The following is a 57,671-nucleotide window of genomic DNA, read 5'->3' on the forward strand; positions in this document are numbered from 1 at the left end:
GATAAAGTCGCCCGTATCGTGATCGTTGCGAAGGAGGCAACTCGGCATGAGCATTCGACCTTCTATTTCAGCGAGATGGATTTCGACACGTTGCGCGTGGCGTTCGGCCGAACGACACGCAGGCACCAGCAGGAAAGCCTGATGGAGCGCAACATCCTTGCCCATAACAACGTCCTGCATAAGGTCTATCCGGACATATATCGTATGAAAGAGCCGCCCTATCGGCCGGGTACCATCTACAAACTTGTCGGTGGACAGGACGCAGCACAAACGGTCCTTGAGCGAAAAGACCGGACCGCCCTGCTCAAGACGGTCGTGGGCAACGCCGCGGCCATTGCCGATCGCGACCCCAAAGAGTTCGTGCAGTTGCAAAAGGATCTGGAGCTTGTCAGCCTCGATCAGTTGATCCACTCGTTCGAAAAAAGCATGGCCCGGAATCACAACGAAAGCCACTGGCAGAAGATGTTGGAGCTGAACCCGTTCATCCTGTCGATGGTGTTCGGCTATCCGATCGTCATAGTGCAGGCTGCGGCTTCCGTCGGTGGCGGCACTATCGCCGGCAATGGCACGAAGATCGCCGACTTCCTGTCGAAGAACAGCTCCAGCCACAACGCGGCAATCGTGGAGATTAAGACACCGCAAACACCAGTCTGTGGCACAGTCTATCGTGGCGGCGCGTGGAAGCCTTCCAACCACCTGATGGGCGCGGTGGTGCAGGTTCTCGACCAGCGCCAGAAATTCACCCTGAGCCTGTCGCTGCATAAGCAATTCTCGCCGGCCTTGTCGGACCTACAGGCCTATGCCGTAGATTGCGTGATCGTCATCGGGAAGATGCCGACGGATATCAGCCAAGTCGGCTCGTTCGAGATGATGCGCGGCCAGTTCAAGGATGTGCGTATCGTCACCTTCGACGAGCTGTTCGGCAAGCTCTTGCTCCTGCGGGAGATGCTCACCGGCGAACGGTATGTTTCATCGCCTGATGACGAAGATGATCACGACGATCTCGATGCACTGTTCGAGGTAGAGCCGGATGAAGAGGACGACGACCCGGATTTTGGCGAGGTCGAGAATTCCAGTCGGTAAATGTGAGAAGAAGGCGCCATCCGTAAAAAACATCGTTACTGGAATACTGAAAATTCGGGGATCTCCTGCCCTTCAGGGAGATCATAGACAACCGCGACCACGTGCCTCGCCCGTGTCAATGCGACATACAGCTTGGCACGCGTCTCATCTTCCAGCGCACTTTGCGGGTCTTTCAGCCACGAAACCATATCCTGCGTGGGATAGATGACGACACGGTCAAACCCAAGTCCTTTGGCACGACCGAATGTGAGGGTCGGCAGATCTTTGGAGGCGACCTTGACGTTGGAACCCCAGCGGAGCTGTACCGGCCGGCCGGTCTCGAGATAGCGAGGCAGATCCTGCCGACGCACAATGTAAAGTCCGGCATCTTCGGGTACCGACTGGCGGCAATCTGCGCAGCCACATGCTGCAGGCGCCACCATGCCAGGATATAGCTTGGACGACAACGCACATATCACCGTACTGTTGCGGTGCGATGTGGCGAGGCCGTTCACATCGATATCGCAAGCCAGCTTTTTTGGTAGCGTGTCGCGAATGAAGCTCTCTATTCCGCCATTTCTGTATTTCACAAGACGGGCTTCGTTGTGGGTCAGGTAGGTGACCTGGCGCGGGTCCCCTACCAGAACGACATGGGAAGGGCTTTTGAACAAGGCCATCAGGATATCGAGATCGTGGCCGGCGAGATCCTGCACTTCATCCACAAAGATGAACGGAAAGATCCGAGAGAAACGTTCGAACACCGCCCCAGCGGATTCCTTGTTGCAGCGGATGACCAACTTGGCCAATTTGTCGGAGTAGACGCGATTGCGACGATCGAAATAGTAACGCTGAAAATCGCCTTCGCCCCAATAGACGGGGAAACCTGCCTTGGTCCTATAGCGCAATCCTGACCGCTTCGAATCGAGCAGCATACCGGCTACATCCCAATTAAAGAGCCTTCCCTGAAATGGCTTGATGCCATGCTCGATCAGCAGACTGAACCATGTCTGGATTTGCACATTGCCCGGAACAGACCCGTGGATTTCGAAGAATTTGCGCCGGATCTCCTCTTCGTTCGATTCAGTGTAGGTGGTGACGAGGACGCGTTTGGACCCGACGGCGAGCGCCTGCCGGACGAGGTAGGTGGTTTTCCCCGATCCGGCGGCGGCAATCACCAGCTTATTCGGCCCCATCATTTGGCGATCGCGTCCAGAATATATTTCGGATAGGTGATGTTCGCCGGCGCCGAGAATATTGCGAGCGCGCAATCGGTCTTCTTTCTCAACATGTAGCGATGGAGGTCATCGAGTGCATGATCGGTGCCAAAGAGCTTGTTGAACGCATCAACGCTGTTCGCCTTCAGCAGCTTTGGCTCCAGCGTATTGTAGTTGAACGCCTTGTCGCCGATGATCAAGTCGCCCTTATCGATCTCCGGGTCATAGCAAATCTTGATATGCGCGACGCCCTCGAAGTCAGCGTATTTCTTTTTTAACTTGTCGAGATTGCCGTCATTGTCCGTTGCCACGATGACGGGGATTTTCAATGCCTTCGCCAGTTCGAGAAAGCGCAGGAATGCTGTCCCGACCGAGATGACATCGATCTCGTCATCAATAGGTAATCGCCCTTTGTTTGCATCCATATAGGCGCGCTGGACAATCAGCTCGTCGCAATCGCCCTCGACGAGGATCGATTTCTGGGACAGCACGAGACGTAGGGTGTCGTAACCGGGTAGCTTGTGGAAGAAGTCACTGGCCTTAAGATCCTTGATCCGCGTGACCCGCGCTTCACGTAACAATATGAGGTGGTCCAGTCCGAGCTTGTTCGCGACGAAGCTGCTATGCGTGGTGATGATGACCTGCTTGCCGCTATTGTCGGTACTGATATCGCTGATGAGCTGGTTGAGCTTGGAGTACGAGAGATGGTTCTCTGGTTCCTCAATCAGCAGGACGGTCGCTTCGCTGTTCTTCTTACTGCTCAGAGCGAGCCGCGTCTTGATGATACATTGCTCGCCTTTGCCGATGTAATGGAACGGCACATCTTCGATGTAGGTCATCAGGCTGTTTTCCCACGCATTGTGGGATGACATATCGACCGAAATGCTCACGTTTTTCCGGCTGATCTTGGCCGCTTCCGCCAGCCTCTTGTTGATGGCGTCGACATTGCCATCGCCTTTAAAAGCGTCTTTCAGCTTTCGGTGAGCCTGCGATATCGCAACGCGTTCCTTCTCGTCCAGAAACTCCCTGACGATCCGCGAGATATACATGTCCGAGCCGCTCTGCACACGCGTGCTCGTGGAGTCGATCAGCGCGGATTTAACGGGGATGCCCCGTGCCGTCGCAGGTTGGCGGGAAAACTCCCACCACTGCACATGGTAGAATTCCAATGGGATCGAATTGATATCATTGGTTTTCAGTAGCTCCGCATAGGGGCCATCGTATTTTTTATCGAACTCGATCGTGAAGAGAAGACCGCAAGCTTTATCGTTCTTTTCAGAGTTCTTGTTTCCGCGCAGGTCTTCTAACGCGTCGTTATCGCCGCCAAGGAACAGCTCGATCTGAACATCGGGCTGGGGAAGAGGCGCTTTCGTGCCGATGCTTTTCAGGTAATCCCGCTCAACGTTCCTGTTGAAAAGATAGGGGGACAGCTCGTTGCGTAGATATTTCCCATTCAGCATTCCGGTGAGGCATAGATGGATTGCTTCCAAGAGCGTGGATTTTCCGGCTTCGTTACCACCGACGATAATGTTGACGCCCTGATTGAAATCGACCTCGAACCAGCCTTCGAAACATTTGAAGTTCTTGATCTTGACCTTCTCGATATACATCGCTCACCCCATTGCCCGCGAGGCAACCATAGCTTGTTCCACGAAAATCGGCGAGCAGGTATGAGCGATTATAGTTTGTAGATATTGCATATCCCATCAAATCCACATCGCCTGTGCCAGGAACGCCTGCATATCAGCAGAGACGGGTTCTTCTTCGTGAAAGCCCGACAGCGCTCACGAAGAGTCTGCCAGCGGCTAGCTAATGGTCCTGTCGTGGGGAACACCGTCGCAAACTATATCCGCTGCAGACCCCCACCAGGCCTACATCACCGTCTAAGCCGGAACGCGTAATGCGGCGTGATCATATATTGTCCTCAGCAAGGATCTGCACCATAAAAGCTCAATAACGGGTGTGGGGATCGCCTATGATGAACATAGTTGTCAATTGGTGGCTTGTCGCAATCGTAGTGTACGTAACGCTCGCAGTTGCTACTGGCGTCCCTGTCCTCCGAGCAATATTCGGTAAAATTGTGCTGCATCCCGGTGGGCCAAATTTCGAGCAATCAAAACACTTCACTGATGGTGCAAAGGATGCTTTGCAACAGCATTACGATCGAATTCGTGGCACCTTAGGGTTTTGGAAAAAGCAGGCCGAATTATATCGAAGGGCGCATTACTACTGTCTGCTTTGGACAATTCCGTCGTCGGTAATCATTCCCTTCCTGGCTCAGGCTTCGGATGCGGACCCCTTATCAAGGTGGCTCATAACAGTCATTTCCGCATATTCAGCTATTCTCCTGGCAGTCCATCGGTCGTTTAAAATTGCAGACAATTATCGAGCGTTCAGAGAAGGCGAGTCTAACTTTTATGATACCTACCGCCGCATGTTGGACAGGCCACATGCGTTTGGGACGACGGAGGATGAAAGGCTGGATCGCTATTTCGATGAAGTCGAAAATTTGCGCAAGTTTGTAAGGAATGCAGAGACCGACAACACACCGTCGATCGAACAGGCAAAAAGTCAAGTGAGCCGTGAAGGCGATAGTCCACGTTCGTCGGATTAACAGTTAGCCAGCCCGTTTTCTAGTATCTGATATTGCTCATAGCCCACCGCTCGATCTAGGGATTTCCGAGCTTATAGGACAACCAATGACTTTGCTTACTGAAGATCGCGTCCGTGAACGAGCACGTATGAGCACAAAAGCTGCCGGCTTGTCGTCACGGGAGTTGCTGGCGCGCCAAGCTCGAACAAGCCAACGGCAGTACGACATCTTTCTCTCGCAAGCCATAAAAGACGAGGAACTTGTCCTTGGCGTATACACGATCCTGTCCGAAGATATCGGTTTGACCGTGTTCTGCGATTGGGTCGAGAGCTCAGTCTCAGATCATGGCAACACGACGCCCGCTGACGCGGAATACATCAAGGGCAAAATGCTTGCATCGAGGGGACTGATGTTCATCGATTCAGAGCATGCCGACGCGTCGAGCTGGATGAGTTGGGAAATTGGGTGGTTTCACGGCGCCAAGAGCCGCGTTTGTGTTCTTCCGATCGTTCACAGCGAGAACGACCAGTACCGTGGGCGCGAATTCTTAGGCCTTTACCCGATGGTCGAGGAGGATGATCGATTTGTCCTGCGCGTACCTGCTCGTTTAGGTGATGTCGTCGCCAGATACGCAGCGCCGAAGCCGCTTGCTTTAGCAACGTGGATGCCTTTTCAAGTTTGGGCAACGATGGAGACACTTCCGGATTACTTCTTGAGTTAGGCCTAGCGGCGGAGCCATGCCGAAAGCTCGGTGGCCGTGAAGGTTCTCTGGTCCAGTACCATCCAGATCTCCTTCTCGTAATTTTGATGCTTGCCCCAAACGATGCGATGATAGAGGCCGAGATACTCCCAGTCCGCCCAAGACATGTCGTATGCTGTGTCGGAGGATGGAAAGAGCGCAATATTTGGAAGATCCTTGTAGCCGTCGGCAACGCCGAGCTCCCATGGCACCCACCGGCTTTCCTTACTGTTCTTGCTGGTCAGAAGCACAAACTTGCGGGACTGCCTTATCCTCGACTTCAATAGGTTGGCGGTGTCCGTGTTGGTATAGGGCGGCATTTCAGGGTCCACCTCGTCGACATAGACCTGAGCACCATGATTTTCGAGCACGATAATCGCCCCCACGACAAGGTCCTTGTCTTTGCTGGAATGGGACAGGAAGGTCGCGCCTTGAGGTGACCGAGAGCGGGCGGCTATGCGCATTCGCGCCTGCTCCGCCTCAGACCGTTTCGCGGCATAACTGCGAAGTTCATCAGATGTGATAAATTCAACCAAGCGCGAAGCCCACCCTTACTATGTGACCTTCGCGAGCCGGTCTAGAATTGCGCGAACTGAGGTAATAAGCTGCCTTTCTGTCGCCGATGGATTCAATAGCGCAGTGATTTCATCATCCTTTGGCCGAGTGGCCTTCGGGCCGTCTGAAGGTGCGATTGATCCGCTTAATTGCTTGGCGATCTGTTCCGCGGCACCACCAAACGCACCGATGGGCAAAATAAAGGACCCTACTGCTTGTGCCAACGCGAACTCTTCCATCACGCCATCGGCAATGACCGCAGTCCCTTTGTCAGCCTTTAGTCCACCGAGGAAGACCGTAATGCCTGCTAGGCGGGCCATCTCACTCCGGAGGGCTGTCCATTTGGCGCGGTCCGCCGCCCGGCCCGGGAGCGTCTGTGGGAACGGTCGGGCAATGAGCCTGCGGTCGATATCCCAGCCGCCACCCTCTCGCAGAGCATCCATGAATCCGGAGACGACCGCTGGTCCGATCAGCAAGCCGGTTCCCGTGACGAGATCTAGATGTGCAGCGCCGATCAGGCGGCCGATCTCTTCTGCCACAGCGTAAATCTGGGACGTGCGTGCATCGCCACCTTCAAGTGGCCAGCTCCCGCTTACCCAAACTCGTTTTGCCGCGACGCGTCTTTCAACCTCGCGCAGCAGTTCGGGAACTTCGTCGTAGTCATCAATCTCCACCGCCACAAGGCCATATCGGCTTAGGTCCTTTGCCCAGAGCTTGTGTTGGGCGAGACGAGCCTTGAACTCGTCGTCATTTATGAAATCTTCCGGTTTCGGCGGCTTGAGGATCGCAAAATGCTCCGGTGGTGCGTCAGTGAAACTCTCCCTGATCAGCGACAGGACATGGCGAACATTGGGATCGGTTAGGCTGAGGCCGACGAAAAGCATGGACATGCTGCTCAGATGGGCTTGCAAGAGCGGAAGGAACGCGCCCCGCTTGGTGCGAAAAAGCTCATAGTCGTCCGTGGAGATGACGATATCATCCAATCTGTCGACGGAACCATGCATCTTATAAAGCCGGGTCGCGCCCGGCGTCACCTTGAGCGCGAGGTCCTTCGCGCCGGCGACTGGATCCAATGGCCGGCTGATCTCCGCGAAAGCCCGCTCGACAAGTCGATCATAGTTCGTGGTCCAGATATGGCGAACGGGAAGGCGGGCAAGCGTTTTTACGGTTTCGGGGAGCGGCCGATCGTGGCCGATTTCCCGCTTGATTACATTGCGCACGCCGGTCGCGTTTCCGGTCTCTCGAATGTGCGATTGCGCAAGGGCGGCGAGGTCTTGGATATCCCGGGAGTTTACCCCGATCTCCTCGCCGATCTCCATCAGCAACTTCGACCAGGAGGGATAGCCTGCGGCCATTGAGACGCCAGCACCTACAAAGACGACGCCGGTGCCTTCGTGCAACGACGATGGAAACTCGCGAAGAAAACGGGTGCGACCATTGCCTGCCATCGGCTATCGCCGCGCGGCATTAGCGGCCGTCTCAATCCAAGAGCTGATGTTGGCATAGCCGTTATCCGTCACCCAGTCATACTGGCTATACAGCGTATTCAAACGCGTCTGATTGACATTGAAATAGGAAAGCGGATTCAGACCCTGCACGTCTATGCCATTCTGGGGATGCTTGATATTATGGATGTCTATCGCCAGAAGACCTTTTCCAAGCTCATAGCTCCGCTTGATTTCGTGCCGGACCCAGGGGCGGTGATACGTTTCAGCCCCGTAGAGAACGACCGTGACAGATGTTCCCGCGAGTTGATCTTCAATCCACTTCTCGATACCGCCTGCGCGTTGCTTAATCTTCTCGAACTCAGCCTTATCGAAGAAGGGCGAGGCTTCGCCTTCAGGGCGCACAATCCATGAATTCCTCACCTGCATCACACGGTGAACGTCACGGTCGTAGTGAAAGCTAAAAAACACCTTCCGAGCCAATAGATCCTCCCCAATACTATGCCGAATGTGTTCGATCTCTATTCGTAGCATTATTGCCGAATGCTTTTCACTAGAAATCAAGCTAGATTGGCCATATCCACAACCAGCGCGCTAAACGCTTGCAATACAGTTTGCGTGACTCCGTAGGCTGTCCGCCGCCTAGCACGCGGGAGTTCTCGCAGCTAGACTAACCGGCGTCATTACAGTGAGCTGATGACAGCTGCATCGACCGCGTCATCGCGTAAGAACCTCCCACAGCAATCCAAGACTTCGCTGAGCGGCTGTCGCTTCACACCCTTTAGTGAACATTCCCATACGGTGAGTACTCTCCATCCCTCGTTCGACAGAGCCAGATTAGTTCGCTTGTCCCGTTCCTTGTTAGCAGCGATTTTTGCTGCCCAGAATTCGTGGCGCGAAGTGGGCATCTTAAAAAGGTGGCAGTCATGACCGTGCCAGAAACAACCGTTTACCTGGATAACCGCTGAATACCGCGGGAAGACCAAATCCGGCCGACCTGGAAGATTGTGCACATGAAGCCTGAAACGATAGCCGAGCGCATGTAGGCCCTTGCGCAATTGTAGTTCGGGCTTCGTGTCCCGACCGCGGATACGGCTCATATTAAGGCTGCGCTGTTCCGACGTCAGGTTATCCATTATGCGCGCCCATCCAACGTGGCGTCGGAGATTATCAGCCGAAGTGTTGCTGCTACCTCCGACAAAGTCATCCCAGGCTTCAATGTCGTCGCCCCAAATCGAAACCCGGCGCGATATTCTGGATGGAACAGTCTACCCGGCATTGTTGTTGTCTGATAGGTGGCGCTGACAACGGGCATGTCCGGTGTAAGCAGATAGGCAGCTGTGACAATGCCCTTCACCTCCCCTGCTTCAGCCTCCTGCACCAGCGCATCCCTGTACGTATGTATCGAGCTCAATGCGTCATTGAGTCCTTCAGCGACCCTGTATTTCGCGTCGAGTACGATCATCTTCCCGACATCGCCCGCGGCTGCAGGGCCTCTGGCGGCAACGATGTCAGGTGTCATTGTCCGGCTGTAGGATCCACGCCGATCTGGATCGAGCCAGAATTCTCTGAATTGCTTTTGAAAACAAAGCTGCCAGTGAGCCCCGACGGAAACAGTGACCGCCCCGGCTGCGAGCGTCACGCCACCCGCAGCGTCACTGATGAACAGGTCCTGTATGTCAACGCTATCCGCTCCAAACTCCTGACTGGCGGCCCGGACCAGTCGAAGGAAACACCATAGTTCATAGAGCTCGAAGGTGCGCGCCAGCGGCAGGTTGAGGAAATCCCCGAAGATCGCTGCGATTCCAAGGTTCATGTCCTGCCAGATACGGTAGAAACGGCGATAGGACGGGTCATTGCGGAACAAAGCCGAAAGGGTAAGACGAGGAGGAGCATCTCCCGCCTCCAGAAACGGCGCGGCCATTTCGAGCTGGCTTAGCCGCCTTGAAAGGCGCCGGCAGCGTCTGGCCCAGGCCGCGGCGTCATTGCGTGAATCGGGATCAATTCCCCGATTGCTCTTTTCGAGCTGCTCTGCGGCAACTGTCAGCCACGCTGTCCAGGACCGGAGGCACGCAGCCATTTGTCGGTGTTCTGGGAGATCAAGAGAGCTCTGACGTTGCCTGATCCGGATCTGTTTGGGCAGGAAACCTTTCAACGGCGCGGGCAGGCGGAAGGGCTGTGCTGTTTCCCTCAGAACCGGGCCCGATTGAAACGAGCGGAGGATTTCTGGGCCAGTCGCCCGCACAGCTTTGTAGTGAGCGACACTGCGGTCCTCCGCCTTCAGTATCCGCCTCGGGCTGCGCGCAATTGCGGTAACGACGATTTCCAGTTCCTCAATCCGGGAGCGTAGAAACTCCAGCCGAGCTATTGCAGGTGGACGGGCGCCAGCCCCCTTTGCAATGCCCTTCCGGAAGCTGCTCAGCGAAAACAAGGCAAAGGTATCGTCAAGTATCTCGCGCACCATCGTATCAAAATCGTCGCGCGTCAGCTTCCGGCGATCCGGATCTGTTACGATTTCGAAGCGACGCGGCGTATGTCCGGCCAATCGCAGTTCGGCTTCGACTATACCGGCATGGAAACCCGGGGGCCACCGCCAACGCGCCATATCGGGAGCAGGAGCGCGCAAAGCCTCGAGGCGGAGGTCGTCGATCAGAAGGTCTGCCGTGGACGCGTCTTCCGCTCCGGACAGTTCGAAGAGATAAGAGCCCATCTCATGGACTTCACCTGCAAAAATATCTTCGGGATCTGGCCAGACCCGCCAGGCAGCGCCACTCGTCTCATCCCTTATGAGCAGCGTAGCCATGCTTAACCTACCTGTTTGCCTGGAACGCCCCGAATTCGTCCAGATCGGAAAGGAGCTTCGTGAGGAAATTCTGAGATCGCGGAAGTCCACCCAGGGCTTTTGCAAGTCCAGCCAGCAGCGGGCGCTGACGCTCGCCGCCACGCACCTTGACCAGGACCTTCTGTACCATCAGATCGTCGATAACCGAATTCGCAGCCGGGCTCAGATGCTGCTCAGCAAAGGCGTGATAACGGACCACCTCTTCTGCAACACGATAGCCAAAACCCAGTCCGTGCAGAGCCAGAATGATCTGCGTCTGAAGCAGGTAGCCTTCACACGCCGTCCGCGAGTCGGTCAGTGAAGGATCTCGAATTACAAGCCCGTCAAAGAAGCCGGCCAGATCGACGTTGGACATGTCGATGACAACCGCGCGGTCAAGAACCTTGTCACTGACGGGATTGGTCGTCTCGTCGACATTGATGGTGCCGGTGATGTAAAGGTTTGACGGGAGCTCCAGCGCGGCAGGGACCGGAGTGCCGTTCGAACCCTCCAGAGGCACGCCGCTCGAATGAAGTCGGATTTTTTCGCCCGTCTCCACCGCGGACAACACGTCAGATAGGTAGTATTCGACACGTGCGAGGTTCATCTCATCGAGAATGACGAAAACCGGCGAGTCACGGTGAGCCGTGGCGAGCAGGACGGCCTCAAGAAACGGGGGAATCATGTAGCGGTTTGAAAGAACGTCGTAGTAGCCGGTCAGTCCGGTCGGATCCGTCCACTCGGGCCTCACAGGGCAGATAAACAGAAAGGGGTCCCTGGTCTGCATGCTGGCCAGCCCATGGACTGCCTGGGCGTACTGCATTGCGAGGCGCGTTTTGCCTGTGCCAGAGAGCCCGGACAAAATGACAAAATGCTTGTGCGAGAGAAAATTCATCGCACCGTGGAAGCGAGCAATTTCTCCGTCCGGATAGTGTCCACCCAAACCGGCTATTGCGTCCTCGATTTCTTTCAAAGGAATTGTCGCCGGCATGCGTTGCATTTCAGCGCTGACGGCTTCTATATCAGCCCAGACGCGCAATTCGTGAATTTTCTCGCGCCCGATCAGATTTCCCAGGTAGCCGATTAACTCACGCGCCATCAATCCTCTGCTGGCTGATGCAGCAGGAGGCCAGATGGAGAAAAGTATCCGGTCGATGGTGACGGGCTTGCTGATTGTCGAGAGGTCGGAGGGCATGGTGTCCCAATACCCCTTGTTTCGAAGATAAAGGAGCCCGTCGCTTGCGATATAACCTTTTACGTTTTTATTATTGTTTGTGTAATCGAGTCCATCAGGACTAGGCACTGCGTGAGTTCCGTCGTCGGGGATTTCCTCATCAACGGGCTCATCATTATCCTCGTCATCATCGTTACTTGCTTGTCCCGTTTTGTTTGGCTTAGACTTGCCCGAGGCGCGCATCTCCTCGAGTCTGGCCTCAAACACGGGCAGATCGCTCTTCACGAAGATAGTAAAGTAGATCTCATCCTCCGGCGGAAACCGCAGAAGGCAGTGAACGGCGATCTGGTCATGCACTGCAGCGTAGGATTGAAGATTTATATTGAAGGCGAACAGTGCACCACCAACGATTTTCGCACTGTTTGAAACTCCGAAGGCGTCGGCAATGCGAGTGCCCTTCGTCATACCCGAAAATTTTTGAACCGCGTCCTTATACTGCTGCTGCCGTTCTCTGATATCCATCAACGCTTTCTTTCTGACTCGGACACAACGTTTCCATGATCCGACCTGCCAGCGCCTTGGCCATCAACGGAGGTACGGCATTTCCAATTTGTTTGAAGCTAGGGTTCATCGTACCACTGAAAACAAAGCCGTCCGGAAATGACTGTAGTCTTGCGGCTTCGCGGACAGAGATCGTACGCGCCTGATCATTGTCGTAATGGATATGGCTGTAGCTGTCTTTGCCGAGATGCGCCATCAGCGTTCTTGCCGGCTGGTCCCTCCACATTTTCCGCCATTTATTTGGGAACTTGGAGGCGTCATATGGCGGGACGATTTTATCTTTGAGGGTCTGGTATTCTACAGAGCCCTCTTGGATGTGCTTTCCCGCCGACTTCAGTTCGGCGAGCCGCTCGCTGAACATGTTCATGGCGTGCTGCCATGCCTGCGGATACTGATCACCTGGATTCAAGCGAGCGAACAGGGGATAATCCCTTGGAAGGCAGCGGATCACGTGGTCGCGCAAACCGTCTTGGGGAGCTTCAAACCCAGGCCACGATCGCATTAAACGTGCGTATGCCGAGGCTTTACGCCCACAGTCATAAGGGATTCGCTGATCCATGCGGCGCGCACCGCGGCGCAATTCTCCGGAGGCGAGCATAGCGCGTGCGTCGATCCGCGGCAGATCTCCAATTGCCTGTTCTACGGTTACAGCGGGCGTCATTGACGGGTTTGCCGATGGCGGCTCCAGATAGTCATGTGCTGTGGATATATGGCCATTGAGAACTTTCAGAGCGACTGCCCGTGACCCCTCGTAGCCCGGTGGGAGGACCAGCCAGTTCGTCGGATCAGGAAACGATATCTTTTCCGAAACCTCGCGACGATATGCAATCAGGAACATACGTTCCCTCATCTGGGGCACGCCATAGAATGCTGCGTTAAGGAGCGTATAGCCGCAGATGTACCCTTTATCTTCCAGAACTTCGCAGATTTCCTCCGCAATATTCTGACCACCGTGATTAAGTACGTCAGGGACGTTTTCGACCACCACCACCAGTGGCTTAAAGGCATCCACATATCGCAGATACTCCTGATAAAGTCGCGCCCGCGGGTCATGACGGAAAGCCTGCGGATGCGCATCTATCTCGCGCAACTTTGGTCGCCCGACCCGGGCGAATGCCTGACATGGCGGGCCGCCAACCAGGATATCGAAAGCATCCTGCACCGGACCTAGGCCGAGTTCAGCAACGAGATCTTCAGGGTGAGTGTTGATTATGTCCCGCGCTTTGGTGTGTTTTGCATCGCCGGCATGAAAGTTGAGGCCGTGCGAACGAGCTGCGTCAGGATCAAATTCAATAGCAGCGCGTACAGAGAACCCCATCGATTGAAACCCGAGTGAAAGTCCGCCGCACCCTGCAAAAAGGTCCAGCAACCGGGGTTTGCCGCCGGCTTGAAGTCTGGCGATTTTCTGACGAACCACTTCCGCGCTCATGTCAGACTTCCTTCCTTTGTCTTGGGGAGACGCAGCGGAAGTTTCGTTTCTTCACCGTGCTCCGCAAGGAATTGCATAACCGCTGCGCGAATGATCCATGCAGCAGAAACATCGTTGGCATCTGCGAGCATCTGGATGCGGGAGTGAATTGCCTCAGGAAGCATTACAGATGTCCGGATGGTCTTTTTAGGAGCTGGAGCTTGCATGAATCATACCGGGTGCATATCGCATCCAACCTACGCTGTAGTGGTGCACTTTGCATCATCCCATAGTTCCAATCCTGTGGATACTGCTCGGAGCGAGAACATATAGGGAACATTTCCGGCGTTTGCAACGCTCCTTTTGAACGACCTTCAATATGGAACTGACGCTCCATCATGCGAGCCTGGCTCCTCAGTAGATGATCCGTCCTCGCCAGAGCACAGCCCGGCAAAAGCCTGAATGCTTCCGTCGCAAAATCAACTCCAAGCTGCATTTCACAATTAGTCAAGCCTTTCATGATACGGTTTATTTCGGAATAGATTTACGCGAAGTGATGGGCGTTCGACGGGGGAATAAGGGACCATGAAGCTAACGATTTTGGACAAGTTCAGGGAGGGAGATGCCGCAACATGCTTCCTCTGCAAAGCATCACTCGCTGATTACGTTAGTGGTCTACCAGAGAATTTTCGGGAATTTTACATTCAGCGCGGAATCGTTACCAATCGGTTTCTTGACAACCTTTGGGACACACTCTCGGCGCAGCGTCACATTCCGCCCATCGTCCTGGTGGGAGGCCAGACAGCTCCTGATCTGTCCCGTAAAGAAGAATTCGACCTTTCTGCAGATTTCAAGGTCCTCGACGGCCTGCAACGCAGCCACCGATTGAAGGAAATTTGGGATACTGTAGCCTACATTGAGAACGAATTTGAGGACAACACTTCGCTGAGCGTGGCTCAACTGGCTCGTCAGCAAGCGAATAATCTGCGGAAGCAAGGAATCAATCCGCAAATCTTTCAAAAAGCGCTTGGAGCACATCGCGAGGGGAATGGGCGGGAATATCTTTTTGAACGTAATACCATTTGGCTAGAGGTATGGTTCGGCCTCTCAGAGGCCGCGCAGATTCAGAAAATGCTCGTTCTCAACGCTGGCCACAAGTCCGTCAACATAAAGCACCAGATCGAACTGATCTTTTGGAGCCGGTTCGAGAAGCTGCAAGCCGAGCTAGCTCCAGGTGTTGTTCTTCGTGAAAAAGATAAATCGTCCATCAGCTACAGCAAGGGACGTAAGCCCGGCGAATATCACTTTGCCCACCTGATTTCCGCATTTGTTTCGTTGCTCGATGGAGCGCTCGTCACCACCAACGCGGAATATTCAGCTGACCAGGCATTTCCAGGGGAGAGGGAGTCGGATGAGACCCTGCTAGATGTCGATGATCAGGTTTTGCGAGCGTTTGCCCATACTATTGCCGCACTCGACCATAGCCTCCGAACGGATATCGGCGTCCGCTGGCTGGGTAGAGAGGTCGTCCTCGTCGGAATTTTTGGTGCCGTCGGAGCGCTCGCTGAAAAAGGATCCGGGGGCAAGGTTGAGGCGCTTCGAGATTTCGAAGCTAAATTGCCCCAATTCATCGCAAGGCTCAATCTCCAGGATTTTGAGCGGTGGCGCAATAGTCTCGAGTTGTCAAAGGTCAACATCGGAAACGTGAACAGGCGCGAAGTGTTCAATGCGACTCTTCAGTTCCTTCAGGGGAAGAACGACGGTCTCATCCAGTGGGGAAACATCGGGGAGGTCGACGCCAATGACGCTTCGTGAAAACATTATCGAAATAATTTCTGACGCCTTGACGGCCGACGAAACGATACTGCCGAGCGATATTCTCGATGCCAACAATCACATCATCTTCGCCGCATCGGAACTTGCGTCCCGGGCGACGGATCTGTTTGTGGAGGAAGATGACGATTTCGCTGAACAGGTTAAAGCGTTTCTAGACGACCTTCCGCCGCAGCTACCCCTGGCGTCTATTTTTCCCAGAGCAGTGAACCTTGCGGTTTTCCTGGACTTGGCCAACCTTATCGACTTGGATGATTTAGACAACCCGGTGCCCGCCGAGATTAATCAACTCAACATTAGCGAAGTAACAGACTTGGAGGCCTTCGCCCGTGACGATAGGCGGGTCCAGTTGTACGTCTATGAACGACCTAATCATATCACGGAATCCTTCGCGTTTCTCGACCTGACACAGGGTAGCCCGGTCACTACGCAAACCGTTCCTAGAGTGATGACCGCGTGCGCAACTCTTATTGTCGGTCAATATGTCGGCGACATGAGTGGCAGGCGATGGATAATCTCCTCGATGGATAATGAGGCTCGTCGTCGATCCTACGTGAAGTATCACCTGCTCTTGAATGGCCATCGTCTGACAAATGCGGTTATTGCCCCCAATTCAACTGCGCTCGTTGGAATCGCAGAAACATTGACCACCGCCAACGAATACATTCAGTTCGGAGAACCATTCGAGATCCTGGGTGAGATCAATGGTCGGACAACTGTGCTCGACACGATAATGAGCAGCTATCACGTCCTCGAAAACTATATGATACGAGCGCAGATAGCGAAGGTAGCCAACGACAACGTGGGCGCTTTATTCGGCATACGCCACTTTAAGCAAATGGAACTGGCCGTCGAGAGAAAGGAACTGGAGCACCTTACTCAATTATTGAAAACCTCGTGGGACATCGATATCGGCGGCTTAACACTGGCGGGTTTCGTTGACACCAAATTCACCGGCCTTTTTCAGCGGGTTGATTTCGTGGAGCAGCGGTTCCAGGAATTTATGCGGCGATTGACGGTTAAAAAGCGAAATGAGGTGTTAAACATCAACAGCCCGGTCGACCTGCGGACGGCGCTTCCCAAAATTATTTACCAAGTTCGGTGCTCAATCGTTCACAACAAGGAGACCGAGTTCCATCTTTCTAACAGAGAGCTCCTAAATCCAGTCGTTCTGATGACACTTACCGATCTGTGCCTGCCCTGCATGCAAAGGCTTGCATTCGGGCTACCTGCTGCCCCGGCACCCAATCCTTTGCGGTACGATCGATCTACGCTGCAGCTGTACTAAAAGGATATAGGCGCTCCAATTTCCGGCTTGGGGCGCCTGCCCACTAGCCGCCAACGCTCCGATGGCGATGGGACCAACGGTTCCGCTTCAGGGCGTGCAGCTTCCGCGACCAATCGACGTGGTGACGGCCCGGCGATCCCTCTGGCTGTCCGAGCGGGAAACACATCGTGTCTACCCAAAGGTGTTGGAGGCGACCTTCGCATGCCGTGCCCGCCTGTCGGATGAGCATAGGGCCGCAATCGAGCACGTCGCAGGTTCCGCGCGCCTCGCAGCTGTCGTACCCAGCAAGGTTCGTACCCCTTCAGCGCCCACTTAGGCGGCGTATACTTGATCGCTCGCAGCCCCTGCGCTGCTTGAAAGACTTCCGGCTACAGCGGTCTTTAATCTTCTACGAATGTTCATTTCAGACTTCCGGAAAAGACACGGGGGATCACCACGGCACGCGGTGATGCGGTCCAAGAACTTCGATAAATCGCCAGAGGTTCGGCTGATAAGAAAGGTCTCACCTGACGTGATCTTGGTCACGCCTTGCCGGGAAAGGGATCGATCTGGCTGCCGACGCCCGAAGGCTAACACGATTTTGAAGGTCGCGTTTCGTGGCCTGGGAAGGCTGGCAGCCACACGGGCAAGTTCGCGAGCCAAACCGAAGGATTAAGGAAATCAACGCCTTTGACTTCGAAATCACGGGTCAAAGGTTCGAATCTGTTCAAGGCGAAGAAGTCCGTCCGGCATAGTCCGGCCAGCGCCGAACGTCGGCCTCGCGCCCTCAAATCGGTCGTTCATGCGGATCCCGAACCGTCCTGAAAGCCGTCGTTCGCACGCGCCGACGCGAACGACCAAGAAGGGCGGGGAGCTGTCGTTCGCTGCATCCTAGACAAACGGCAGCAATGCGCAGAGAGCTGCCGGTCGGTGTGCCGCCCTGATAGTGAAGGACAGCGCAGGGGGCAGGCTTTGCTCCTGAAACAGGCAGCAGCACCTCAATCAACGTGACCGGCCGACGCTGACGCCAATTCTGGCCGACTGCAGGCGCTCAGAAACTTCGTCCATACGGAATAACCCGATCGCCCTCACCGCCACTGACAGGGACAGTGAGGCAACGTGCCTCCGGCCTCGCCTGCCGATTTTCGTGGGGTGTTGTTACTGTATGAATATACATTGGGCCTTGACTTCAGCCAGAACTAGTGTGGACTATTACATAGTATTGTTGTGTCCTAAGCCCCCGTCAGAAGGTACGCGCAAGCTTATTTTCTTAAATCAAAAAAGGAGAGCATTCATGGCACTTAAACCCGGACCAAAGCCGATAGCGAAATCCACAGGGAAACCGGATCAGCGCCGCCGTGATAACAAAAGCACCCCAGGGAATACACCGTCCCTCAAACCCAGCAAGCCCACCAAATAAGGCACATAAAAGAGGCTCTCGCTGATTTGCACTTCTACCCCGGTATTCGATTGAACCTGCGCGAAATGCCGCGCGGACTGCGTGCCTGTCGGATGTTGGATGTCAGCACTCTTGAATTCCTCGCCGATACCGGTCAGTCCGATAACGGCCCCAAATTGGTCGGTCCTAGATGGCCGGGCGATGTTACCTGGATGTGCAATCTGAAATGAGCCCCCTCTGTGAGCAGTTGGGTGTGGGCTCGATTTCATCAAGACGCCCAACTCGAACCTGCACTTAATTCATTTCTTCGGGACTGTTTTCGGTTTCGGTTGATACAGACGCCGTTTAACGTTTGAGCGCAGAGCGTTGCGAACATCCTTATCCACCATCGACAGGTCGAACCATTCGGAATCAAAATAGCCGCCGCACCACCGGGTGGTTTCAGCATATTCTGGATCGTCCCGATCTGCGATGATCTCCAGGAAACGCTCATACCCCGATACGCCACCAACATCTTCGGGCGGTCGCGCCCTTTCGCCGGCGACACAGCTCCCGTGTTTTGGCGTAGCGGCGAGCGTCAAGAACTCCTCGACCGCGACCGTGTGTCGCCAGCCATCCCCGAAATCATAGTGGTAGCTGAAGACGGCACCTTGCTCGAAGTCCAGCAAGCGCACCTCGCTCTGGTCGAACACCCGAGGATCGTCATCGGTCGAATCCTCCGTCAGGATCTCGACGTCGCCATACCGTAAACCACCGATGCGGAATTCATAAAGGTGATAATTCCACCAGTTAAATGCTGCCTGAATACCGAGATGCAGATGCTCCAGGTTCCAATGAACAGGCAGGACCAATCGGCGCCAAACGTCCGGCTTCATCTCGTCGATGGAAACTCTGACTTGCACGGCGTTTGCGGGTTTGAACATGGCACGAATGAACAAGGTCAGGCTGCGATCGTCAAGAAGGCGCTCAATTGTGACACCGTATTCGAACTGGATCGTTCTTCACGGCATCTCTGCCCGCTTGTGCAGCCCTCGAAGCTTACTATCTCTGGTGTAACCCCGAACTGGAGCATCGCCATGGATCGAAACGCGGCCGAAATGCTGCCGGAATTCTATATTGAAATTCTTCCGCCGGACCGCGATGAAACGTGTGCACCGGATGCAACGACATGTCCGTGCTGTCGAAGGTTACGTCCGGCCTCGAGCATGGATGACGATGGCTGCGGGATCTGCGACGAATGCATGGCACCGTGAACGCGGGTGGCAATGCACCTCCACTAATTCAGGCGACGTTCGAAGACGCGCTTGCGAAATTGCCGGACGGCTATGTCGACGGACATTTTGGCAATCGACCATGGGGCGTGACCGTCAAGCGGTCGGAGGACGGCAAGCGGACTTGGCGCTATGGCGAGGAGCTTAGCGGAACCGATATCGTCAGCTTCAACCTCTATCGACTGGCTGGACCTGGATCGATGCTAAAGCCGTGCGAAATCTCCTCCGCTAAGGTGATCGAATTCGTTCTCGGTTTCGAGCCTGGTCCGGCGAAAGCCGCGTCGCGTTCATAATGGCCGAAAAATGAGCACAGGGAAAATATTGCATTGCAACATATGCATGACTGCTCTGCGATCTGAGCGCTGGCGGTCGCGGCAGCCTCTGGTATCTTCACCTCAACGAAGCAATGCACTTCCTCCCGCAGAGCTTCGTGTCTCAGGCGACCCATTCCTCCTCCCAAGGGAAGCCTGACGGAACAGCGGCACTCCTCCTCCCAGCCGTTGTTCAATCTTTTGGAAAGCCTGCCGCACCTCCTCCCGCGGCAGGCTTTTTCGTTTTCCGATTCAAGTCCGGATTCAGGCGTCAAAGCAGACCGCCCTGTTCCACCAGCTCTCCGGATTTCGAGACAATCGTCGATCCGTACGGCTCGCGCGACGAAATGATCAGCGCGTCATTGGGTAGTGGACGGGCCAGTTCCTTTGCTTCGTCCCAGGGCGCCCGCATCCAGTTGTCCGTCTCTTCCTTCGTCAGCAACAGGACGGGCATGGCCTTCTCATGGATCGGCTTCACCAGGTCGTTGGGATCCGTTGTCAGAAATCCATAAAGATCGTCGGTGGTAAGGCCGTCCCTGACCTTTCTGACACTCTGCCATTGCGGCACATGAATGCCGGCAAAGAACATCAGCGACTTCTGCTCGTCGCGGGCGAACCAGGCATTCGGCACGTTGCCGCCATCTTGCCGGCTGGCCGGATCCGGTTCCGCGAAACTGGTGACCGGGACGAGACATCTGTTTTCGACGCCGAACCATCGTTTCCAGTGCGGAAAACTGAGCTTGCGCACGTTGGTCGTGCCGCGGTCGGCCTCCATGCGGATCAGTTCTTCGAGATCGAACGGCTTGCCCTTGGCCGCAAGTTTCTCCGCCTTGGCTTTGGCCGCCCTCTCAAGGGCGAAACGTGGCGAGGGCAGTCCCCAGCGCGCATGGACCAGTTGCTTCTTTCCCTCAGTGGTATTGCGGACGATCGGCCCCACCTGATCGGGGTTCATCTGGTAGGCCGGCATCAGGTTGATCAGGCTTTCGGCGTCCTGGGCCCATTTCGCGACCCAGTCCTTGTCTTCCATGCGATAAAGGTTGCACATGCTGGATATCCACTCCGCCGAGCTCGAATGGTGACCAATCTAGCGGATGGTACCGAATTCGCTACTCGAGGCAGAAGACATCGGCATTGTCCTGGCGTTCTCGCAAGCCCTTGTAGGACGGATGGCGGAGTTTGGCGTCTGTCGTCCATGCGCGAAACTCGATCTCAGCGATCAGGGTTGGCTCGACCCAGACAACGTCTGCGCTTCCGGAATAAGGCAGGGGCGGCTGCTTTCGCTTCCATCGAAGCGTGTCCAGCATCTTCCGCAATCGGATCGCCTCGGCTTCCCTGAAGCCCGTGCCGACGCTTCCGACATGCACGAGATCGCCATTGCGGTAGGCGGCGAGCACCAACGAGCCGAAGCCGGCAGGGGATGCTGTCGACCGCTCATAGCCGACGATAAAGAACGCTTCGCTCTGGACGCATTTCACCTTCACCCAATCTCCGGTCCGGCCCAAGCGATAGGGCTGATCGAGATGCTTGCCGACGATGCCTTCCAAGCCGAGGCGGCAGACGTGCTCCAGCAGGACGGCTGGGTCGCCATCCAGTGCTTCCGATAGCCTGACGGCGCCGACCTGGTCACTCATTGAGCCGTTCAACGTGTCCTCGAGAAGGTGTCGGCGGGACCGATATTCGACACCGCGCAGATCGTGCCCGTCCAGATAAACAAGATCGAAAGCGTAAAGGACAGCGTCGGATGCCCGGTTGCCGGCTTGTTTGCCGGATGCGCCCAGCGATTGCTGCAATAGCCCGAAATCCGGCCGGCCCTCTTCGTCGAACACGACGGCTTCGCCATCGATGATCATCGTCGCCGGCCCGAGCGCTCGTGCGGCCTGTTCTATCGCTGGAAACCGGTGTGTCCAGTCATGTCCGCCACGGGTGAGGATCCTAATCCTCTGCGGCTCGATATGAACGGCAAGGCGATAGCCATCCCATTTCAGCTCCCAGCTCCACTCGTTACCCTTTGGTGGATGAGCCTTCAGTTGCGCCAGCGCAGGCTCGACGCGCTCGGGCATGGGATCGAAGAGCAGCTGTGGTTGGGCCGGATTTCGCTTCTTGCGCGGCCGGGAACGGATCGGGGCCTCGGTGTCACGAAGGAGGGGTTTTGATCTCGGAGGCTTCGGCATCCCGACAGTTCAGCAGAAAAATCTTAAAGACACTGTGACCATCTCGACTTGTCCCTGCAATTCACACAAAGGGATTAGCGCCTGCGAACGCTCGGAAAAAAATCCGCCGCCCGCTATTCAGCTGATTTCCATGAGTATTCTGCTGATTTCTAATGTTCAGGATAATATTCCCATCCCTCCGGTTGCTTGACTCTTTTGCTGCTCGGGAACAGAAAGAGAACATCCGCATTTTGTTCGACATGATGTCGGCCGCCAACACGACCTCGAAGGGAGCCGTGAACGATGACTGCTGCCCGTCAAAGGGTGATTTCCGATCTGCGCGAGCGCATCGCCTCGCTGGAGGGCGTGTCAGCCAGGAAGGCTGGCTGTCTGTCCTTCGGCGTGCCGGAAATCGATGCAGTCCTGCCCGGAGGTGGTCTATCCTTCGGGGCGTTGCATGAATTTGCCGGCGGCGGGTCGGGCACAGTGGACGGTGCGGCGGCAGCCCTGTGTGCGGCAGGGATAGCAGCACGCACCAAAGGCCCGATCGTCTGGTGCCTGACGCGCCCCGACCTGTTCTTTCCCGCGCTCGCTCAGGTCGGACTCCACCCCGACCGGGTGATCTTTGTCGAATCCGACAAGGAGGAAGACGTTCTGGCAAACATGGAGGAGGGGCTATCCTTTGGTGGGCTCGGCGCCGTCGTCGGTGAACTCGTTCGCCTGCCGATGGTCAGCTCGCGGCGGCTGCAGCTGGCGGCTGAGCGCACCGGCACCATGGCGCTTGCCGTCCGGCGTTGGCGACGGCAGACGGAGGCCAATGATTTCGGGCAGCCGACGGCTTCGACCACGCGATGGCGGGTGAGCGTCATGCCATCGGAGGAATTGCCAGTGCCGGGTGTCGGACGAGCCCAATGGTTGCTGGAATTGATGCGCGTGAAAGCGGGTGAATGTGCTGAGTTTCTCGTGAGGGCGTGCGATGACAAGGGTCGTCTCGATCTATCTTCCGGATCTGCCGACGGATCGCATTCGTCGCGCCGATCCGTCTATTCCGCCTGAACAGGCGATCGCCGTGATCGCCAGGAGCGGCTCGAAACGCTGGGTAGCGGCCGCCGACGCAGCCGCTAGGAAAGCCGGCGTTCATGTCGGCATGCCCTCGGCCAAAGCACAGGCGCTGTTCCGCGGCCTGATGCTGGTCGAGGCGGATTCTACAATGGATGCCGCAGCACTCGAGCGCATTACTCTCTGGGCGCTGACGCTCTATTCTCCGATTGTCGCGGTCGATGGGATCGACGGGATCGTCATGGACACCGAGGGTGCCGACCACCTGCAGGGCGGCGAGCTCGCCATGGTGACGAAGATCGCCAATCAGTTCCTGGCCAAGAAACTCACTCCCCGTGTCGCGATCGCCGACACTTGGGGTGCGGCCCACGCCTGTGCGCGTGCCATCAGCCGCGAAACGGTCATCGTGCCTTCAGGTGAGACTGTTCGCGCCGTCGAAAGACTGCCGATATCGTTGCTGCGCCTTCCCGGGAAAGTCGTCAGCGATCTGCGCACGCTCGGCTTCCAGACCATCGGCGAATTGGCCAACACGCCGCGCGCGCCGCTGACGCTTCGTTTCGGTCCGGAGATTGGCCGGCGGCTCGACCAGATGTTCGGACGCATCTGCGAACCGATCGATCCGATCCGCACCGCCGAGCTCGTCGAGGTCAGTCGCGCCTTTGCCGAACCGATCGGTGCTGTCGAGACCATCAACAAATATGTCGGCCGCTCGGTCGTGCAGCTGATCGAGGAGCTGCAGAAACGCGGCCTCGGTGTTCGACGCGCCGACCTGATCGTCGACAAGGTCGACGGCACGCGGCAGGCAATCCGCGCCGGCACGGTGAAGCCGGTGCGCGATGTCGCCTGGCTGACGAAGTTGTTTCGCGACCGGACGGAGAAGATCGAGCCCGGCTTCGGGATCGAGAAGCTGACCCTGGTTGCGGTCATAGTCGAGCCGCTGGAGGAGCGCCAGAAATCCTCCTCGCTGGTCGAGGAGGAAGTGAAGGACGTGACTCCGCTGATCGATATTTACGGCAACCGTGGCCAGCGTGTTTATCGGGTGGCACCCGTTGCATCCGACGTGCCAGAGCGCTCCGTCCAGCGCATCAGTCCCGCTGCCGATCCGGTCGAGGTCACCTGGGTCAGTCATTGGCGCCGGCCGGTGCGGCTGCTGGTCCGTCCCGAACTGATCGAGGCCATCGCCTTGCTGCCGGACCGCCCGCCGGTCTCGATCACCTGGCGCGGCAGGCGCCGGAAGGTCAAGCAGGCCGATGGTCCGGAACGGATCTTTGGCGAGTGGTGGCAGCGCGACGCTGAGATGGAGGCGGTGCGGGATTACTTCGTCATCGAAGACGAGGCCGGCGAGCGTCTCTGGGTGTTTCGCTCCGGTGATGGCATCGATCCTGAAACCGGAAGCCATCGCTGGTTCATGCATGGGATCTTCGCATGAGTTATGCCGAGCTGCAGGTCACGACCCATTTTTCCTTCCTGCGCGGTGCAAGCTCGGCGCAGGAATTGTTCGAAACCGCCAAGGCTCTCGGCATCGAAGCCCTCGGCGTGGTCGATCGCAATTCGCTGGCGGGGATTGTCCGGGCACTCGAAGCATCCCGTGCCACCGGTTTGCGTTTGGTCGTCGGTTGCCGGCTTGATCTGCAAGACGGCATGTCGTTGCTGGTCTACCCGACCGATCGGGCTGCCTATTCCCGGCTGACGCGACTGATCACACTTGGCAAATCGCGCGGCGGCAAGAACAACTGCATCCTGCACTGGGACGATGTCGTCGCATACAACGACGGCATGATCGGCATCCTGGTGCCGGATCTGCCGGATGACGCCTGTGGAATCCAGCTGCGCAAGATGGCCGAGGTGTTTAGCGATCGGGCCTATGTGGCGCTCTGCCTCCGGCGCCGGCAGAACGACCAGATGCGGCTGCATGAGATTTCCAATCTCGCCGCGCGGTTCAAGGTGAAGACGGTCGTCACCAACGACGTCCTCTTCCATGAACCAGGTCGACGGCAGCTGCAGGACATTGTCACCTGCATTCGGACCCGCACGACGATCGACGAGGTCGGCTTCGAGCGCGAGCGCCATGCCGACCGCTATCTGAAGCCGCCGGAAGAAATGGAGCGGCTGTTTCCCCGATATTCAGAGGCCTTGGCACGAACCATGGAGATTGTCCGTCGGTGTAAATTCTCGCTCGAGGAACTCACCTACCAATATCCGGAGGAGGCGATCGTGCCGGGCAAGGATGCTCAGGCCTCGCTGGAGCATTATGTCTGGCAATGCGTGCCCGATCGCTATCCTGAAGGACTACCGCCTGATGTGTTGAAGGTTGTGCGGCACGAGCTCGATCTGATCCGCACCATGAAATACGCTCCTTATTTTCTGACCGTTTTCTCGATCGTGCGTTATGCGCGGTCTGAAGGTATCCTCTGCCAGGGAAGGGGTTCTGCCGCCAACAGCGCCGTCTGCTACATTCTCGGCATCACCAGCATCGATCCCTCGACAAACGATCTTCTGTTCGAACGCTTCGTCAGCCAGGAGCGCGACGAGCCGCCGGATATCGATGTCGATTTCGAGCACGAGCGGCGCGAAGAGGTGATCCAGTGGATCTATCGCACCTATACACGGGAAAAGGCAGCGCTCTGCGCCACCGTGACCCGCTACCGGGCGCGCGGCGCGATCCGTGGCGTCGGCAAGGCGCTCGGCCTGCCGGAAGACGTGATCAAGGCGCTGTCTTCGGGCATGTGGGCCTGGTCGGAGGAGGTCTGCGATCGCAATGTCCGCGAGCTCAATCTCAATCCAGACGACCGGCGTCTCGTGCTGACCTTGAAACTCGCGCAGCAATTGATGGGCGCCCCGCGGCACCTCGGCCAGCATCCGGGCGGCTTCGTCCTCACCCATGATCGGCTCGACGATCTCGTGCCGATCGAACCGGCGACGATGAAGGACCGGCAGATCATCGAGTGGGACAAGGACGACGTCGAGGCGTTGAAGTTTATGAAGGTTGATGTTCTGGCGCTTGGGATGCTGACCTGCATGGCGAAAGCGTTCAAGCTCATCGAAGAGCACAACGGTCGGACACTTGACCTTGCCGTCGAACAAGAGGATCAGGCGACCTATGCGATGATCCGCAAGGCCGATACGCTCGGCACGTTCCAGATCGAAAGCCGCGCGCAGATGGCAATGCTGCCGCGGCTGAAACCCCGAACCTTCTATGACCTCGTGGTGCAGGTCGCAATTGTCCGGCCAGGCCCGATCCAGGGAGACATGGTGCATCCCTATCTGCGCCGGCGCGAAGGCAAGGAGGCGGTCGAGTATCCGACGCCGGAGCTTGAGGCGGTGCTCGGCAAGACGCTGGGCGTGCCGCTGTTTCAAGAGTCGGCGATGAGGGTGGCGATGGTCTGTGCCGGCTTTACCGGCGGCGAGGCCGACCAGCTTCGCAAGTCGATGGCGACCTTCAAGTTCACAGGCGGCGTCTCGCGGTTCAAGGACAAGCTGGTATCGGGAATGGTGAGGAATGGCTACACGCCGGAATTCGCCGAGAAGACCTTTTCGCAGCTCGAAGGCTTTGGCTCCTATGGTTTCCCGGAGAGCCATGCGGCGTCGTTCGCATTGATCGCCTATGCGTCGAGCTACATCAAATGCCATTATCCGGAAGCCTTCTGTGCGGCGCTCATCAATTCGCAGCCGATGGGATTTTACGCGCCGGCGCAGATTGTCGGCGACGCGAGAGCCCACGGCGTCGAGGTGCGGCCGGTCTGCATCAATCGGTCCCGATGGGACTGTACGCTGGAGCGCATCGGCAATTCTGGTCGCCATGCCGTACGGCTCGGTTTCCGGCAGGTGAAAGGATTGGCGGTCGCTGACGCCGCGCGCATCGTCGCGGCGCGCATGAACAGCATCTTTGCCTCTGTCGATGATATGTGGCGACGATCCGGCGTGCGATCGGAGGCGCTCGTCCAGCTTGCCAAGGCCGATGCCTTTCTGCCGTCGCTGAAGCTCGAACGCCGGGACGCCCTCTGGGCGATCAAGGCGCTGCGCGACGAACCCCTGCCGCTGTTTGCGGCGGCTGCCGAACGGGAGAGGGCTGCAATCGCCGAGCAGCGGGAGCCTGAAGTCCTGCTTCGACAGATGACGGACGGGCACAATGTTATCGAGGACTATAGTCATACCGGACTGACATTGCGGCAGCATCCGATCGCCTTCCTACGCAAGGATTTATCAGTGCGCAACATTATCACTTGTGCCGAGGCGATGAACTCGAGGGACGGGCGTTGGGTCTATACCGCCGGACTTGTGCTGGTGCGGCAAAAGCCCGGATCGGCCAAGGGCGTCATGTTCATCACCATCGAGGACGAGACCGGGCCGGCCAACCTCGTCGTCTGGCCGACGCTGTTCGAAAAGCGGCGGCGGGTCGTTCTCGGATCCTCGATGATGGCGATCAATGGCCGGATCCAACGGGAAGGGGAGGTCGTGCATCTTGTCGCCCAGCAGCTGTTCGACCTGTCAGGCGACCTGACGGGCCTTGCCGATCGCGATGAAGAGTTCAACCTTCCAGCCGGCCGTGCTGATGAATTCGCCAGAGGTGGCGGACCCGATCCACGGGACAAACCGAAGTCGGTTATGGCCGCGCGAGACATGTTCGTGCCTGACCTTCATATCGATACGCTGAAGGTGAAGAGCAGGAATTTTCATTGACGGTCTGGTTTTTGGCCTGAACGCGCAAAAAGCAGCACCTCTTTCCCATAGTGGTGAGTGGTGAGTGGAGACGACGAACTCATGGCGGCCGAGCGTCGTTCCCGAGAAGGCATTGACAAACGTGCCGGCATGTCGCCACCTCGTTTCAACGCATGGAGAGTTGCGACTGGCATCTTTGAGAATTACGCTGAGCGTATGAGTTCCCTAGCCCCACGAGAACATGTTCCTTGCGCAGCGCTAACGGTCCTCTGGCTTTTCTAGGTCATCGTTCCGTCGCTTCGAGGTGCCCCTCTTCTTTGGCGCGAGGAACGTCATCTCGAGGGAATTGGGCGGCTCGGCGACGATAAGACATCGCACGAACTCTGCAATCACGGGAGAGGGCCAAATACGTCCTTACGAAACCCGTGGGACCAGCCTCATAGCAGAAGTGAAGCTTGGAACCGCGCTTGGAAAGCTTGTTGACCATTGAGGCCACCCAGGTCGGCTCCGAGGAGATGTCGCCCAAAAACCGCACTTCGCCGTTGCGGGATCCGTCGGCAATGGCCACCGAAATCTTTCACTTCGACGTATCCAAGCCAATGAAAATTACGCTATCGTCTGTCATGGTTCGCCCTCGCTAAGCTTGGGGCAAGGCTCCGGCCTATCCAGAGCACCCCCCGAAATCAGCTTACCGCGGGGGCGGGCCACTTTCTCCCCACGAACATGCGGTCTAAGGCGCCGGAGCGTCGCGGCGCGAAACTAGGATCATCATGTGGCGAAGGCAATGGTGATTGCGATGGGCCGTATATCATCGGCTGAGGCGCCGCGAGCAACTGGCTGTGAGATCGTGGTAGGCATAGACATGGCGTAGCCTCTGATGCCCCCCTTGTCAGTTCATGCGCACTCGCCGGCCAATGTGCGACAATCCGAAGCGTACATTTGATCGCACAGCTTTAAATCACCCGTATTCCAAAGATCGTGGATTGCCCGAACCAGGCCGATGTTATCTACTGGCGTCCTCCCTATAACAACTTCGATGTGCTGTCGGTGTCAGGCGAGTGCGCACAGCTTTTAGCGAAAACAATGATCGCGCACATAGCGTCGGTCTTCGGGCCTTCTCGGCGAGGAACGCCCCGGTCTGCTCGTGCTGCCCCTTGCCCGCGAAATTATTGCTGCCTCGCCGGTTATGTGCGGGGACTAACTGTTCGTCAATATTTGCGCGTCGCCCGTGCAGACTCGGCTTGCAATGCTGCCAGCAGATGCAATGCTCGGTCAGCTAAGCCCGTCGGCACAAAAATGTGATCGTGGTGATATGCTGCCACCATGTTGCACGGAATGCCAGCGTCTGCGAGACAGGCAGCGACGCCCGCCGTAAGGCCGACGCCGTCGAGCGCAGAATTCACGTTGAGGGTGATCTGGCGCATCGCAAGCGAAGTTTCGAACCCCGCTTCGTGGGCTTCTCCTTTCTCAAGGACCACTGCCAAGCCTTCCCTTTCTTGGAATGTCGCAATCGGATTCAGATCGTGAACTTTGCTCCCATCATTAGGTATCGAGCAGAACACATACTCGCCGTCTATGAGCGAGGGCGTCATGTTCGACAGCATTTCGAACTTGTCTCGCAAAACAGTAGTCATTTTTGGCGGCCTCCGTTGTCTATCATCAGGTGTCTTAGAGCCTGACCGAAAAAGAGTTGAGTGAAACCAGGCCGTTGTGATTCTGTTTGTTTGCTTAGGACGAACGGAGACCACAATGGGCTGGACTGATTTCACCCGTCGGCAATATGCCCGACGGGCAATGCGGTATGCAAGCGATCTGACGGACCGGGAATGGGATTGATCTCGCCTTGCCTGCCTGAACCGAGGCGGCTGGGCAGGCCGCGCAGTACCGATCTTCGCGAGGTCGTGAATGCGTTGCTTTACATCGCCGCGACTGGGTGCCAATGGCGGATGCTGCCCAGGGATTTTCCGCCTTTTACAACTGTGCAGTCATACTTCTACGAATGGCGAGCGACAGGGCTGTGGGGTCGGATCAATCATCGTCTTGTAATGGCGACGCGTGAACTGGAAGGCCGGGAAGCCTCCCCGTCTGCGGGCGTGATCGACAGTCAAAGCGTAAAAACCACGGGATCACGCCTTCGGCAGTGTCGTAGCGCATAAGGGCGCTTGAGGAAAAGGTTGGCGCGGTCTTGATCATCCGACGCCATCAGTGCCGGCCCACCCCAATTGGAGAGCGTCACGCTGAGGAAGTGGGTCTACTCTTATGTTCGTTTTCAAGCTCTTTGGTCATGATTTTTCCTTTCCGACTTTGATGACGAAAGCACATGCATGAACTGATGAACAAAGGAGGAGACAGAGCATTTAGACGACGGATGGCATATCCACGCGGCATCGGACTGGCCTACCGCCTCGATGGTTCGCCGCGTGCCGAGTCGCTCTGATCAAGTCCGCACAGGGTGTTGTGCGAGCGAGGATCGGACACGTTCTGCAGCCTGTGGAGTTGGAAGCCAAAGGTTAAGAGCGGGCGACCGGACCGTTGCGGTCGCTGTCGAAGATCCGCGTAACGCGGTGAGGGCAGATCGCTGTCCATTCAGCGACGAATGCTGTGGAAGGATTCGGGCACTAGCCACGATGGCGACGGCGCCGCCTATACCGAGTTACCGAAGCGCTATTGAGAAAGCAGGCGCGGAACTGGAAAGTCTAGTACTTTGTCCGTGTAGCTTTCGACCAAGGCGCTAAACGGCGTGCCGTCCTGAAGTTTCAGTACAGCACGATGTTCGAGCAGGAACGGCGGCAGGCTAAGGGAACTTGTTTGATGCGCTATTAAGCCCTCCATGTCCCAGCCTTCGGATAGAGGGGACCAGAGCAACTTGGCAGACAGGTTTGTGCGAGTGAAATTAAGAGCCTGAACGGCTCTGCCAAACGCGATGTCGCTGGTCTTCAACGTCTGATTCACCTCTGCAGTTAATTTTGCGGGTACATACCAATTGTCGGCTTCCGACAAGACGCGGTCGCCGCAGACCAGGCGGACGCGGCGATAAGCGATCAGCTCACCGGGTCCGACGGTCAGAAGTTCACGGATGTGCTCATCGGCCGGCTTGTCTTGCCCGCCCACACGCTGCGCTACAATCTTGGAACCTTCCGGTGCAAGCTTGTGCGCGGCGCACCAGCGATCAAGGGTCAACGTAGCACTGGCGTTACTCAGGAGATTGGCATTCAAGGTCTGAAGGACCGCAAGCGCTTCCACTCGAGATGTCGGCGAGTTCAGCCACTGAGACCCTATAGACGGTTCTTGCGCAATTGCGATCTGGGTGCCCAGCACGATGGCAGTCGCTGCAAGTGCGGCGATGCGAATGCGTTTCGAAGAACAAAATGACACGGAGAACGAAATCCTTTCTGCAGTAAATTTGATGGGCGAACCCTGCGCGTCAAGTTTCGTTGATTTTGGTGGCGACCGCGCGTTGTCAGCGTATTTGATACCGGCCGCAAGATTTGAACTGCGCCTTGCGGGTACCGTTTAACGGTCGGGTTCCCGATAGACTTTCTTACCATCTTCCGATGTTCCTGCCGTGCTGGTTCACACCTGTTGAAGCCTGTGTGCCCGGGCCGTCCTTTGCTTGCGTCGCATCAAGGTCGTTCATGATATCCTCCATCCGCTCGCCGACCTGTTGTTGGAGTTTGCAAGCGTTGGCCACCGAGCCGGCGCTTCCACCCTGTAATATGGAAACCCGATAGACGTGGATTTCAAATGAGGAACATGGCGGCCGGTCCGAATCTTCCTCATCATATATCGTAACTCTCGCTTAACGGTTCAGCGCCTTTGTCGCCCCTCCCTCGTTGCGGAATGTTCATATAGCTGGAGCGGATAAAATAGCTCGCAACCGACAGCAAAATCGAGGAGCAATTGTTGGAAAAAGGTCTTCTTCGGCGACGCAGAGCCCTCCTTCCGGTCGAGTGACAATTGTAGACCAGGCAGCGACACGCCGTCGATGGTTGCCAGCCGCAGATGCGAATAGCCAAGACGCTTGGCTGATGTCTTTTGGTGATCCATGTCGTCGTGCTCCTTGTGCAAGCCTCCCGACGATGACGTCGCCGGCAAGATTTCAGGATTCATCGGAAAGAATTTTCCTGTTGCACTATCGTAACTCATCATAACAGGACACTTTACGAAAACGACGAACAACGCAACAGATGTGTGGGATATATGTTAAAGTATATCTCTTCCAATTTGTCAGCTCTTACTTTCCGCTTCGAAAACGCGTAAGTTGGGGAATACGTTGTAATATATGTTACTATATACATCGCGCTTCATATCTTGGCGGCCGGATGAAATGGCAGATCTCTAACGGGTACGGCAAACGCTCGCTGGTCGAAACGGCACGATACAAGTCCATCCTCGGGCGGCGTCTGCGGGCGAGGTCGCGGCCCGGTCAGCAGACGAAGGCGTCATCAACTGCGCCGTTCTCAACCCATGCTTGACTGCGCACGCCCAAATCCGTGGGCCGCAAGGCACCACGGTATGATCAGCCGTTTCAAAAGACCGGCAAGGATATGAGCAAGGTCGTCGTGGGCGGCGTCGACGCCACGCAGGACGCGGAGTTTGCTCGCATCCTGTGTGGCGTTGGAAGATCCACAACCTCCAAGGTGCCAAGACTATGAACGACCCCTGAGCTCAGGCCGCGCTTGATCCCGATGCGCCGTTCTTCGGCGATCTCTTCAAGACGACGGCCGATCAACAGCGCCCGGCAGGTTTCGCACACGCTCTGGCCAAACCTGCCGGCCATGAGCGTATCACGCCGAGGCAATTCTCGAATGTTTGTCCATCGCTCGCCGCTTGGAAATGATCAGTACACCACTTCCCACGAGCCCCCTTCCGGGGCGAACGCTCCTGCCAGATCGGAAGCTGCTTGTGGGCCTTCGTGAGTGTGCGCCGCAGCTGTGAGCTTGGGTTACCTCTCGTCCGCTGCCATGCAAGGGTGGTTGTCCGCCCTGGTCGCGTCAGACCTGTACTCCGCTGCACAAACTGATAGAAAGAGCGCCCGCGGAGATCGAAGAAACTGTCCGTTGCCGGACGCGGTCGGCAGCGGTGGAACTAGAAAACGGATGCACGTTTTCCGGCCGCCAAAAGGAGCCCTAAACGACATGAACATGGTCCCGAAGATTGCGAAATCCCCAGCTGCCCCGTCCGTTGGCGCTCTGCTTGCAGAAGCTCGCCTGGCTCGCGGCTATTCGCTGGACGACGTCGCAGAAACCACTGGTTTGACTGTGGCCGAGGTGACAGCTCTAGAGAACGACGCGGATTTCGACGCGTCGAGGATCCGAAGGACCGCATCCGCTCTAAGGATTCTAGAAAAGATATGCGATGCGCCGCGCTGACATCGTTGAACAGCTTCTTCCACCGCTGCAACTCTTGAAGGAAGATGGGTGCAGAAACTCACGGGTCGCGCTTCAACGGGATGCTGTTCTAACTCCGGCGCAGTTTTTAAAACTTCTTGGGCCACGGACGGCAACCACAAAAGTCTCCATGGAAAGACGATCACCGATTGGGGTGGGGAGAAAACATGGGAACCGAACAGCTGTTACGATTGATCGTCCAGTAAGCTTCTTGAAGGACTCGCTCAATAGGAATGAATGACGTGACGATAGTTGACGACTTGATCGTGCTTGCCACTCGCATGGGGGCGGCCTCGGGGTAGTGTCAGCAGATGCGTGCCGCCGATGAAGACGTCGAGGCGATCGTCGAACAGACACACCGCAGCCGGTGGCCGATCAGGCGGGAAGGCACGGTGTAGAAGAGCTTGCGCAACGCGAAGCCGCCGGTGCTCGATACGGTGACGATGACCTCTTCGAAGTCGGTGGTACGACGATCGGCAAGAGCTTGCAGATGCGTGCGCTTGGCATCGATGCGCTTGCCATGTGCGGCATTGCGACGGCTGACGATCTCATCGATGAAGGCGCGATAGGATCCGAGGTCGCCAAAGTCCCTGTTCCGCGCATCAGCAGAGCATCGCGGATGCATTCTTGAGATGGCCGTGGGAACTTTCGATCGAGCCGTTCTCGTGCGCGACGCCCTTGTTGTTGCGCGTCGGTATCATGCGGCAATGAGCGCACAGTTCGTCGTAGCGCTGCGTCAGATCGACCTTGGCGTCGGCATCGAGGTTGCGGAAGGCGGCCGAACCGACCGCAGGGCGTTCTGCAACCCCTCGGCCAGAGCGACGAAGCTCTCTCCACCCAGGACGACATGGGCATGCTCGAAGCCCGACCAGACCAGCCGGAAGTGATAAAGCAGATGATCGAGCGATTGGCCGGCGATCGTCACGCCGAGGCTGCCCATGTCGGTAAAATCCGACAGTCCTAACCGGGTTCGTGCATCTGACGGAAGATCACTTCCTGCTCCTGACCGTGAACAGCCCGCCATGATCGAATACGACGCTCAATCGTACGGCGAACACCTTCTGACAACTCTGGATGAGGCCGCAGCATCTCGTTGTAAACGGCGACTGCTCGGATGCCGGGCGCGGCCTTGAGAAGCGGAACAATCTCGGCGTCGAAGATGTGCTCAAGGGGATCGGGGCGACGCCGGTCGCGCGGCGGCTTGGTCTGCGATGGGAGACGCTGTGTTGTCGGTACTTCATAAAAAGCCTCGTCTGATGATCGGTTAAATGGCGACCCGGCACAAAGTTGATTCTCCATTCTCAGAAAATCACCGACGCTACGGGGCCCAACCGCGATCATGAGACGCCGAAAAATTGCACCGCGGCGGGGGTGTAACTCCGGTCGGGCTACGCCCTCCCTTCGTCACACCCCCGCCGCCGAGTCTCATCCTGATTGACGCTGAGTCTCAACTTGTTTGTCGCAGCGCAGCCTGCTGCGCGCTAGACTGTCATGGAAGCGTTCCTGTCAAATTCCAGACCGTCCCGCTGTCCATGCTCTGACGGAGCACCGAGATGGTGCCGTTGGCCGCTCCCCTTTGATTGGCGGGATCCGTCGTCTGTTGCACGGAATTGAAGATCATTGCAGCAGCGACCGTACGTCCACCCATCTGGACTTGGATGTTCGCATCACCCGCCGCGGTTCGTCCCTGTATGTCGACACGGGCAACGCCCACGGTATGCAGTGTGCCAGCCCCACGTCCCAGATCGGCGAAAGTGATTTGTGCAATGGCAGCGCTACAGTCATTCCGCTGCTCATGGTTCGGGGTAACTCCTCCCCGAATTGCGTTGTTGGTGTTCGTCTTGGTCAACGGCATGATGAACTCCTTCGTGCTTCCTGATGATGTATGACGGCAACGAAACACTTAGGTTCTGTTTTGGACATCTTTAATCTCCAGATCGCCTCGAGCTCAGAAAGCCTTGGCCGTGCGTGAAGCATGATACGTCTTCGGCGCCGCTCCGACATCGACATCCTCGTCGCGGATGCCGGCGAGCACGTCCACCCCCTTTTGGGACTTGCCGACATTCTCGGCGAGTTGCCAGTTCCGCCACTTCCCGCCATAGTTTGTGTCCCTTCATGTGTTCAGCCCAATGAGGTTATCCCGCAACGCGGATGCCGCGGCCGTTCCGCTGCCTCGCAATAGCTCTCAAGATTCGTGCCAACCAGGATGATACAGCCGACGAACAATAAATTGCTGCTATTTCAACTTCCTAGCGGAAAATACGTGATTGGGCGAAGACGAATGCGTTTCGCGAAGCCGACAAAGGTGACGACAATGTCGTAAGTTGGACGTGGAGAATCTCGGTTAATCGGGCCGTCCGGGACTGCGACTTACGGTCCGTGCAGAAGAAATTGAGCGGAGATCGCATTGTCTTGAATTTCTAGGGGGAGGCCGATTGCTGATTTTTGTTGCAAAGCAGGAGCATCTGACGCGGCAACCACCGGCGTGCTTCCCCAGCTTTTCTTTCAAAGATCACCCGCAAGTACCCGGATTTCCGCAAGCGGCTCGGCCGGTCGATACCGCCCGAATAAATCGCGCTCGGCGTCTGAGGATCAGTACGCCTGCGGATCATCGTCTGATAAATGCGCCGCGGCGTAACTCCATTCATCACATCTCTGCACGCCGTGCCACACCCTGACTGACGCTGAGGGTCACCCGTTCATCGTCGACAACGTTGGCTCCCACAAAAGCGACAGGCTAATCAATTGGTCAAAGAAAAAAAGCGCCCGGCTCCTCGTCTTGCCCGCCATTCGCCCGACCTCAATCCAATCGAAATTGGTTTTCCAAGTTCAAGGGTCTTGCTGCAACGAGTAGCCCGAATTTTTGAATCCATCACCTAAGACCTCGGTGGGGTCGTCAGCCTCTTCTCGATGCAATCGCTCGCCATGTGGGTCGTAGAGAGTTGTGCACTTCGTGCGACGAGTGCCGGGGCCGGCGAAAACGCGAAGTAGTCACAAGAATCAGTCACAGTGAGCGGCGTCAACGGAACTAAATCCGACGGCTGCGATTCGATCGTTTTGTCACGGTTGCGTCCATAAGTGGTTTTCTGCGATTGGAGCCGCGTGTGAGCCGAATACTTAAAAAGGATAGACCGAATGGACGGCAGTCGTTATCTGAAAGGCTTGTTGCGATGGCTGAAGACGTCGCTGAAAAATTACCACAGACACCAGAGGCTTCTTTAAAGTGAAAAAAGTGCAGCGCAGCTTTGCCGTGGAGTTCAAATCAGGTCGGCGAAAACTGAATTCCAAACCGAACTCGATTTGGGGAGACACCGATCTCAAGTCCGTTGCTCAAGATCTGCAGGACGAGGCAATGCCATTTATGTCACTAGCTCCTCACGCAAAAAGTAGCGAGATGCTTGTATCCGGAGAAGAACAGGCCGGGCCGTTATTGACACTGCCGATTGAGCAGGAGAAAAATGCATCGGCTTTACAGGAGACCATAATGGCCGACGAAAACGATACGATGACCAATGCTAACACGCCGGCCGCCGCGGCGCCCGATGTACCGAAGAAGGTGCGCAAACCTCGCGCCAAGAAGGTGGTCCCTGCAACGGCCCCAGTCACCGTTTCGGCGGAACCGGCAGTTGCTTCGGGTGCCGCAGTTGGAAAACAAAAAAGAGGACGTAAGGCAAAGCCTGACGAAGGTACGCCGAGTGCCAAGCGCGCGCCTGTCAAACGTGCTCCGAAGGCTGTGTCGACAGCGGCGGCACCGTCGGTGGCGGCAGTTGATGAGATCGCGGATCTTCTGCAGCTCGAAGAGGAAAACCAGAGACTGCGCAAGCTGCTGGCGGAAAAGCTCCGCGCTGAAAATGCCGATCTGCGAAAGCGACTGAACCTCGGTTGATCGGCAGCAGACGGTCACGCGCTGGCCGCACTCTCATGCTTATTGAAGTGAATATTTTGGCGGCGGATCCTTCTGCCGCCGACGTTTTTTGCTCGCAGTTTGCATACGCAGTAGAATTCGAGGTCGAATAAAATGGCGTCTCCATGGAAACTTCTTGCTGGGCTGGTGTCACGGCGACGCCAGCAGAAGCAAGAACGCGGCTCGACCGATGATGTGAAGCCGGACGTATCATCCATCGCCGAGCTGACTGAAGCGCCGGCCGACAATCGGTTGAGCGCCGTGGATCGTGCGGCCAACGAAAAGCCCTTCATTCACGAAGAACGCGAGGCGGTGTCAGTGGACCCGCATCATGCCGAGGAAGCGGTAAGCATTGTTGACGATACCGCAGATGTCGAAAGCGCCAGGCCCCTGGAAGCGGCTGACCCGGCTTTGTCCAATGAGGCCGATACAGCCGCGCATGCAGAACCAAAAGTCTTTCGAGTTGGCGAAGGTCAAACGCGAAAGCGCATGCGGGGCAAGAAACCGGAAACTATTGCAGTCGTTGTCCCACCCGCTCCCACCGCTTTCGGCGATGCAATCAATCTCGACGAAGAAATCAGGCTTCTCCGGTACCAGTTGGCACGCAAGCTTCAAATGCAAAATGCACAATTGAAGAGGATGCTGGAACGTTTCGAACGCTGAACCTGTCATAAACCCATGCTCCGGACCTTGGGCATGAGCGGCGTGTCAAACGCATTTCCTAGCTTGGCCACAAACGCACTTGGAGGGAAAGCCCAAAGGGGCTTTTATCGCGGTTCAGCGGCGCCTCGTCCTCGGTCAGACATTGGTTTTTTCTAAAGTATGGAACATTTGCGTAGCCGAACACGGAGAACGACGCATTGCGGCAGCAGCAGCTCCCGCGATCTTGGCAAGGGACTCAGAAGCCTGCGAGCTTGGCGAGCGCCCGCTTCTCGCGGCGGCGCTGGACCGAAGAGGCGATGTTCATTGCCTCCCTGTATTTCGCAACCGTGCGGCGGGCGAGATCAACGCCGCCCTTCTTCAGCATGTCGACGATATCGTCGTCGGAAAGCACCGCCTCCGGGCTCTCCTGCAGGATCAGCGCACGGATCTTGTGACGCACGGCCTCGGCCGAATGACTGTCGCCGCCCGCGACCGCGCTGATCGAGACAGTGAAGAAATATTTGAGTTCGAAGAGGCCGCGCGGCGTCAGCATATATTTGTTCGACGTGACGCGGCTGACGGTGGATTCATGCATCTTGATCGCCTCGGCGACCGTTTTCAGGTTCAGCGGGCGCAGATAGTCGACGCCATGCAGCAGGAAGGCGTCCTGCTGGCGGACGATTTCACTTGCCACCTTCATGATGGTTTTTGCCCGCTGGTCGAGGCTGCGCGTCAGCCAGTTGGCGCTCTGCAGGCAATCGGAGAGGAAGGCGTGGTCCTCGCCGTTCTTCGTCACACGGGAAAAATAGGACTGGTTGACCAGCACGCGCGGCAGCGTATCCGGATTGAGCTCGACCAGCCAGCCGCCGTCCGAGGCGGGCCTGACGACTACATCCGGCGTGATTGCTTCGGAAACACCCGCTTCGAAGCCGCTGCCGGGCTTGGGATTGAGCTGACGGATCTCGCCGAGCATGTCGAGAAGATCTTCCTCGTCGACGCCGCAGAGCCGCTTCAGCGTGGCAAAATCGCGCCGGGCCAGCAGTTCGAGGTTTTCGACCAGAGCCTGCATGGCCGGGTCGTATCGGTCCTTCTGCCTGAGCTGGATTGCCAGGCATTCGGCGAGGCTGCGGGCAAAAACACCCGGCGGATCGAGGCTCTGGAGGGTGGCGAGCACCCGTTCGGCCTGTGCAAGGCTCGTGCCCAGCCTCTCGCCCGCCTCGACGATATCGGCCTGCAGATAACCGCAGTCGTCGAGCTGGTCGACGAAATTCTGCGCGATCAGCCGGTCGGCCATGTCAGGCAGGACGAAGGGGATCTGCTGGGCGAGATGATCACGCAGCGACACCTGGCCGGCGACGAAATCATCGAGATCGTAGTCGGCGCCCTCGCCGCTGCCCGGCATCGATTTCCACTGGCTGACGAGCTCCGGCGCATCGAGGCGCTGCGGGGCACCGTCATCAGGAAAGACATTGGTGTAATTGGCGTCGAGTTCGTCGTTCAGCCGGCTCGTGCTGGCGCTGCCGCCATTGTCATACCAGTCGCTGGAAAGCGCCTCGGTCCGGTTGTCGTAACCGTCATCCGACCCGGCATCCTCAGGCTGATGAGCATACTCTCCATCTTCGGCATCGCCGCGTTCGCCGCCCGCCTCGCCGTCATTCGACGGAAATTCGAGCAGCGGGTTCTTCTCCACTTCCTGGGCGATGAACTGGGTGAGTTCAAAATGCGTCATCTGCAGCAACTGGATGGATTGCATCAGTTGCGGTGTCATCCCCAGGGACTGGGTCTGGCGCAGGAAAAGATTGGCGGATTGTTTCACGATAAAGTTCCACTTAATTCGCGGGGCCATGCCTGATCTTCTCAAGTCGCGACAGTTGCTTTCGGCGACGCTGAGAAATCACCTCACTTTCGGAGAAGTAGGTCGCGGCTTGATGCACACTTCAGTGCCTCCTATCTCTGGTCGTCGGTTTTCGACGTGGTGTTTCCAGTAACCACTGCCTCCGAAGCAGATTGGATGCCCAGAAAGAGCTTCGCGTCGCATTTCCGGATTTACTTTCACGCAAAGCTGCCATGCTGCCTTCTCCGCGCGTTCGACCGATGCGATTGTCTCGCACTTTGTATGTCGCCGGCGCCTTTTACCGCTCGGAACGGAATTCAAGATTCGTGCACTGGACGATGATCGACGGCGATATGAGTCTGGCAGTTCTTGGGGCAGACGCGGGCGCACGCTCCGCAGCCGATACATCGGCCGGGATAATCAATGACCATGATCACGCGACTGAGCTCACCATTAAAGTCGTCTTCGCCATCGCAAACACCGAGCATGTCACCTGCCTCATCGATGCCGTGGGGATGCATGACCTCGCGTAAGCAAACCTTGAAGCAGCGACCGCAGCCGATGCACATCGCAGGGTAGATCGAATTCAGATATTCCGGCATCCATCGGGACCCGTCGCGAGTCACGGATGAGCTTGTCATAGATTCCTCCGATTTATCGTGTTCTGCCACTGACAAAGTGGCTGAGGAAGGCCCGCCAATTGTCAGACAAACGCGAGTTGGCAGCTGTCTAACGCCGCAATCTTTACCCAGTGCGGTCCTCCACCTTCGCTTCTGTCTTCCGATCTTGTACTTTCGAACCCAGCGGCTTCCACGAAGGTCCTCGAGTCGCATGTCGCGTCAAATCGTCTGACCGATTCAAACTGCGCTGTCAGTCCCTTCATATCTTGTGTGGCGATGGCAATTCGCGAAGTGCCCACCTGCCGTTTCGTCCGCGTTGATGAAGTCCGCCATTGAAGAGCGAGACGCGACGAATTGATCTCATTATTGCGATTCCCGCCTATCGGTTGAGTCAACTGGGCCGGGGTTCGGAGGGTGGTTAGCCTGAATGATGTTCGCGAAGTCGAAGATCACGTCGCGGGTTCCCCGGTATAATACTGTAAGCTTGTGCTGGCTGCCGAAGCGGTCGAACATGGGGAAACCCACCCGCATCAGCGGAACGCCGAGACGTCTGGCAGCTTCTCGGCCGTGCGAGTGCGTGACGATAAGATCGGCCATTGCGGCGAGACTTTCCAGATCACTGAGATCGCCGACTTTGACGGTTTTCGCCGGTACCATCTCGAGCGCCTTCGAAGTGCCGGTCGTGGTGACCGCGGCCGCAATTTCCGCACCCATGGCAGCAAAAAAGTTGGAGAGCTGGAAAAGTTGATCGGGCTCCGAAGCGATTGCGATCTTCTTGCCTGCCATATGGGAATGTCCGTCGAGCATGGCATCCTGCAACTGCATTCGGTTGCGGCGGACATTGAGCGGTGTCTGTTTGCGTGACATAGCGGCAAGCACGCGAATAAAGCGATCGACGTTTTCTAGGCCCGTCAGCGATCTAAACAGCACGTACGGCACGCCGGTCAGTCTCTGCAGCGCTTCAGCCGGTCGCCGCATATGCTCACCGATTGCGATACACTGCATCGTCGCACCGAGATCGCGGATCTCCTGCAATTTCGTGCCGCCATTCGTTATCGGCATCCATTCTTCGGGGATGGAGCCGTCGAGCGCTCCGGATACGTCGGGCAGAATAACCGGGTCGAGGCCGAAACTTACGGCCGTTTCGCGCAGATGTTCTATGTCAGCAACCGTTAAGTTCCAGCCAGGCAGTATCGCGATCTTCCTCGGATTGCGATACTGCTTGTCAGGTCGCGCTGTTGCCTCGATCACGGCGGTAACAGCTTTAGACCAACCCTCCTCTATGGCGCCGTCAAAGTCAGGCGTGTTGGCGACTACCACTTCGGTGCCCACAAGTTCTATCGCCCGCCTGCGTTTGATGTTTTCGACGTCAACGACGACATCCTCGTCGCGGGCCTCTACCGATGCGGTCGTGCATATCCCGATCAGTCGTGGCCTTGTGCGGGCTTTGAGGCTGAGAATTGCCTCTTCAAGACGATCCGCGCCGCCGACGATTGTCGCGGCTTCGTTCATCGCCGTGGTTTGCAGCGGGATCGCTTCATTGAAGTGCCTCACGAGCAGTGCGAGCGCGAAGCTCGTACATCCCTGGCTTCCATGGAGCAGAGGTATTGCGCCGTCGACGCCCAGAAAGGCGAAGGCAGCACCAAGCGGCTGAGACGACTTCAGGGGGTTGACCGCCGCCGACTTGGTTTGAGATACGACGCGTGCCATAGTACGACCTCAACATTTTTTGCGAGTGATCTCGCGGTTTTGGTTCGACGCGCTTACGCTTCCCTTTTCGCTCGCTTTTCAACGACCAATGCCGGCTCCCATGGCGCCGGCTCGCGCACCTGCGGCCACACCGGATTGTGGATTGCCAGGTCAATTTGTCGAGCAAGTTGCACGATACCCTCATAGCCAGCGTAAGCGTGATGACGCTCCTGGTTGATGTCAAGCCAGGGCAGTTTTGCCTTTAGCGCTATATACTGGGTGCGTCCGCCCGACAGCATGATGTCAGCCTTTCTCTCGAGTAGAAGCGAGAAAAGCTCGCGCGGCGACATCGACTCGAACAGGAGGTTCTCCTCCTTCAGGGTCTGTTTCACTCGCTCCCTATCTTCGAGCGTCGATTTCTTGACTGATGTGCCGACGATCTCCATGCCGATCTCCATCAAGGCATGGACGACCGACCAGGATTTCACGCCGCCTGTATTTAGAAGCACGCGCTTGCCCTCAAGGCGAGGTCGGTACGCTTCCAGCCTCTTCCACACCTTTTCCTCTTCTTCCGCTACAAGGATTTCCGTGCGATGCAAAAGCGAGGGGTCAGCACCCTTCTTTACAAGCAGATCGGCGATCCGCCGGAGCGCCTCCGAGGTGCCGGAGATGCCATAGAAGGAGCCCTCGAAAAACGGAATATCCCAGCGTTCCTGCATCTTACGTGCCAACGTAACGAACGCTGTCGAACACACCGTCATCGCCGCGCGTGAGCGGTGGGCGGAGGCGACTTGCAGATATCGCGCGTCTCCGGGAATACAGGCGCGGACGCGGATGCCGAGCCTATGCAAGAGTGGCTTCACCTGCCAGAACTCACCCGAGAGGTTAAATTCGCCGAGTATGTTGATGTCGCAAAGGCCCGGTTCATCGGGCTCAACCGTACCTATGACATGCTTGAGCAGCGCCTCGCCCGCTAGCTTGTTGCCGAGGTTTTTAGATCCGACAAAACCTGGTGCATTGACCGGCACCACCGGTAAAGCAAATTCGTCCGTCGCTCGCTTGCAAACAACGTCGATGTCGTCACCGATCATCGCTGTAACGCAGGTTGAATAGACAAAAATTGCCGCGGGCGCATACCCATCCTTGATTTCCCGGATCGCTTTAAAGAGCCTCCGTTCGCTGTGTCCCATTACAATGTCGATTTCCGTAAGATCAGTCGTGAAGCTCGTCCGCCAAAGTGTTGGACCTGACGAGGCAGCGCCACGGTTGTCCCAGGAATTTCCCTCGCAGGCGAGCGGCCCGTGAATCAGATGTGCGACATCGGTGATCGGCTGCAGTGCGACCTTGGCGCCGTCGAAAGCGCAACCGCCGACGGCCGTTCCCGGGGCCATTGGCCTCGCGCAATTTCTTCGGCGCGCCTTGGGAAGCTTGCTGCCGCTCCTTTCACTCGCTAGCGCGTGGAAGGCATCTTTGTTTTTGGCGTTGAGCGAGGACATTCGTCTGCCTTCATATCTGGTTGAGAGATAGGCCGCCCGGCCGACCGTCGCTCTTAGCGAGTGAGGTCATACGAATAATCTGTCACACCCGCGTGCATTGTTTCGCGATCGAGGTTGTCGAAGATCTTGTCGAGGATCGCCGTTAGAAGACGCAGTCCGCCTTGGTACCCCATGAGGGGGAATCGATGATGATGGTGCCGGTCGAAAATTGGAAACATCAGCCGAACCAGTGGGGTACCGGTGTCCCGTTCGAGATACTTCCCATAAGAATTTCCGATCAGGAGATCCACCGGCTCTGTGAACAGTAGCGAGCGCAGTGCCCAGAGATCTTTGCCTGGCCAAACCTGTGCATTCTTCCCGAAGGGCGAGGATGCGAGGAGTTCCTTCATCTCGTCCTCCCAAGCTGAGGTGCCATTTGTGGCCAGGCAGTGGGTTGGCTCGCCGCCGGTCTCCATGATGAAGCGCGCCATCGCATAGACGAAATCTGGATCGCCGTAGATCGCGTATTTCTTTCCGTATAGCCAAGCTTGACTGTCCGCCATCGCATCGATGAGTCGGCCGCGCTCCAGACGGATCGCCTCGGGAATTTCTCTGCTGGAAATTTCCGATATCACCATCAGAAGTTCGTCGGTAGCTTCGACGCCGAGAGGGTAGTGGAAGGAAGTCGCCGCTTGTCCAACGTCTCTGCAGTAATCTAACGTCTTGCGAGTGTTGAAATACTGCAGGGACAATGTCCACTCCGCATTCAACGCCGCCTTCACGTCATTGATGCTGGTCCCGCCGTCATACATCCGAAATTTGCCATCGGAAGGCGTATCGAACTGATCTGATGCGTCCTGGATGAACATGTAAGTCACTTGCATCAGGTCAAGCAGGCGTTTTAGTTCGCGATTGTTCCCAACGCAGAAGCCATCAAATCCAGGAATGATGTTGATAGTAGCGGTGGCTTCATTTCGCGCGGTGCCCTTCCAGAAATTCTCCAGCACACCTTTTACCATGCTGTCATAGCCATCGACATGGCTGCCGACAAAGGCAGGTGTGTGGGCGAAGGGGACATCGAAATCGCGCGGGACAGAACCTTCACTTTTGGCGTTTTCGATAAAACCATGCAGGTCATCTCCGATGACCTCGGCCATACATGTGGTCGATACCGCGATCATCTTCGGATTATAAAGCTTGTACGTGTTGGCGAGGCCGTCGACCATATTCTTCAGGCCACCAAATACAGCGGCGTCTTCTGTCATCGATGACGAGACCACCGATGACGGCTCCTTGAAATGGCGCGATAGGTGCGACCTGTAGTAGGCAACGCAACCTTGGCTGCCATGGACGAACGACATCGTTCGTTCGAATCCCGCCGCTGCGAAAACCGCGCCGAGTGGCTGGCAGGCTTTGGCTGGATTAACGACAAGGGCTTGGCGGGCCAAGTTTTTCTCGCGGTATTCCCAGGTCTTCGTGAATTCGCGTTGGTCTGACACGACCTGATCCGGGTGTGGGCATTCGAAGTTCAGCTTTTTCTCGGCCAACATTTGCCTATATTCCGGCTCGCAGAACAAAGGCGCATGGTCGAGAGCTTTCTCAGCTGATTGCGGCATAGGGTCACCTCTTTCGGTCTGGCTGCGACGACATGGTGGCGATCAGAGCCCTTCGGCGCGTAAGGCCTCCCGCGTTTTTATTCGAGGAATATTAGGTCCTCATGCTACTACCACCCGCCGAGGCGCGGTCATTCTTCCACGGCGCGTCGTAAAGACCCCAAACGGGATTGTTGATGGCCATATCCATGTCTCGGGCGAAAATCGAGAAGCCGTCATAACCGTGATACGGGCCAGAATAATCCCAGGAGTGCATCTGACGGAACGGAATGCCCATTTTCTGTACCGGGTATTTTTCTTTAACGCCGGACCCGACGAGATCGGGGCGGATTCCCTCAACGAATTTCTCTAGTTCATAGCCAGTCACATCGTCGTAGATCAGCGTGCCTTCCTTTACGTAATGGCCGGTGCGCTGATAGTCATCGCCATGACCGAATTCGTAGCCTGTTCCTACGATTTCCATACCAAGGTCTTCATAAGCGGTGACGACGTGACGAGGACGCAATCCCCCGACGTAGAGCATCACCCGTTTACCGGAAAGGCGCTGCCAGTATTTGTCGATTACGGCCCAAACGAGGGGTTGGTATCTGGCTATGACCTTTTCAGCTTTTTCTTGGATCTCCGGCCCGAAGTGCTTGGCTATGTTGCGCAGCGAGGCATCGATTTGGGAGTGCCCAAAGAAATTGTACTCCATCCAAGGAATGCCATACTTTTCCTCCATGTGCCTGGAGATATAATTCATCGACCGATAGCAGTGAATGAGGTTGAGTGCCGCTCTCGGCGCGCGCTCCACTTCGGCGAGAGTTGCATCTCCTGACCAGTTGCCGACCACGCGCAATCCGATCTCCTCGAGCAGGATGCGCGAGGCCCATGCATCGCCACCAATGTTATAGTCGCCTATGACATTAACGTCGTAGGGACCTGCCTCGAATTTTATGTCTTTCTTGTCGAAGACCCAATCTCGAATTGCGTCGTTGGCGATGTGGTGGCCAAGCGATTGCGACACGCCACGGAAGCCTTCGCAGCGTACCGGGACAACGGTCGTCGCGTGTTCTTTGGCCTTTTTTCGAGCTACGGCCTCGATATCGTCGCCAATCAGGCCGATCGGACATTCTGATTGCAGGGTGACGCCATTGCTTAGCGGGAAAAGTTCAGCGGTCTCATCGATGACATTTTCCAGTTTCTTGTCACCGCCGAAAACGATGTCCTTCTCCTGGAAATCGGAGGTAAATTGCATCGTCACGAAAGTGTCGATGCCTGTCAGACCGACGTAATAGTTGCGACGTTGCGACCAGGAGTATTGACCACAGCCGACCGGCCCGTGTGAAATGTGAACCATATCCTTGATTGGTCCCCAGACGACACCTTTTGAACCGGCGTAAGCGCAGCCGCGGATCGTCATCACGCCTGGAACAGACTTGATATTCGACTTTACCTCGCATTCGCTAATCGCGTTTGGGTCTTCGCCGGCGTCCTTTTCGCTCGTTGCCAGGCTAAGGTGTTTACTTCGGCGTTTCGCTGCTTTGTCCGGATATTGCGACAGCACATCCGCTATAAGCTTCGCATGTAAATCACTGTCATTGGCGTATTTGAAGGTCATTAACCCAACCCCTTGGAAAATCCGGCTGAAGCCACATCGGCGAAACCTCCCTCACGGGATGGCGGGTGCTTTGCGTGTCGCTGCGCGCTCGTGTCAGTGTGATCACTGGGCAGCTTTCAACTTGGCATCCCTGGCTTGAAGTTCGGCAAGCATCTGCTCGTCGGTCTTCATGATCCCGAAATCGAGAAGCATGTCCTCAAGCTCTTCCATGGTGATGGGGGTCGGGATGGTGCCTTTGCCAGAATTGTCATGTATTCTTTGGGCAAGTGTTCGGTACTCGGCCGCTTGCTGAGAGTCCGGCGCATATTGGATCACCGTCATCTTTCTAAGCTCGGCGTGTTGGACAATGTTGTCGCGTGGCACGAAATGGATGAGCTTAGAATTGAGTTTGGCAGCCAGCGCTTCGGCGAGGTCGAGTTCGCGATCGGTTTGACGCTCGTTACAAATGAGGCCGCCCAGGCGTACGCTGCCGCCTGCAGCATATTTCAGGATGCCCCTGGCGATATTGTTGGCCGCATACAGCGCCATCATCTCGCCGGACATGACGATATAAATTTCCTGAGCTTTGTTTTCACGGATCGGCATCGCGAAGCCGCCGCACACAACGTCACCGAGCACGTCATAAGACACGTAGTCGACATCGTTGTAGGCGCCGTTCTCCTCGAGAAAGTTGATCGACGTGATAACGCCACGTCCCGCGCAGCCGACGCCTGGCTCCGGGCCGCCAGACTCCACGCATTTGATACCTTTATAGCCTACCTTGAGCACGTCTTCGAGTTCAAGATCTTCAACCGAACCTCTCGTTGCAGCGAGATCAAGAACCGTATCCTGGGCCTTCGAGTTCAAGATCAGGCGCGTAGAATCGGCCTTAGGGTCACAGCCGACGATGAGGATCTTCTGCCCATGGTCCACAAGGGCGGCTAGCGTGTTTTGGGATGTAGTGGACTTGCCAATGCCGCCCTTTCCATAGAATGCGATCTGACGCAGAGCTGCCATGTTTGGCGTTCCTTCATGTGTTCGAGGCAATGCGGTTATCCCGCAACGTGGATGCGGAGGCCGTTCCGCTGCCTCGCAATAGCTCACAAGATTCGTGCCAAGCAGGCCGATAGAGATGACGAACAATAATTTACTGCGATTCCAGTTATGTGGGCGCAAAGATGCGGGATTGAGAACAGGAACGCTTGTCACGTAACCGACAAAGGTGATGACAATGTCGAATATCTGACCAGCCGACAGGATGTCTCATTTATCCATGTGTAGCTTCTAGGACCATTGTTCGAACAGCCTGTATCCCATCACCAGACCAGCAGTAACGAATTCTGATCACTTGCGGCAAAGGGCTGTTTCCGGCGATGATCAAGCGCCATGTCACTCGACTACGCCACGGCTAGCGATCCACTTCACGAGGAAGACGTCATTGACGCGGCGTCTGGGCGCGAGCGATGGCAAATGTTCATATAAGTCTCGCTCCAGAAACACGACATTTCAAAGTGGCAGCGAACCCATCGGCCTCGTTCCGCGGCGATGCACGGGTTACCAATTGCAGGCGTGTTGAGGTCCCCGCTGCGTTAGCGGGTGATCTCCTTCAAGTTCCGTCAATTCGCCGAAGCATGTGTTCAACGTTAATTGCGTGGAAGATAAAGCCGAGCTCGCCAAGCGGAGAATCGTATCGGATGTCGTCTATTGTGGCGATCAGGCGGTCAGCATCGATCAGTCCCAGTTCATGCAGCAGGCAACGACGGGATAATTGACTAGTGATCTCGCTAGCACCGATAGTCAGCGAGCCGGTCAGATAGTGTTCGAAATTTTCTCTTATAGAAACTCCGAAGAACCGTTTTGGATATCCAAGCCGTTCCAACATCCGGCGATGCAGCGCCTTTTCGTGCCTCCAGGCCAAAGGCAAACTCCGATAAAATCGTACGGCTTCTGGCTGGGCGAATGGGCTAATTGGCCATATGCCATGGCTCGCAAACAAAGGAGCCCGCGCGGCGTGTGCCTCCAGTACCGAGATCGGCAGAATAGGAAAGGGTGCCCGATCGCAGCTTGCTGCATAGTCGGGCAATTGGTTTTTGAGCACCAGCGTCATGGCGGAGGGAAAGATCGCAGGAAGGAATGCATCGCTAACATTACGAGCGAACTGCTCGTGATTTTGCTCGAAAGCATGGGCCATTAGCAACTCATCACCGCCTGTACCGGTTGCGACCGCCCGCGGGGCTGAGGCAGTTGCGAGCGACTTCAATAGTTGATGGAGAGGCCGCTGCAGATCGGCATTGTAGGGAGCGGGGACGTAGTCGCTACTCACTTCGAACCCACACGGAACCATTGGTATCGTGTCAACACGCAGCGTTTGGTCGCGAAAGCCGAAGTGCTCGATTGCTATTTCGCGCCGCGAAGTCTGTTGACTACGAGCTGGTCCCTCGACCTCCAAGGCATAGGTTTGCAGGGCGTCAGGATGCTGCCCCGCCAAAATGGCGGCAACGACCGCCGAATCCAATCCTCCGCTGAATTCGCTAGCCGTGAGAGCGGGCGTGAGCGGCCAGCGACGCAGCAGGGTGTCGATCAAATGGCATGCTGCGGCGGCAACATCGGCCCCATCCACAAGTGGGGTCGGAATGAAATACGGTGCCGGAGGGGGATATTTCGTCTCCACGGCTCCCATCCTGTCGATGCAAAGTGACGCGCGCTCCGTCAGCATGAAAACACCGCGAAACATCGTGGTTGTTGCATAGGGGAGCGTCCCCACAAGACGCAGGCCAGCTCGGTCCGTGTCGACGTCGGCGAGAGTCATGCCCGAATAAAAGTCCGCTATCGACCAGGAGAGATCAATGCGCTCGCCGCTGACCTTAATATAAAGTGGCGCAACACCCCCATGTCCGGCGCTGAAGGTCACCGTGCCGGAATGGCGATTGATCGAAATTGTCTGATAGTCCAATGGCCATCGCCCAAAAGCACAGAAATCATGCGCTCGTTCTATCGGCCAATCCCTGAGTGCCACAACCTGCCCATTCGCTTCGGCGGAACGCTCGCGGCAGATCAGGACGATTTGATCAGTGGTGTCCCACCGGAAGCTCTCGAGCAAAGGATGGTCTAGGATCTTGATAGAGATGTTGGGGTAGGGCAGCGAGTACATCGGGGGCTCAGCCACGCACTCGAGATGACCTCGGTCAATCGTTCCCTTGAACATGAGTGATCGCTTATTTGATGAAAATCTAAAGGGGCAGTGACCGCCGCCTTGGCGACGGTCACACGGACGAAACTTAAACGTCCAGTTTGTCCATGTCGCCTGGCTTGCCCCCCTTGATCATGGCAGCAATTTCTGTAGTCGAAGGGGTCGATCCGACGCGCGGCGTCTTGGCAAAGACGCTCAACTCGCTGCCGATTGGATCAATTGGCTTGCGGGTAGTTATCGTTTCCATGTTATGACTCTCCTTTGGTTTTCCTCGCCGTCCCCCTAAGGGGCCAATGACGCGATTGACTGAGGTACACTGTCGCATGCCGTTCTAGGGCGGCATGGACTGCGAAATTATTTGGCTGCAATCGATCCGGGCGGCTACGCGGTTGGCTCTCTGACCTAAGCATTGAGCGTACGACAATCGCCCGGTAAAGAAGCGGGTCTGATTGCGATGTGGCGCCGCTTGTACAACAGAAATCGAGGCGGGGACTCGTGCTCGCTTATGAGCCGGACTGGCGGCGAATTGGTGACCAAAACTTCCTGAGCCGTAAGGTTCAAACATCGAGCGGAATTCCCTATGCTAGCTAATTGCCTAAAACGTCTGCGGAGAGGACGATGGGATGACTTCGAGCGGCACGACTAATTCTTTTTCGAAAATGCTAGGCTCTGAGAGGATGTGTGTTCGCCACCCATTGGTGCGCAACGAGTTTATCAGCTTTGGGTGCGTTTCGCCGATGAGCGAGGTGATGCCGGCAGCACGGCAAAACTCCATCAACCCGATCATCAGAACACGCGATATTGGAATCCCGTCAATCTTTTCGTCACCGCTTGCAATCGCCCACCGCGTCCATTCGAAAACGTCGTGCGACCTTGGCCACTTTTGACCTCGCATGATTTGCGGGTAGACGGTTGATAGAAGATGTGGCTGCACAGTAGGAAGGAGCCGAGAATACCCGATCACCGCATCGTTCTTGAGAACGCTAAAATGAATAGCGCAATCGTGATCAAACTGATCTATTTCCCGTCTGTCACTCTTGCGTAACGCCTCCCACCCACGTCGTTCCACAAATTGCTGGTGTCGAAATCGCCAGATTTTCTCCATGATTACGGCGTTAGCCCGAGAGTGCCCAATGCAAATCTTGATCATCGCTCGCTGACCCCCGGATCACTATGCACGATCTTACTGTCCCTCAAAATGAGTAGAAATACTCATCTCTGCGCCAGGTCGCGGATGATCAGGTCGTTCGTCGCGCTACCATAGTTTGAAATCAGACAATCCCGCGCGGCATGGGAAATGGCGGTAACGGAAAGATCGCCAAAACGGGCTTAAGAATGCCATCATCTCGTACCGCTAGAGTAAATTTGCAGAGCATACGGTGTGCGTCAAAGACGCCAGGGGCTCGATCAAGCCGCCTCTCAGGCCACTTTTCGTTGATGGGATCACGTTAGAAAGCCATCTCGGCCGGTGCTTATCTGCTACCGACCAAATAGACTTCGGCCGCTCTTACCGTCCCGGGTTTCGGGGGCATGCCTATGGGTTAATCGTGGTCTGTCAGGGAGTAAATCTACTCATTTACGTCACCCGGAAATGATTATAGCTGAATTGGTGTCTCCAATAACACTCGCCTCAGTTGGAGCTGGGCCAAGAAGCGGTCCAAGCGATTGGATCAGTCCTGGCGTGAAGACAGAAAATCAATGGAAAGGGAGAGTTAAATGTCCTTGCATGTCAGCTACGTAGACAAGGAAATGACGGATCATGCCCGTGCATCACAGCCGGGAAGCGCAGCGCTTGCCCAAGGAACGCAATATTCGTTATTGCTGAAGAATCAATCGGCGCAACCTTGGACCTTCTATGTCTATCAAAAGATGCCTCAACCTGTTGCCAATGTCTTCTCCTTGGCGTGGTTCTGCTCTCCGTATCAAATTCGGGTTGGCAATCAAATCAAGTTCACTTGGGAGCTCGCCTATAATTTCGTCTGGAGCGACACGGGACAACTGATTCCTGGCGTGGACTTTTTTGCCTCCGGGGTGGAGGACTGCAGCCCCAGCGGGAGAAACACCACTACTTTTTCATTAAGCGATGGACCTGGCCTGACCGCGCCGATCAAGGGGGATCCTGCAGGATCACTGGTCATCAACGATGCTGGCAATGTGCCAAACAACCGGTTCTCCGTGGGCATCGGCATGTCCGGAACAGGGACTTATGTTGCACAAGCGGGCACCAATCTGCTCCACACGTTCACGCCAACTCCGAGCTATTGGATTGCGGCGGGAACGAATGTCACTATCGGGTCGGTGCTCAGCATCGACACGATCACCCAGACCAGGGAAGCCAAGTTTCCCTCTGCCGTCTTCAATCTCGTAGGCGTGCTCCAAGAGGACAACACCTGGGACGTCAACCCGGCTTGATGGCAGGGTGAATTGGCTTCAGCTCCGCCCGTCAGGGCGGAACTAATACATGGGAGTGCCTGTTGTTGCTGATAATTGGCACTCCTTTCCTCACACATCAATATTGCCCGAGGAACCAACGATGTTTGCAGGGCCTCCAATCGGTGCGATTTGTCCCTTTGCGGGGCAAGTTGCCCCTATCTCGAGCTCGGTCAATACGATCTGGAGCAACACACCCTGCGCAAGCTCTGGCGTGGCTGCGGGTACAAATGCGGAAGCTCCTATCAGCTACGTCGAAGCCCAAGGATGGATACTTTGCGATGGGCGCTATCTCAAGGCAGCCGCCTATCCAGAACTCTACGCCGTTCTCGGTGGACTCTATGGAGAGCGGAATTCTACGGCCGATCTGGAATTTCGGATTCCAGACTACCGTGGACTGTTCCTGCGCGGTTTCGATGCCGGTGCCGGTATGGACCCCGACGCGAAACGACGGCTGGATCCAACTGGCAACAATGTTGCAAATGTTGTTGGATCACTCCAATGCGATGCTCTGCAAATTCATTCGCATCCCTATGAGATAACGACGCCGTCGGGAATTTCGCAACAGGGCAGTGCCGCGGGAACTTCCATTTCAAGCAAATCGACAGGCTCGCCGGAAAGTCCGGCACGCACCGCTCTTGAGACGCGTCCCAAGAACGTGGCCGTGAACTACCTGATCAAGTTTCGGTAACTTGAAAGGGGCGCAGGTCCTTTCATTCGATTCAGAGACATCGGTCCGGAAGCGACATCTTGCCGGCCGGCAAAAGAGGAGAAGTTTTAATGAATGCTACTTTGAGAGCTTTCGGATGCCTAGCTGCTTTCGCTCTGACGGTCACCTTCGCGCAGGCGGCCGCGGCTGAGGAGCATCAAAAAGGCAAGGTCGCAGCGAAGCCCGTAGAAACTGGCGTCGTGATCCGCGGCGTCACGCTTGCCGGTCCGGTTGGAAATCCGGGAACGTCAACCGGGAAAACATGCGACTTCAGCGGTGAGCCCGTGGATCCATCGGGGCGTTTGGAGGGGGCAAGCGTCAACTGCAGGCCAAATGGCAACCAGGCGAATACAACGCCAGGGCTACCCGCACGCTTTAACGCGTATTGCATGATAAATGCGCCGGTTAAAAGTGCGCGGCTGATCCAAGCTGCCCGACCAGAAAATGCCAACCACTGCGATCTGTCGGGGATCACCCCAAAAGACGCGACTGGTCAATTCGGGGGGGCCGTCTGGCGGTAGGCGGTCATTGGACGACTTCTGGGGAAACAAATTCAAAGCACGTCCTCGCAGCCCCCCAATCGATGCTGCCTGCTCGACCTACCGAAAACTGTGTTGCGCCTGTCTATCAATTCAGACGCAGATTTAGCTCTGCATTTCAACGGGGCTACTATCTGATCATGATGGCTGTCGTGATCCAACAGGCCCGATCTTTGAAGTGGCCGAAAACTCCATATGCTTCAGCGAATGATTCTGAGACGAAAGCTTTCGGCAATCATCTGAGGTGTATTAACCACATTGAGCTTTCGCTGGATGTTCAAAATGACATTTTGAATGGTTCGATGGGATCGTCCGAGAATCGTTGCGATCTCTATTGCTGTTTTGCCTGCGGCACACCAATGGATGATTTCGCGCTCTCGCGTTGTGATCATGGGTAAGGCCTGAATTTTTCGACTGGCATCATTCGCAATTTGGGCGCGGAGCAAGCTGTGCGCGTAAGCCGCCATCAGATAGAGCGCGCTTCGGTCGCAGGTTGAGAGCTCTACCTTTTCCGCTCCAAAACTGACAATCGATTGAAACCCAGCGGCAGTGTGTAAAGGAACGCTGAAGCCGTCAATCAACTTGAATTCGCGTGCCTCATCCATGACACGACGGCTCTGCCGATCGAGTTTTTGATCTCGCAGAGCTTCCGACCAAACAAATGCGTGATCGCATGTCTTGCTAAGATGCACTATGGGGTCGGCGTGGACATAATTGTTTTCACGATAACGATCAAACCACCCGACTGACCAATTGCCCAAAACGAAATAGGAATCAATTCGCTCAATAGGCGAGGGGATGCCGGATATCGCGAAATAACTAAACCCGAAATACTGCGAAATTTTTCCAAATAAGAGTAACACATCGTCTTTGCTCTTTGCGCTGGCTGACTCTGACAGGAAATCGAACACCAGATTCGAGACCGCTGAGGATTCTTCCTTCACGACAACCTCCCGGTTCGGTGCAAGATTAACTTCCTCACATCTAAGCAGTGAGTGTCCAGTTCCGTGGGCAGCTAAACTCTGAAAACCATATTATATACCCTTGATGCATACAACCAAAAAGCGCATCTTCAGGCGGGATCGTCCTCGGCAAACCGTTTGGCGCCGCTCGTCTGAAAAACAATTCGAGCCGTCAATTTTAACCGAGTGCGTCAGGCCGATCGCCATAGCTTCGCATTCACTCGGAACCGTACGGCAGACGACTGAGAACTTCAAAGCAGGGCCTGTCGCAAATTTTGGCGCTCAACGGTATGTTGACATGGGAAGATGATTGCCGTTCCGAAAGTTGTGGAGCGAGCCGATGATTCTGAATGCTATTGCCGAAAAGCTGAAGCGGCAATCGATGGATGGTTTCAAGCGCCGGAATTGTTCGAGGCATGGCTGATCGTGCGGGCGGTTGCCTTGTATTTGGGTTTTGCTCAAGGCTTCAGGCGAATTCGTCAGAAGCGAAAGTTTAGGCCCGCCTCAATTACATTATCGTTGAGGTCGGACCTTGAGCTGATGCCTCCACTCGTGGTCGGGACGGCGTTGTTAATGACGTAGTTGTACTCGATCTTTGCCGACACGCCGCCCGAAAACGCGTGCTCGACGCCGCCACCAAAGAGGTAGCCCTGTTTCCAGCTATCCGGCCCGGATTTCCATTTGTCCGATCCGGATACGAGGCGGTGGCCCTCGAACTCGGTCGTTGTGACGCCCGCGGTGCCGTAGACGAAAGTGCGATCAAAGCCCAAGCCAGCCTTCGCTTTCGCGGCACCTCGGAAGCGGCTTTCCACGTTGCCGCCGGGCACACGTACTTCGTTGTTCAAGTAAGAGCCTTCCAGTTCTGCGCCGAAAACGCCCGATCCAGCCTGGAAATTGTAACCTACCTGAGCGCCCACCGCTGGGGCGCGACCATTGTTGAACGGGTTGAATTTGGAGGCCGCGACACCTCCATGAAGACCGGCGTAAGCCCCGGCCCACGAGAAGGTTCCCGGTGCGTCATAAGAGGGGGCGCTCGGAACGCTGTGGTCAGCTAGATCGGCCGCCGACGCGCCGCATGCCATTAGCATCGAGACGCCCACGGAGAAGATTTTTCTTTTAATTAGCGACATATGTAACTCGATAACGAACGAAACTAACATCCGGTGCTGGGCTGGACGCGCAAGGGTCTGCAAACCACGCCTTACTCGCGGAGAGGGCATCATGAGCTTCCATGAGAAAAGCCAAATCGCTCGACTGGATCAAGTTTCGCCTCGCGTCCGTTGGGTCTTGAGTCGACCCGACGCTCTTCGGGACATAGGAGGCGTTGTCCCTGCTGTGCTGGAGCCTTCCTCCTGGACCATAGCCCCCGACGTTCCTCCCTGCGACAGCCCTTGTTGAATATTTCAGCATTGTCATACCTGCTTTCATAAGCAGACTCTCTACAATTACCTGATTTAAGACAAGAGATGCAGAGGATATATTTAGTCGTATATTCGTTTATGTTATATCAAAAATCGGTAATGGATTGATACTTCGCCATTTAAAGCAAACTTATACGTCATATATTTTCAAATATATTATAGTTTATTTTCCAGCTGGTGGCACAAGCATTTGCCGCGCCAACAAATTTAGGCTCGCACAACGAAAGCGCGACTGTAGCTGAGCTTATGCCACGACAGAATTCACGACGCTCGTCCGGGCGGCCAGATCCGCAGAGCGTCCCTGCCACTCCTGGTCCAGGAGCCTGTAATCCGCAGTGATATGATCGTCGGTCAGCCAATGGGTGGGGCCGAGCGGCTGCCGACTCTGCGGTGCGATGCCCGATCCCGAGGCCGGTTCAGCCGTCTGGGCAACTCGCGAGTAATGGGTAAGCCGCCCGTCCGACTCCCACCCCGCCGTGTTGGGCTCACCGTTGGTGGAGAAGCGTGTCATAGGGAAGCGTCGGGTCGGCTTGAGGATATTCAGAACATTGACGGCGTCGTCGAGACCAGTATCTCGGCGCTGTTCCTGCTGGTGATCAGCATCGCAATTTGTTCTTCCTGAGCCGTTGCGGAAGCCCAGATCGTTACCGCCGAAGCGAAGATACTCAACGCGCTCGACCCTTGCAGAGCACGGGCTTGATCGCCACTGGCGCAACGCCCGCACCCATACTCTGCACGACCCGTCCGCTGGAAGTACGCCATTTTGGGTAAGTATTTCCTGAACGGCGAGAAGCCACCGCTCCACGCCTGGAGCTGAGGTTTTCGATCTGCAAAGCACCCTGAGATCAGGTGCTCTGCAGATTTGTCTTCAGCGTATACGAGGGAAGAAGTTGTGGCCTTCGTCAACGGCCGCCGATCGTCATAGCCCCCAGTCTTTTTCATATCTGCCGGCCAACTACGAAGGGCGTGCCGTGCGGCCGAGATAAACATTTTCGCATCCGTCATTCAAATAGGTCATATCAAAACAATGGATTTCACTAATTCGCTCTTGGAAAAGATAAGGGGCACAGGCGGCGCCCGTTGCCTAATAAGGAGTATATGCGATGAATATCAAAGGCAGTGATAACGGCAGTTTTATCAAAGGATCCCCTGAAAACGACATAATCGATGGCGGCAAGAAGAACGACTGGATTGATGCCGGCAACGGCGATGATCGGATCAAAGCTGGTGACGGCCAAGACAGCATCACGGCCGGTCCGGGCCATGACATTGTCTGGGCCGGGAAAGGCTCAGACGTAATCCATGCCGACGGTGGTGACGATCTCTTGTACAGCGACGCCTCCTACCCCTTATACGTCACCGACCCTCACCGCGTAATACCGCATAGCGGCGAGGGCGATGACGTGCTCTACGCCGGCCCTGGCAGCGATATACTTGTGGCTGGTGACGGCGCAGATGTTCTGACTGGCGGCGACGACGGCGACGCCTTCGTGTTTCGGTTCCACGACCCTATGGTTGGAACAACGCACTGCTATACGAGTGTGATGGATTTCGACACGAAGCAGGACCGCTTTGTCCTGGACGCCGCAGATTTCGGTGGTGACCGGAATCTGTTTGATGCAAATTTCATCAATCATTCCAAGGGCTTTCCGGGCGAATTTGTGGACACCTTCTACAACGGCGCGGCCGAAGGCGCGCACGGCGAGCACGTCGTGGTAATCACTGATCGAGGCTTTGCGTCTGCCGCTGCCGCCGCGACTGCTATTGATCACGAAGCCCGCGGTGACATCATTGTCTTCCATGATCAAAAAACTCTCGGTCAAGATGGCGAAACTCACGGTGCGACACTAGCCTATGTCGATTCTGCGAACCACGCGCATGCCTTCGCTCATGTCGACAATCTGCACGACATGTCGGATCTTACCTCGCTTACGGCGGAAAATTTCGGCTTCATTTAATTCGATGATCCGAGGAGCGTTCCACCCTTGGGGCGCTTCTCTTTTCCAACATGGCGCAGGGAACTGAAAATAGAAACGACGTGATTTTATTGATCGACTGCACCAGTAAAGGTACGCCATTGAAACAAGTTCTCGTCGCCGATGACGACGCCGCCATGCGCCACCTGCATCCTGGGGCGGTTGCGCAAGCTGACT

47 protein-coding genes and 6 pseudogenes (2 of these 53 only partly in view) are annotated in these 57,671 nt (G+C 56.2%); 22 read left to right on the plus strand and 31 right to left on the minus strand.

From position 1 onward, the window contains the following. Nucleotides 1–1,083, plus strand: the 3' portion of a protein-coding gene (locus GR197_RS16225; RefSeq protein ID WP_164011285.1) for a Shedu immune nuclease family protein. Its footprint begins 411 nt before the window's first position; only the last 1,083 of its 1,494 coding nucleotides appear in the window; its start codon lies beyond the left edge, outside the window; the stop codon is at nucleotides 1,081–1,083. A gap of 35 nt (nucleotides 1,084–1,118) precedes the next feature. Here the strand turns inward: GR197_RS16225 and GR197_RS16230 are convergent, their stop codons facing one another. Further along, nucleotides 1,119–2,258, minus strand: a complete 1,140-nt coding sequence (locus tag GR197_RS16230) for a UvrD-helicase domain-containing protein (protein ID WP_164011287.1) — start codon at nucleotides 2,256–2,258, stop codon at nucleotides 1,119–1,121. Further along, nucleotides 2,255–3,886 carry an ATP-dependent nuclease gene (locus tag GR197_RS16235; RefSeq protein ID WP_164011289.1) on the minus strand — a complete coding sequence of 544 codons (1,632 nt, stop codon included), beginning with the start codon at nucleotides 3,884–3,886 and terminating at the stop codon, nucleotides 2,255–2,257. Before GR197_RS16235 ends, GR197_RS16230 begins: the two co-directional genes overlap by 4 nt. Before the next feature lie 368 nt (nucleotides 3,887–4,254). Between GR197_RS16235 and GR197_RS16240 the strand changes: the two genes are divergently transcribed. Both GR197_RS16240 and GR197_RS16245 read left to right on the plus strand, forming a co-directional pair. Beyond that, on the plus strand, nucleotides 4,255–4,890 hold the full coding sequence (locus tag GR197_RS16240) for a DUF4231 domain-containing protein (protein ID WP_204330234.1): 636 nt from the start codon (nucleotides 4,255–4,257) through the stop codon (nucleotides 4,888–4,890). A gap of 85 nt (nucleotides 4,891–4,975) precedes the next feature. Beyond that, nucleotides 4,976–5,590 (plus strand): hypothetical protein, encoded by a 615-nt coding sequence (locus tag GR197_RS16245; protein ID WP_164011294.1) that lies wholly within the window; start codon nucleotides 4,976–4,978, stop codon nucleotides 5,588–5,590. A 2-nt stretch (nucleotides 5,591–5,592) separates the two neighbouring features. On the opposite strand, the gene GR197_RS16250 is transcribed toward GR197_RS16245, so the two are convergent. The 8 genes from GR197_RS16250 to GR197_RS16285 form a co-directional block, all read right to left on the minus strand. Then, nucleotides 5,593–6,072 (minus strand): toll/interleukin-1 receptor domain-containing protein, encoded by a 480-nt coding sequence (locus GR197_RS16250; protein ID WP_246724599.1) that lies wholly within the window; start codon nucleotides 6,070–6,072, stop codon nucleotides 5,593–5,595. Nucleotides 6,073–6,162: 90 nt separating this feature from the next. Beyond that, on the minus strand, nucleotides 6,163–7,611 hold the full coding sequence (locus tag GR197_RS16255) for an SIR2 family protein (protein WP_164011298.1): 1,449 nt from the start codon (nucleotides 7,609–7,611) through the stop codon (nucleotides 6,163–6,165). Between the two features lie 3 nt (nucleotides 7,612–7,614). Continuing rightward, nucleotides 7,615–8,091 carry a TIR domain-containing protein gene (locus GR197_RS16260; RefSeq protein WP_164011300.1) on the minus strand — a complete coding sequence of 159 codons (477 nt, stop codon included), beginning with the start codon at nucleotides 8,089–8,091 and terminating at the stop codon, nucleotides 7,615–7,617. Between the two features lie 200 nt (nucleotides 8,092–8,291). Further along, on the minus strand, nucleotides 8,292–8,744 hold the full coding sequence (locus GR197_RS16265) for a very short patch repair endonuclease (RefSeq protein ID WP_204330235.1): 453 nt from the start codon (nucleotides 8,742–8,744) through the stop codon (nucleotides 8,292–8,294). Next, a complete protein-coding gene (locus GR197_RS16270; protein WP_164011302.1) occupies nucleotides 8,744–10,411 on the minus strand; it encodes a DUF2357 domain-containing protein in 1,668 nt (555 codons plus the stop codon). Before GR197_RS16270 ends, GR197_RS16265 begins: the two co-directional genes overlap by 1 nt. A gap of 7 nt (nucleotides 10,412–10,418) precedes the next feature. After that, nucleotides 10,419–12,125, minus strand: a complete 1,707-nt coding sequence (locus tag GR197_RS16275; RefSeq protein WP_164011304.1) for an McrB family protein — start codon at nucleotides 12,123–12,125, stop codon at nucleotides 10,419–10,421. Continuing rightward, on the minus strand, nucleotides 12,094–13,593 hold the full coding sequence (locus GR197_RS16280; RefSeq protein ID WP_164011306.1) for a DNA cytosine methyltransferase: 1,500 nt from the start codon (nucleotides 13,591–13,593) through the stop codon (nucleotides 12,094–12,096). Before GR197_RS16280 ends, GR197_RS16275 begins: the two co-directional genes overlap by 32 nt. Continuing rightward, nucleotides 13,590–13,799, minus strand: a complete 210-nt coding sequence (locus GR197_RS16285; protein ID WP_204330236.1) for a CopG family transcriptional regulator — start codon at nucleotides 13,797–13,799, stop codon at nucleotides 13,590–13,592. Before GR197_RS16285 ends, GR197_RS16280 begins: the two co-directional genes overlap by 4 nt. 358 nt (nucleotides 13,800–14,157) lie before the next feature. On the opposite strand from GR197_RS16285, the gene GR197_RS16290 reads away from it, so the two are divergent. Together GR197_RS16290 and GR197_RS16295 are read left to right on the plus strand one after the other, a co-directional pair. Then, nucleotides 14,158–15,387 carry a hypothetical protein gene (locus GR197_RS16290; RefSeq protein WP_164011308.1) on the plus strand — a complete coding sequence of 410 codons (1,230 nt, stop codon included), beginning with the start codon at nucleotides 14,158–14,160 and terminating at the stop codon, nucleotides 15,385–15,387. Beyond that, nucleotides 15,374–16,693, plus strand: a complete 1,320-nt coding sequence (locus GR197_RS16295) for a hypothetical protein (protein ID WP_164011310.1) — start codon at nucleotides 15,374–15,376, stop codon at nucleotides 16,691–16,693. The genes GR197_RS16290 and GR197_RS16295 overlap by 14 nt, the downstream gene beginning before the upstream one ends. A gap of 1,677 nt (nucleotides 16,694–18,370) precedes the next feature. Here the strand turns inward: GR197_RS16295 and GR197_RS16300 are convergent. Next, the gene (locus tag GR197_RS16300) at nucleotides 18,371–18,994 is read right to left on the minus strand and encodes a plasmid pRiA4b ORF-3 family protein (RefSeq protein ID WP_164011350.1); all 624 of its coding nucleotides are present in this window, start codon (nucleotides 18,992–18,994) and stop codon (nucleotides 18,371–18,373) included. Nucleotides 18,995–19,308: 314 nt separating this feature from the next. Here GR197_RS16300 and GR197_RS16305 point away from each other — a divergent pair, with 314 nt between their 5' ends. Next, nucleotides 19,309–19,635, plus strand: a complete 327-nt coding sequence (locus tag GR197_RS16305; RefSeq protein ID WP_164011312.1) for a hypothetical protein — start codon at nucleotides 19,309–19,311, stop codon at nucleotides 19,633–19,635. Nucleotides 19,636–19,924: 289 nt separating this feature from the next. Here GR197_RS16305 and GR197_RS16310 read toward each other — a convergent pair whose 3' ends face one another. After that, nucleotides 19,925–20,698 (minus strand): SOS response-associated peptidase family protein, encoded by a 774-nt coding sequence (locus GR197_RS16310; RefSeq protein WP_164011314.1) that lies wholly within the window; start codon nucleotides 20,696–20,698, stop codon nucleotides 19,925–19,927. Between the two features lie 61 nt (nucleotides 20,699–20,759). Next, nucleotides 20,760–21,824 (minus strand): non-homologous end-joining DNA ligase, encoded by a 1,065-nt coding sequence (gene ligD, locus GR197_RS16315; protein WP_164011316.1) that lies wholly within the window; start codon nucleotides 21,822–21,824, stop codon nucleotides 20,760–20,762. 282 nt (nucleotides 21,825–22,106) lie between these two features. Between ligD and GR197_RS16320 the strand changes: the two genes are divergently transcribed. From GR197_RS16320 to GR197_RS16330, 3 genes are read left to right on the plus strand one after another with little or no spacing between them, the layout of a single operon-like run. Continuing rightward, nucleotides 22,107–22,859, plus strand: coding sequence for an ImuA family protein (locus GR197_RS16320; RefSeq protein WP_164011317.1), 753 nt, complete (start codon nucleotides 22,107–22,109; stop codon nucleotides 22,857–22,859). After that, nucleotides 22,780–24,291 carry a Y-family DNA polymerase gene (locus tag GR197_RS16325; RefSeq protein ID WP_164011319.1) on the plus strand — a complete coding sequence of 504 codons (1,512 nt, stop codon included), beginning with the start codon at nucleotides 22,780–22,782 and terminating at the stop codon, nucleotides 24,289–24,291. Before GR197_RS16320 ends, GR197_RS16325 begins: the two co-directional genes overlap by 80 nt. After that, entirely contained in the window at nucleotides 24,288–27,542 is a 3,255-nt protein-coding gene (locus GR197_RS16330; protein ID WP_164011321.1) for an error-prone DNA polymerase, read from the plus strand. Before GR197_RS16325 ends, GR197_RS16330 begins: the two co-directional genes overlap by 4 nt. Before the next feature lie 346 nt (nucleotides 27,543–27,888). On the opposite strand, the pseudogene GR197_RS32755 reads toward GR197_RS16330, so the two are convergent. Next, nucleotides 27,889–28,095, minus strand: a pseudogene (locus GR197_RS32755) (IS110 family transposase); the annotation flags it as partial. A gap of 634 nt (nucleotides 28,096–28,729) precedes the next feature. Beyond that, nucleotides 28,730–29,155: an ACT domain-containing protein gene (locus GR197_RS16340; protein ID WP_003551151.1), complete on the minus strand. Its 426-nt coding sequence runs from the start codon at nucleotides 29,153–29,155 to the stop codon at nucleotides 28,730–28,732. A 115-nt stretch (nucleotides 29,156–29,270) separates the two neighbouring features. On the opposite strand from GR197_RS16340, the pseudogene GR197_RS16345 reads away from it, so the two are divergent. Continuing rightward, nucleotides 29,271–29,650, plus strand: a pseudogene (locus tag GR197_RS16345) (IS5 family transposase); the annotation flags it as partial. A 535-nt stretch (nucleotides 29,651–30,185) separates the two neighbouring features. Here the strand turns inward: GR197_RS16345 and GR197_RS16350 are convergent. Next, on the minus strand, nucleotides 30,186–30,896 hold the full coding sequence (locus GR197_RS16350; RefSeq protein WP_020486867.1) for a hypothetical protein: 711 nt from the start codon (nucleotides 30,894–30,896) through the stop codon (nucleotides 30,186–30,188). Here GR197_RS16350 and GR197_RS16355 point away from each other — a divergent pair. Next, on the plus strand, nucleotides 30,841–31,038 hold the full coding sequence (locus GR197_RS16355; protein ID WP_164010883.1) for a hypothetical protein: 198 nt from the start codon (nucleotides 30,841–30,843) through the stop codon (nucleotides 31,036–31,038). The two genes, GR197_RS16350 and GR197_RS16355, sit on opposite strands and share 56 nt — an antisense overlap. A 290-nt stretch (nucleotides 31,039–31,328) precedes the next feature. On the opposite strand, the gene GR197_RS16360 is transcribed toward GR197_RS16355, so the two are convergent. Next, nucleotides 31,329–31,631, minus strand: a complete 303-nt coding sequence (locus tag GR197_RS16360) for a hypothetical protein (RefSeq protein WP_017991543.1) — start codon at nucleotides 31,629–31,631, stop codon at nucleotides 31,329–31,331. A gap of 206 nt (nucleotides 31,632–31,837) precedes the next feature. On the opposite strand from GR197_RS16360, the pseudogene GR197_RS32865 reads away from it, so the two are divergent. Both GR197_RS32865 and GR197_RS16365 read left to right on the plus strand, forming a co-directional pair. Further along, nucleotides 31,838–32,072, plus strand: a pseudogene (locus tag GR197_RS32865) (hypothetical protein); the annotation flags it as partial. 587 nt (nucleotides 32,073–32,659) lie between these two features. Then, complete coding sequence (locus GR197_RS16365) at nucleotides 32,660–32,893, plus strand: helix-turn-helix domain-containing protein (protein WP_131604703.1); 234 nt, start codon at nucleotides 32,660–32,662, stop codon at nucleotides 32,891–32,893. A 248-nt stretch (nucleotides 32,894–33,141) separates the two neighbouring features. On the opposite strand, the pseudogene GR197_RS16370 reads toward GR197_RS16365, so the two are convergent. Together GR197_RS16370 and GR197_RS16375 are read right to left on the minus strand one after the other, a co-directional pair. Further along, nucleotides 33,142–34,194, minus strand: a pseudogene (locus tag GR197_RS16370) (IS21 family transposase); the annotation flags it as partial. Nucleotides 34,195–34,400: 206 nt separating this feature from the next. Continuing rightward, on the minus strand, nucleotides 34,401–34,766 hold the full coding sequence (locus tag GR197_RS16375; protein ID WP_003551739.1) for a hypothetical protein: 366 nt from the start codon (nucleotides 34,764–34,766) through the stop codon (nucleotides 34,401–34,403). 1,368 nt (nucleotides 34,767–36,134) lie between these two features. Here GR197_RS16375 and GR197_RS16380 point away from each other — a divergent pair. Both GR197_RS16380 and GR197_RS16385 read left to right on the plus strand, forming a co-directional pair. Beyond that, on the plus strand, nucleotides 36,135–36,797 hold the full coding sequence (locus GR197_RS16380; RefSeq protein WP_017991538.1) for a transcriptional regulator: 663 nt from the start codon (nucleotides 36,135–36,137) through the stop codon (nucleotides 36,795–36,797). 132 nt (nucleotides 36,798–36,929) lie between these two features. After that, nucleotides 36,930–37,478, plus strand: coding sequence for a hypothetical protein (locus GR197_RS16385; protein WP_164011323.1), 549 nt, complete (start codon nucleotides 36,930–36,932; stop codon nucleotides 37,476–37,478). A gap of 235 nt (nucleotides 37,479–37,713) precedes the next feature. On the opposite strand, the gene rpoN is transcribed toward GR197_RS16385, so the two are convergent. The 10 genes from rpoN to GR197_RS16430 all read right to left on the minus strand — a co-directional run bounded on the left by rpoN (nucleotide 37,714) and on the right by GR197_RS16430 (nucleotide 50,607). Further along, nucleotides 37,714–39,273 carry an RNA polymerase factor sigma-54 gene (rpoN, locus tag GR197_RS16390; protein ID WP_131711141.1) on the minus strand — a complete coding sequence of 520 codons (1,560 nt, stop codon included), beginning with the start codon at nucleotides 39,271–39,273 and terminating at the stop codon, nucleotides 37,714–37,716. 335 nt (nucleotides 39,274–39,608) lie between these two features. Then, nucleotides 39,609–39,932, minus strand: coding sequence for a ferredoxin III, nif-specific (gene fdxB / locus GR197_RS16395; protein WP_164011325.1), 324 nt, complete (start codon nucleotides 39,930–39,932; stop codon nucleotides 39,609–39,611). Between the two features lie 342 nt (nucleotides 39,933–40,274). Next, nucleotides 40,275–41,621: a nitrogenase iron-molybdenum cofactor biosynthesis protein NifN gene (gene nifN, locus GR197_RS16400; protein ID WP_131604700.1), complete on the minus strand. Its 1,347-nt coding sequence runs from the start codon at nucleotides 41,619–41,621 to the stop codon at nucleotides 40,275–40,277. Between the two features lie 53 nt (nucleotides 41,622–41,674). Next, complete coding sequence (gene nifE, locus GR197_RS16405) at nucleotides 41,675–43,096, minus strand: nitrogenase iron-molybdenum cofactor biosynthesis protein NifE (RefSeq protein WP_131711120.1); 1,422 nt, start codon at nucleotides 43,094–43,096, stop codon at nucleotides 41,675–41,677. Nucleotides 43,097–43,149: 53 nt separating this feature from the next. After that, nucleotides 43,150–44,691: a nitrogenase molybdenum-iron protein subunit beta gene (gene nifK / locus GR197_RS16410; protein WP_131711121.1), complete on the minus strand. Its 1,542-nt coding sequence runs from the start codon at nucleotides 44,689–44,691 to the stop codon at nucleotides 43,150–43,152. Nucleotides 44,692–44,782: 91 nt separating this feature from the next. Next, nucleotides 44,783–46,288, minus strand: a complete 1,506-nt coding sequence (gene nifD, locus GR197_RS16415) for a nitrogenase molybdenum-iron protein alpha chain (RefSeq protein WP_131604698.1) — start codon at nucleotides 46,286–46,288, stop codon at nucleotides 44,783–44,785. Between the two features lie 102 nt (nucleotides 46,289–46,390). Next, entirely contained in the window at nucleotides 46,391–47,284 is an 894-nt protein-coding gene (gene nifH, locus GR197_RS16420; RefSeq protein ID WP_011654205.1) for a nitrogenase iron protein, read from the minus strand. A gap of 589 nt (nucleotides 47,285–47,873) precedes the next feature. Beyond that, a complete protein-coding gene (locus GR197_RS16425; RefSeq protein ID WP_131711122.1) occupies nucleotides 47,874–49,472 on the minus strand; it encodes an asparagine synthase-related protein in 1,599 nt (532 codons plus the stop codon). 73 nt (nucleotides 49,473–49,545) lie between these two features. After that, nucleotides 49,546–49,704, minus strand: coding sequence for a hypothetical protein (locus tag GR197_RS32040; RefSeq protein ID WP_003551761.1), 159 nt, complete (start codon nucleotides 49,702–49,704; stop codon nucleotides 49,546–49,548). A gap of 348 nt (nucleotides 49,705–50,052) precedes the next feature. Then, on the minus strand, nucleotides 50,053–50,607 hold the full coding sequence (locus GR197_RS16430; RefSeq protein WP_003551763.1) for an acyl-homoserine-lactone synthase: 555 nt from the start codon (nucleotides 50,605–50,607) through the stop codon (nucleotides 50,053–50,055). Nucleotides 50,608–51,173: 566 nt separating this feature from the next. On the opposite strand from GR197_RS16430, the gene GR197_RS16435 reads away from it, so the two are divergent. The 3 genes from GR197_RS16435 to GR197_RS16445 all read left to right on the plus strand — a co-directional run bounded on the left by GR197_RS16435 (nucleotide 51,174) and on the right by GR197_RS16445 (nucleotide 53,117). Next, nucleotides 51,174–51,869, plus strand: coding sequence for a protein RhiA (locus tag GR197_RS16435; protein ID WP_003551764.1), 696 nt, complete (start codon nucleotides 51,174–51,176; stop codon nucleotides 51,867–51,869). A gap of 49 nt (nucleotides 51,870–51,918) precedes the next feature. Then, entirely contained in the window at nucleotides 51,919–52,578 is a 660-nt protein-coding gene (locus tag GR197_RS16440; RefSeq protein WP_131604695.1) for a phage tail protein, read from the plus strand. Nucleotides 52,579–52,667: 89 nt separating this feature from the next. Continuing rightward, nucleotides 52,668–53,117 carry a protein rhiC gene (locus tag GR197_RS16445; RefSeq protein ID WP_164011327.1) on the plus strand — a complete coding sequence of 150 codons (450 nt, stop codon included), beginning with the start codon at nucleotides 52,668–52,670 and terminating at the stop codon, nucleotides 53,115–53,117. A gap of 218 nt (nucleotides 53,118–53,335) precedes the next feature. Here the strand turns inward: GR197_RS16445 and GR197_RS16450 are convergent, their stop codons facing one another. Then, entirely contained in the window at nucleotides 53,336–54,079 is a 744-nt protein-coding gene (locus GR197_RS16450) for a helix-turn-helix transcriptional regulator (protein WP_131711124.1), read from the minus strand. Between the two features lie 358 nt (nucleotides 54,080–54,437). Between GR197_RS16450 and GR197_RS16455 the strand changes: the two are divergent. Then, nucleotides 54,438–54,580: pseudogene (locus GR197_RS16455) on the plus strand (IS6 family transposase); the annotation flags it as partial. Here GR197_RS16455 and GR197_RS16460 read toward each other — a convergent pair. Continuing rightward, nucleotides 54,577–55,227, minus strand: a complete 651-nt coding sequence (locus tag GR197_RS16460) for an outer membrane protein (RefSeq protein ID WP_131664061.1) — start codon at nucleotides 55,225–55,227, stop codon at nucleotides 54,577–54,579. The pseudogene GR197_RS16455 and the gene GR197_RS16460 overlap by 4 nt on opposite strands. Before the next feature lie 916 nt (nucleotides 55,228–56,143). On the opposite strand from GR197_RS16460, the pseudogene GR197_RS16465 reads away from it, so the two are divergent. The 3 genes and pseudogenes from GR197_RS16465 to GR197_RS16475 all read left to right on the plus strand — a co-directional run. Beyond that, nucleotides 56,144–56,335: pseudogene (locus GR197_RS16465) on the plus strand (SfnB family sulfur acquisition oxidoreductase); the annotation flags it as partial. A 286-nt stretch (nucleotides 56,336–56,621) separates the two neighbouring features. Next, the gene (locus tag GR197_RS16470; protein WP_011654216.1) at nucleotides 56,622–57,476 is read left to right on the plus strand and encodes a calcium-binding protein; all 855 of its coding nucleotides are present in this window, start codon (nucleotides 56,622–56,624) and stop codon (nucleotides 57,474–57,476) included. Nucleotides 57,477–57,526: 50 nt separating this feature from the next. Beyond that, on the plus strand, nucleotides 57,527–57,671 hold the 5' portion of the coding sequence (locus tag GR197_RS16475; protein WP_020048089.1) for a hypothetical protein. Its footprint extends 17 nt past the window's final position; the window shows 145 of its 162 coding nt (coding positions 1–145); it begins with the start codon at nucleotides 57,527–57,529; the stop codon falls past the right edge of the window.

The organism is Rhizobium phaseoli, assembly GCF_010668805.1.
GTDB classification, from domain to species: Bacteria; Pseudomonadota; Alphaproteobacteria; order Rhizobiales; family Rhizobiaceae; genus Rhizobium; species Rhizobium phaseoli_A.

Bases quoted from the DNA above. Each gene is read 5' to 3' on its own strand.
- GR197_RS16375 (WP_003551739.1), bottom strand. From the start codon at position 34,766: ATGCCGTTGACCAAGACGAACACCAACAACGCAATTCGGGGAGGAGTT.
- GR197_RS16430 (WP_003551763.1), bottom strand. From the start codon at position 50,607: ATGATCAAGATTTGCATTGGGCACTCTCGGGCTAACGCCGTAATCATG.
- GR197_RS16275 (WP_164011304.1), bottom strand. From the start codon at position 12,125: ATGGATATCAGAGAACGGCAGCAGCAGTATAAGGACGCGGTTCAAAAA.
- nifK (WP_131711121.1), bottom strand. From the start codon at position 44,691: ATGCCGCAATCAGCTGAGAAAGCTCTCGACCATGCGCCTTTGTTCTGC.
- GR197_RS16270 (WP_164011302.1), bottom strand. From the start codon at position 10,411: ATGGCTACGCTGCTCATAAGGGATGAGACGAGTGGCGCTGCCTGGCGG.
- nifE (WP_131711120.1), bottom strand. From the start codon at position 43,096: ATGTCCTCGCTCAACGCCAAAAACAAAGATGCCTTCCACGCGCTAGCG.
- GR197_RS16360 (WP_017991543.1), bottom strand. From the start codon at position 31,631: ATGAATCCTGAAATCTTGCCGGCGACGTCATCGTCGGGAGGCTTGCAC.
- GR197_RS16460 (WP_131664061.1), bottom strand. From the start codon at position 55,227: ATGTCGCTAATTAAAAGAAAAATCTTCTCCGTGGGCGTCTCGATGCTA.
- GR197_RS16295 (WP_164011310.1), top strand. From the start codon at position 15,374: ATGACGCTTCGTGAAAACATTATCGAAATAATTTCTGACGCCTTGACG.
- GR197_RS16265 (WP_204330235.1), bottom strand. From the start codon at position 8,744: ATGGATAACCTGACGTCGGAACAGCGCAGCCTTAATATGAGCCGTATC.
- GR197_RS16240 (WP_204330234.1), top strand. From the start codon at position 4,255: ATGAACATAGTTGTCAATTGGTGGCTTGTCGCAATCGTAGTGTACGTA.
- GR197_RS16365 (WP_131604703.1), top strand. From the start codon at position 32,660: ATGAACATGGTCCCGAAGATTGCGAAATCCCCAGCTGCCCCGTCCGTT.
- GR197_RS16280 (WP_164011306.1), bottom strand. From the start codon at position 13,593: ATGAGCGCGGAAGTGGTTCGTCAGAAAATCGCCAGACTTCAAGCCGGC.
- GR197_RS16425 (WP_131711122.1), bottom strand. From the start codon at position 49,472: ATGTTCAAGGGAACGATTGACCGAGGTCATCTCGAGTGCGTGGCTGAG.
- GR197_RS16445 (WP_164011327.1), top strand. From the start codon at position 52,668: ATGAATGCTACTTTGAGAGCTTTCGGATGCCTAGCTGCTTTCGCTCTG.
- GR197_RS16305 (WP_164011312.1), top strand. From the start codon at position 19,309: ATGCATGGCACCGTGAACGCGGGTGGCAATGCACCTCCACTAATTCAG.
- GR197_RS16325 (WP_164011319.1), top strand. From the start codon at position 22,780: ATGACAAGGGTCGTCTCGATCTATCTTCCGGATCTGCCGACGGATCGC.
- GR197_RS16340 (WP_003551151.1), bottom strand. From the start codon at position 29,155: ATGACTACTGTTTTGCGAGACAAGTTCGAAATGCTGTCGAACATGACG.
- GR197_RS16290 (WP_164011308.1), top strand. From the start codon at position 14,158: ATGAAGCTAACGATTTTGGACAAGTTCAGGGAGGGAGATGCCGCAACA.
- GR197_RS16470 (WP_011654216.1), top strand. From the start codon at position 56,622: ATGAATATCAAAGGCAGTGATAACGGCAGTTTTATCAAAGGATCCCCT.
- nifN (WP_131604700.1), bottom strand. From the start codon at position 41,621: ATGGCACGCGTCGTATCTCAAACCAAGTCGGCGGCGGTCAACCCCCTG.
- GR197_RS16285 (WP_204330236.1), bottom strand. From the start codon at position 13,799: ATGCAAGCTCCAGCTCCTAAAAAGACCATCCGGACATCTGTAATGCTT.
- GR197_RS16435 (WP_003551764.1), top strand. From the start codon at position 51,174: ATGTCCTTGCATGTCAGCTACGTAGACAAGGAAATGACGGATCATGCC.
- GR197_RS16255 (WP_164011298.1), bottom strand. From the start codon at position 7,611: ATGGCAGGCAATGGTCGCACCCGTTTTCTTCGCGAGTTTCCATCGTCG.
- GR197_RS16250 (WP_246724599.1), bottom strand. From the start codon at position 6,072: ATGCGCATAGCCGCCCGCTCTCGGTCACCTCAAGGCGCGACCTTCCTG.
- GR197_RS16300 (WP_164011350.1), bottom strand. From the start codon at position 18,994: ATGTTCAAACCCGCAAACGCCGTGCAAGTCAGAGTTTCCATCGACGAG.
- GR197_RS16355 (WP_164010883.1), top strand. From the start codon at position 30,841: ATGGCAGTCGCTGCAAGTGCGGCGATGCGAATGCGTTTCGAAGAACAA.
- GR197_RS16235 (WP_164011289.1), bottom strand. From the start codon at position 3,886: ATGTATATCGAGAAGGTCAAGATCAAGAACTTCAAATGTTTCGAAGGC.
- GR197_RS32040 (WP_003551761.1), bottom strand. From the start codon at position 49,704: ATGGAAACGATAACTACCCGCAAGCCAATTGATCCAATCGGCAGCGAG.
- GR197_RS16330 (WP_164011321.1), top strand. From the start codon at position 24,288: ATGAGTTATGCCGAGCTGCAGGTCACGACCCATTTTTCCTTCCTGCGC.
- GR197_RS16440 (WP_131604695.1), top strand. From the start codon at position 51,919: ATGGGAGTGCCTGTTGTTGCTGATAATTGGCACTCCTTTCCTCACACA.
- GR197_RS16310 (WP_164011314.1), bottom strand. From the start codon at position 20,698: ATGTGCAACCTTTATCGCATGGAAGACAAGGACTGGGTCGCGAAATGG.
- GR197_RS16245 (WP_164011294.1), top strand. From the start codon at position 4,976: ATGACTTTGCTTACTGAAGATCGCGTCCGTGAACGAGCACGTATGAGC.
- nifD (WP_131604698.1), bottom strand. From the start codon at position 46,288: ATGACCTTCAAATACGCCAATGACAGTGATTTACATGCGAAGCTTATA.
- nifH (WP_011654205.1), bottom strand. From the start codon at position 47,284: ATGGCAGCTCTGCGTCAGATCGCATTCTATGGAAAGGGCGGCATTGGC.
- GR197_RS16385 (WP_164011323.1), top strand. From the start codon at position 36,930: ATGGCGTCTCCATGGAAACTTCTTGCTGGGCTGGTGTCACGGCGACGC.
- fdxB (WP_164011325.1), bottom strand. From the start codon at position 39,932: ATGACAAGCTCATCCGTGACTCGCGACGGGTCCCGATGGATGCCGGAA.
- GR197_RS16320 (WP_164011317.1), top strand. From the start codon at position 22,107: ATGACTGCTGCCCGTCAAAGGGTGATTTCCGATCTGCGCGAGCGCATC.
- ligD (WP_164011316.1), bottom strand. From the start codon at position 21,824: ATGCCGAAGCCTCCGAGATCAAAACCCCTCCTTCGTGACACCGAGGCC.
- GR197_RS16230 (WP_164011287.1), bottom strand. From the start codon at position 2,258: ATGATGGGGCCGAATAAGCTGGTGATTGCCGCCGCCGGATCGGGGAAA.